Origin of the sequence: Marinobacterium sedimentorum, from assembly GCF_024267675.1 — a bacterium.
In the GTDB taxonomy this organism is placed as follows: Bacteria; Pseudomonadota; Gammaproteobacteria; order Pseudomonadales; family Balneatricaceae; genus Marinobacterium_A; species Marinobacterium_A sedimentorum.
Genome location: NZ_JALDYX010000004.1, coordinates 1 through 56,841, shown reverse-complemented (window position 1 = coordinate 56,841; position 56,841 = coordinate 1). Strand labels below are relative to the sequence as shown.

At 60.3% G+C, this 56,841-nt stretch carries 55 protein-coding genes (1 of these 55 only partly in view); 22 read left to right on the top strand and 33 right to left on the bottom strand.

Annotation, left to right across the window (positions count from 1 at the left end):
• A protein-coding gene (locus MRS74_RS05725; protein ID WP_254579323.1) for an AzlC family ABC transporter permease crosses the window boundary here: on the bottom strand, nt 1-250 show its 5' portion. Its footprint begins 536 nt before the window's first position; the window shows 250 of its 786 coding nt (coding positions 1-250); it begins with the start codon at nt 248-250; the stop codon falls past the left edge of the window.
• Nucleotides 251-606: 356 nt separating this feature from the next.
• Here MRS74_RS05725 and yaaA point away from each other — a divergent pair, with 356 nt between their 5' ends.
• Both yaaA and MRS74_RS05715 read left to right on the top strand, forming a co-directional pair.
• On the top strand, nt 607-1,380 hold the full coding sequence (gene yaaA / locus MRS74_RS05720; RefSeq protein ID WP_254579322.1) for a peroxide stress protein YaaA: 774 nt from the start codon (nt 607-609) through the stop codon (nt 1,378-1,380).
• A gap of 29 nt (nt 1,381-1,409) precedes the next feature.
• On the top strand, nt 1,410-2,399 hold the full coding sequence (locus MRS74_RS05715; protein ID WP_254579321.1) for an aldo/keto reductase: 990 nt from the start codon (nt 1,410-1,412) through the stop codon (nt 2,397-2,399).
• Between the two features lie 4 nt (nt 2,400-2,403).
• Here MRS74_RS05715 and MRS74_RS05710 read toward each other — a convergent pair whose 3' ends face one another.
• From MRS74_RS05710 to MRS74_RS05700, 3 genes are all read right to left on the bottom strand, one after another.
• Entirely contained in the window at nt 2,404-3,429 is a 1,026-nt protein-coding gene (locus MRS74_RS05710) for an AbrB family transcriptional regulator (RefSeq protein ID WP_254579320.1), read from the bottom strand.
• Nucleotides 3,430-3,911: 482 nt separating this feature from the next.
• A complete protein-coding gene (locus MRS74_RS05705) occupies nt 3,912-5,285 on the bottom strand; it encodes a sensor histidine kinase (protein ID WP_254579319.1) in 1,374 nt (457 codons plus the stop codon).
• On the bottom strand, nt 5,285-6,001 hold the full coding sequence (locus MRS74_RS05700) for a response regulator (protein WP_254579318.1): 717 nt from the start codon (nt 5,999-6,001) through the stop codon (nt 5,285-5,287). The genes MRS74_RS05705 and MRS74_RS05700 overlap by 1 nt, the downstream gene beginning before the upstream one ends.
• Before the next feature lie 203 nt (nt 6,002-6,204).
• On the opposite strand from MRS74_RS05700, the gene MRS74_RS05695 reads away from it, so the two are divergent.
• On the top strand, nt 6,205-7,059 hold the full coding sequence (locus MRS74_RS05695) for an MraY family glycosyltransferase (RefSeq protein ID WP_254579317.1): 855 nt from the start codon (nt 6,205-6,207) through the stop codon (nt 7,057-7,059).
• 68 nt (nt 7,060-7,127) lie between these two features.
• Nucleotides 7,128-7,709, top strand: coding sequence for a YceI family protein (locus MRS74_RS05690; protein ID WP_254579316.1), 582 nt, complete (start codon nt 7,128-7,130; stop codon nt 7,707-7,709).
• Nucleotides 7,710-7,790: 81 nt separating this feature from the next.
• Here the strand turns inward: MRS74_RS05690 and MRS74_RS05685 are convergent, their stop codons facing one another.
• From MRS74_RS05685 to MRS74_RS05665, 5 genes are all read right to left on the bottom strand, one after another.
• Nucleotides 7,791-8,294, bottom strand: coding sequence for a Crp/Fnr family transcriptional regulator (locus tag MRS74_RS05685; protein ID WP_254579315.1), 504 nt, complete (start codon nt 8,292-8,294; stop codon nt 7,791-7,793).
• 142 nt (nt 8,295-8,436) lie between these two features.
• Entirely contained in the window at nt 8,437-8,895 is a 459-nt protein-coding gene (locus MRS74_RS05680; protein ID WP_254579314.1) for a DUF4149 domain-containing protein, read from the bottom strand.
• Between the two features lie 439 nt (nt 8,896-9,334).
• Nucleotides 9,335-10,690 (bottom strand): Do family serine endopeptidase, encoded by a 1,356-nt coding sequence (locus MRS74_RS05675; protein WP_254579313.1) that lies wholly within the window; start codon nt 10,688-10,690, stop codon nt 9,335-9,337.
• 29 nt (nt 10,691-10,719) lie between these two features.
• On the bottom strand, nt 10,720-11,031 hold the full coding sequence (locus MRS74_RS05670) for a hypothetical protein (protein ID WP_254579312.1): 312 nt from the start codon (nt 11,029-11,031) through the stop codon (nt 10,720-10,722).
• An 83-nt stretch (nt 11,032-11,114) separates the two neighbouring features.
• Complete coding sequence (locus tag MRS74_RS05665; RefSeq protein WP_254579311.1) at nt 11,115-11,420, bottom strand: hypothetical protein; 306 nt, start codon at nt 11,418-11,420, stop codon at nt 11,115-11,117.
• Between the two features lie 633 nt (nt 11,421-12,053).
• Here MRS74_RS05665 and MRS74_RS05660 point away from each other — a divergent pair.
• The 3 genes from MRS74_RS05660 (at nt 12,054) to MRS74_RS05655 (ending at nt 14,292) form a co-directional block, all read left to right on the top strand.
• Entirely contained in the window at nt 12,054-12,407 is a 354-nt protein-coding gene (locus MRS74_RS05660; protein ID WP_254579310.1) for a hypothetical protein, read from the top strand.
• A 213-nt stretch (nt 12,408-12,620) separates the two neighbouring features.
• Nucleotides 12,621-12,743, top strand: coding sequence for a hypothetical protein (locus MRS74_RS23975; protein WP_256557816.1), 123 nt, complete (start codon nt 12,621-12,623; stop codon nt 12,741-12,743).
• Nucleotides 12,744-12,990: 247 nt separating this feature from the next.
• Nucleotides 12,991-14,292: a DUF2254 domain-containing protein gene (locus MRS74_RS05655; RefSeq protein ID WP_254579309.1), complete on the top strand. Its 1,302-nt coding sequence runs from the start codon at nt 12,991-12,993 to the stop codon at nt 14,290-14,292.
• Nucleotides 14,293-14,317: 25 nt separating this feature from the next.
• Here the strand turns inward: MRS74_RS05655 and MRS74_RS05650 are convergent, their stop codons facing one another.
• The 5 genes from MRS74_RS05650 to MRS74_RS05630 form a co-directional block, all read right to left on the bottom strand.
• A complete protein-coding gene (locus MRS74_RS05650; protein WP_254579308.1) occupies nt 14,318-16,120 on the bottom strand; it encodes an ABC transporter ATP-binding protein in 1,803 nt (600 codons plus the stop codon).
• Nucleotides 16,117-17,883 carry an ABC transporter transmembrane domain-containing protein gene (locus tag MRS74_RS05645; protein ID WP_254579307.1) on the bottom strand — a complete coding sequence of 589 codons (1,767 nt, stop codon included), beginning with the start codon at nt 17,881-17,883 and terminating at the stop codon, nt 16,117-16,119. Before MRS74_RS05645 ends, MRS74_RS05650 begins: the two co-directional genes overlap by 4 nt.
• A gap of 83 nt (nt 17,884-17,966) precedes the next feature.
• Nucleotides 17,967-19,061, bottom strand: coding sequence for a lipocalin-like domain-containing protein (locus MRS74_RS05640; RefSeq protein WP_254579306.1), 1,095 nt, complete (start codon nt 19,059-19,061; stop codon nt 17,967-17,969).
• Nucleotides 19,054-21,522: an FtsX-like permease family protein gene (locus MRS74_RS05635; protein ID WP_254579305.1), complete on the bottom strand. Its 2,469-nt coding sequence runs from the start codon at nt 21,520-21,522 to the stop codon at nt 19,054-19,056. Before MRS74_RS05635 ends, MRS74_RS05640 begins: the two co-directional genes overlap by 8 nt.
• Nucleotides 21,519-22,187, bottom strand: coding sequence for an ABC transporter ATP-binding protein (locus MRS74_RS05630; RefSeq protein ID WP_254579304.1), 669 nt, complete (start codon nt 22,185-22,187; stop codon nt 21,519-21,521). The genes MRS74_RS05635 and MRS74_RS05630 overlap by 4 nt, the downstream gene beginning before the upstream one ends.
• A gap of 197 nt (nt 22,188-22,384) precedes the next feature.
• Here MRS74_RS05630 and MRS74_RS05625 point away from each other — a divergent pair, with 197 nt between their 5' ends.
• The 4 genes from MRS74_RS05625 to MRS74_RS05610 all read left to right on the top strand — a co-directional run bounded on the left by MRS74_RS05625 (nt 22,385) and on the right by MRS74_RS05610 (nt 26,392).
• Complete coding sequence (locus tag MRS74_RS05625; RefSeq protein ID WP_254579303.1) at nt 22,385-22,975, top strand: cysteine dioxygenase family protein; 591 nt, start codon at nt 22,385-22,387, stop codon at nt 22,973-22,975.
• A 212-nt stretch (nt 22,976-23,187) separates the two neighbouring features.
• Nucleotides 23,188-24,033 (top strand): SPOR domain-containing protein, encoded by an 846-nt coding sequence (locus MRS74_RS05620; RefSeq protein WP_254579302.1) that lies wholly within the window; start codon nt 23,188-23,190, stop codon nt 24,031-24,033.
• 338 nt (nt 24,034-24,371) lie between these two features.
• A complete protein-coding gene (locus MRS74_RS05615; RefSeq protein WP_254579301.1) occupies nt 24,372-25,217 on the top strand; it encodes an AAA family ATPase in 846 nt (281 codons plus the stop codon).
• On the top strand, nt 25,217-26,392 hold the full coding sequence (locus MRS74_RS05610) for a vWA domain-containing protein (protein ID WP_254579300.1): 1,176 nt from the start codon (nt 25,217-25,219) through the stop codon (nt 26,390-26,392). The genes MRS74_RS05615 and MRS74_RS05610 overlap by 1 nt, the downstream gene beginning before the upstream one ends.
• Before the next feature lie 80 nt (nt 26,393-26,472).
• On the opposite strand, the gene thmT is transcribed toward MRS74_RS05610, so the two are convergent.
• From thmT to MRS74_RS05545, 13 genes are all read right to left on the bottom strand, one after another.
• A complete protein-coding gene (gene thmT / locus MRS74_RS05605) occupies nt 26,473-26,664 on the bottom strand; it encodes a 2-hydroxymuconate tautomerase (RefSeq protein ID WP_254579299.1) in 192 nt (63 codons plus the stop codon).
• A gap of 75 nt (nt 26,665-26,739) precedes the next feature.
• Nucleotides 26,740-27,657 carry a flavin reductase gene (locus MRS74_RS05600; RefSeq protein WP_254579298.1) on the bottom strand — a complete coding sequence of 306 codons (918 nt, stop codon included), beginning with the start codon at nt 27,655-27,657 and terminating at the stop codon, nt 26,740-26,742.
• Between the two features lie 135 nt (nt 27,658-27,792).
• On the bottom strand, nt 27,793-29,109 hold the full coding sequence (locus tag MRS74_RS05595) for a TRAP transporter large permease (RefSeq protein ID WP_254579297.1): 1,317 nt from the start codon (nt 29,107-29,109) through the stop codon (nt 27,793-27,795).
• Nucleotides 29,109-29,630 carry a TRAP transporter small permease gene (locus tag MRS74_RS05590; RefSeq protein ID WP_254579296.1) on the bottom strand — a complete coding sequence of 174 codons (522 nt, stop codon included), beginning with the start codon at nt 29,628-29,630 and terminating at the stop codon, nt 29,109-29,111. Before MRS74_RS05590 ends, MRS74_RS05595 begins: the two co-directional genes overlap by 1 nt.
• 17 nt (nt 29,631-29,647) lie before the next feature.
• On the bottom strand, nt 29,648-30,655 hold the full coding sequence (locus MRS74_RS05585; protein WP_254579295.1) for a TRAP transporter substrate-binding protein: 1,008 nt from the start codon (nt 30,653-30,655) through the stop codon (nt 29,648-29,650).
• Between the two features lie 70 nt (nt 30,656-30,725).
• Nucleotides 30,726-31,688: a PDR/VanB family oxidoreductase gene (locus MRS74_RS05580; RefSeq protein ID WP_254579294.1), complete on the bottom strand. Its 963-nt coding sequence runs from the start codon at nt 31,686-31,688 to the stop codon at nt 30,726-30,728.
• A 10-nt stretch (nt 31,689-31,698) separates the two neighbouring features.
• The gene (locus MRS74_RS05575; protein WP_254579293.1) at nt 31,699-32,454 is read right to left on the bottom strand and encodes an SDR family NAD(P)-dependent oxidoreductase; all 756 of its coding nucleotides are present in this window, start codon (nt 32,452-32,454) and stop codon (nt 31,699-31,701) included.
• 11 nt (nt 32,455-32,465) lie between these two features.
• Nucleotides 32,466-32,948 (bottom strand): aromatic-ring-hydroxylating dioxygenase subunit beta, encoded by a 483-nt coding sequence (locus MRS74_RS05570; RefSeq protein WP_254579292.1) that lies wholly within the window; start codon nt 32,946-32,948, stop codon nt 32,466-32,468.
• Nucleotides 32,949-32,951: 3 nt separating this feature from the next.
• Complete coding sequence (locus tag MRS74_RS05565) at nt 32,952-34,241, bottom strand: aromatic ring-hydroxylating oxygenase subunit alpha (RefSeq protein ID WP_254579291.1); 1,290 nt, start codon at nt 34,239-34,241, stop codon at nt 32,952-32,954.
• Between the two features lie 39 nt (nt 34,242-34,280).
• Complete coding sequence (locus MRS74_RS05560) at nt 34,281-34,805, bottom strand: nuclear transport factor 2 family protein (protein ID WP_254579290.1); 525 nt, start codon at nt 34,803-34,805, stop codon at nt 34,281-34,283.
• A gap of 26 nt (nt 34,806-34,831) precedes the next feature.
• On the bottom strand, nt 34,832-35,191 hold the full coding sequence (locus tag MRS74_RS05555) for an IacB protein (RefSeq protein ID WP_254579289.1): 360 nt from the start codon (nt 35,189-35,191) through the stop codon (nt 34,832-34,834).
• 32 nt (nt 35,192-35,223) lie between these two features.
• On the bottom strand, nt 35,224-36,372 hold the full coding sequence (locus tag MRS74_RS05550) for an acyl-CoA dehydrogenase family protein (protein ID WP_254579288.1): 1,149 nt from the start codon (nt 36,370-36,372) through the stop codon (nt 35,224-35,226).
• Nucleotides 36,373-36,374: 2 nt separating this feature from the next.
• Nucleotides 36,375-37,514: an amidase gene (locus tag MRS74_RS05545; RefSeq protein ID WP_254579287.1), complete on the bottom strand. Its 1,140-nt coding sequence runs from the start codon at nt 37,512-37,514 to the stop codon at nt 36,375-36,377.
• Nucleotides 37,515-38,043: 529 nt separating this feature from the next.
• On the opposite strand from MRS74_RS05545, the gene MRS74_RS05540 reads away from it, so the two are divergent.
• Complete coding sequence (locus MRS74_RS05540) at nt 38,044-38,526, top strand: MarR family winged helix-turn-helix transcriptional regulator (RefSeq protein WP_254579286.1); 483 nt, start codon at nt 38,044-38,046, stop codon at nt 38,524-38,526.
• A 747-nt stretch (nt 38,527-39,273) separates the two neighbouring features.
• Here the strand turns inward: MRS74_RS05540 and MRS74_RS05535 are convergent.
• From MRS74_RS05535 to upp, 4 genes are all read right to left on the bottom strand, one after another.
• Nucleotides 39,274-40,125, bottom strand: a complete 852-nt coding sequence (locus MRS74_RS05535; RefSeq protein ID WP_254579285.1) for a universal stress protein — start codon at nt 40,123-40,125, stop codon at nt 39,274-39,276.
• Between the two features lie 161 nt (nt 40,126-40,286).
• Nucleotides 40,287-41,765 carry a SulP family inorganic anion transporter gene (locus MRS74_RS05530; protein ID WP_254579284.1) on the bottom strand — a complete coding sequence of 493 codons (1,479 nt, stop codon included), beginning with the start codon at nt 41,763-41,765 and terminating at the stop codon, nt 40,287-40,289.
• Between the two features lie 619 nt (nt 41,766-42,384).
• Entirely contained in the window at nt 42,385-43,683 is a 1,299-nt protein-coding gene (locus MRS74_RS05525; protein ID WP_254579283.1) for a uracil-xanthine permease family protein, read from the bottom strand.
• Between the two features lie 13 nt (nt 43,684-43,696).
• Complete coding sequence (gene upp, locus MRS74_RS05520; protein WP_254579282.1) at nt 43,697-44,320, bottom strand: uracil phosphoribosyltransferase; 624 nt, start codon at nt 44,318-44,320, stop codon at nt 43,697-43,699.
• Between the two features lie 326 nt (nt 44,321-44,646).
• On the opposite strand from upp, the gene MRS74_RS05515 reads away from it, so the two are divergent.
• The gene (locus MRS74_RS05515) at nt 44,647-45,207 is read left to right on the top strand and encodes a hypoxanthine-guanine phosphoribosyltransferase (RefSeq protein ID WP_254579466.1); all 561 of its coding nucleotides are present in this window, start codon (nt 44,647-44,649) and stop codon (nt 45,205-45,207) included.
• An 89-nt stretch (nt 45,208-45,296) separates the two neighbouring features.
• On the opposite strand, the gene MRS74_RS05510 is transcribed toward MRS74_RS05515, so the two are convergent.
• The gene (locus tag MRS74_RS05510) at nt 45,297-46,061 is read right to left on the bottom strand and encodes a ParA family protein (RefSeq protein WP_254579281.1); all 765 of its coding nucleotides are present in this window, start codon (nt 46,059-46,061) and stop codon (nt 45,297-45,299) included.
• Nucleotides 46,062-46,080: 19 nt separating this feature from the next.
• A complete protein-coding gene (locus MRS74_RS05505; protein WP_254579280.1) occupies nt 46,081-47,127 on the bottom strand; it encodes a DUF2333 family protein in 1,047 nt (348 codons plus the stop codon).
• A 295-nt stretch (nt 47,128-47,422) separates the two neighbouring features.
• Between MRS74_RS05505 and aroQ the strand changes: the two genes are divergently transcribed.
• The 9 genes from aroQ to purD all read left to right on the top strand — a co-directional run bounded on the left by aroQ (nt 47,423) and on the right by purD (nt 56,720).
• Entirely contained in the window at nt 47,423-47,860 is a 438-nt protein-coding gene (gene aroQ, locus MRS74_RS05500) for a type II 3-dehydroquinate dehydratase (protein ID WP_254579279.1), read from the top strand.
• Between the two features lie 77 nt (nt 47,861-47,937).
• On the top strand, nt 47,938-48,405 hold the full coding sequence (gene accB / locus MRS74_RS05495; protein WP_254579278.1) for an acetyl-CoA carboxylase biotin carboxyl carrier protein: 468 nt from the start codon (nt 47,938-47,940) through the stop codon (nt 48,403-48,405).
• Between the two features lie 32 nt (nt 48,406-48,437).
• Nucleotides 48,438-49,778, top strand: a complete 1,341-nt coding sequence (accC, locus tag MRS74_RS05490) for an acetyl-CoA carboxylase biotin carboxylase subunit (protein WP_254579277.1) — start codon at nt 48,438-48,440, stop codon at nt 49,776-49,778.
• Between the two features lie 197 nt (nt 49,779-49,975).
• Entirely contained in the window at nt 49,976-50,869 is an 894-nt protein-coding gene (gene prmA / locus MRS74_RS05485) for a 50S ribosomal protein L11 methyltransferase (RefSeq protein WP_254579276.1), read from the top strand.
• Between the two features lie 3 nt (nt 50,870-50,872).
• Nucleotides 50,873-52,294, top strand: a complete 1,422-nt coding sequence (locus tag MRS74_RS05480; RefSeq protein ID WP_254579275.1) for a DUF3426 domain-containing protein — start codon at nt 50,873-50,875, stop codon at nt 52,292-52,294.
• A gap of 147 nt (nt 52,295-52,441) precedes the next feature.
• A complete protein-coding gene (dusB, locus tag MRS74_RS05475) occupies nt 52,442-53,428 on the top strand; it encodes a tRNA dihydrouridine synthase DusB (protein ID WP_254579274.1) in 987 nt (328 codons plus the stop codon).
• A 32-nt stretch (nt 53,429-53,460) separates the two neighbouring features.
• The gene (fis, locus tag MRS74_RS05470; protein WP_051103951.1) at nt 53,461-53,742 is read left to right on the top strand and encodes a DNA-binding transcriptional regulator Fis; all 282 of its coding nucleotides are present in this window, start codon (nt 53,461-53,463) and stop codon (nt 53,740-53,742) included.
• 42 nt (nt 53,743-53,784) lie between these two features.
• Nucleotides 53,785-55,374 (top strand): bifunctional phosphoribosylaminoimidazolecarboxamide formyltransferase/IMP cyclohydrolase, encoded by a 1,590-nt coding sequence (gene purH, locus MRS74_RS05465; RefSeq protein WP_254579273.1) that lies wholly within the window; start codon nt 53,785-53,787, stop codon nt 55,372-55,374.
• 56 nt (nt 55,375-55,430) lie between these two features.
• On the top strand, nt 55,431-56,720 hold the full coding sequence (gene purD / locus MRS74_RS05460) for a phosphoribosylamine--glycine ligase (RefSeq protein ID WP_254579272.1): 1,290 nt from the start codon (nt 55,431-55,433) through the stop codon (nt 56,718-56,720).
• Nucleotides 56,721-56,841: the final 121 nt, after the last annotated feature.

Sequence of the window (56,841 nt, the reverse complement as noted above, 5' to 3'; positions counted from 1 at the left end):
GCAGATTGATCACCAGTGCCGTGACAATAATGACCAGCGGGAAGGCATCGTTGCGCAGCAGTTGCAGCGCCGCCATCTGGGCGGCACCGGCGAAAAACAGCACCGTCATGCCGATGCTGGTGAGGGGCGACAGTCCCTGTTCAATCGCCGTTACGCCTGTGACCAGCCCAAAGGGGATCACCCCCGGTGCTGCCGGCAACAGCGCCCGAACTCCGGCGTAAAAGGCGTCCTTTCCCGTTGTATATTGCATATCAGGCTCGCAAATAAAGTGCGGCTCACTTTAGCATAAATAGCCCAGAGCGCTGGCAGCCGTGAGACGGCTCTTAACCTGGCGAGCAACTGGACTTCCTGTCCTGGTACATATTCGCCCTTGCCCCTCGCCCTTGCCCCTCGCCCTTGCGAACACGGCAGAATTTTGTCAGATCCCTGGATTTGCAAGAGCTCGCATTGGCCGTTGGCCAATAGTGGCGCATCCCTGCGCCACTGCATTGTTTGCAGCATGAACAGCGTTCTCCGGCACGACCCCGCCTGCGGCCGGCGATGCTTTTTTTGCCGGCCCAACCTGCGTATCATCGGTGTCGAATTGAAGCCAAAGATCCCGTACCCATGCTGACAGTCATCTCCCCCGCCAAGACACTGGATTTCGAAACGCCCCCCGTTACCGAGCAGCACAGCCAGCCGGCCTACCTTGAGCAGTCGCAAATGCTGATCGATGAACTGCGCACGCTGGCGGTGCAGGATGTGGCCCAGCTGATGAAGCTCAGCGACAAGCTTGCCAGCCTCAATGTGGCGCGCTATGCCAGCTGGGAAACACCCTTCAATGTCGACAACGCCAAGCAGGCACTGCTGGCGTTCAAGGGCGATGTTTACACAGGACTGGATGCCCAAAGTCTGTCGACCGGTGACCTCGACTTTGCCCAGTCCAAACTGCGCATACTGTCGGGCCTCTATGGTCTGCTCAGGCCGCTGGATCTGATGCAGCCCTACCGGCTCGAAATGGGCACCAAGCTTGGCAACAGTCGCGGCAAGGATCTGTATGCGTTCTGGGGCCCGCGCCTGACCGAGGCCCTGAATCAGGAGCTGACGCTCAGCCCCACACCGGTACTGGTAAACCTGGCGTCCAATGAATACTTCAGATCCGTGCAGCCCAAAAAACTGGATGCACGCCTGATCACGCCGGTATTCAAGGACTGGAAAAACGGCCAGTACAAGATCATCAGTTTCTACGCCAAGAAGGCCCGCGGCCTGATGGCACGCTACATTATCCAGAACCGCATTCAGGACCCGGAACAGCTGCGCGGCTTCGACCTCGACGGCTACCGCTTCGCTGAATCCATGTCCGAGGCTGATACCTGGGTCTTTATCCGCGATCACGCTTAAAACCTCACAAACAGTACCAGAGGCATCCTATGCAGCGGCGCACACTCGGCCCCTTTGACGTTTCGGCCATCGGTTTCGGCTGCATGAGCCTGTCCCACGGCTATGGCCCTGGCCCCGATGAAGACAGCGCCACTCGCCTGCTGAATCAGGCGCTGGACGCAGGTCATACACTGCTCGATACCGCCGCCCTCTATGGTTTCGGACAGAACGAAAGCCTGCTTGGCGAGGCGGTGATGCACAGGCGCGATGAGTTCGTGCTGACGAGCAAGTGCGGTATCTTCAGGAACGAGGCTGGCAAGCGGGAAATCAATGGGCGCCCCGAGGTGCTGCGCAAAACCTGTGAAGACAGCCTGCGTCGCCTCAATACCGACACCATTGACCTTTACTATCTGCACCGCTGGGACAAGCAGGTGCCCATCGAGGAAAGCGTTGGCGCCCTGGGTGACCTGGTGCGCGCTGGCAAGGTCCGCGCCCTAGGCCTGTCCGAGGTATCGGCGAAGACCCTGCACCGGGCCCACGCCGAACATCCGATCAGCGCCGTGCAGAGCGAGTATTCACTCTGGACCCGCGAGCCCGAAATCGCCGTACTGCAAGCCTGCAAGGATATAGGTGCTGCCTTCGTGGCCTTCAGCCCGCTGGCACGGGGCTTTCTGACCGGCCAGCTGACAGACCCGCAGCAACTGGCCGATAGTGATCTCAGGCGCAGCATGCCGCGCTTTAGCGAACAGAACTACCCCGCCAACCTTGCGCTGTTGCACGAATACCAGCGCATCGCGAGGCAAACGGAATGCTCCATGGCGCAATTGGCGCTGGCCTGGCTACTGGCCAGGAGCGATCACATAATCCCGATCCCGGGTACCAGCAATGCCGGCCACCTGATCGAGAACAGCCAGAGCGCCGAGGTCGTGCTGTCACAGGAATCAATGGACCGGCTGGAGGAGCTGATAAACCAGCATAGGGTCCGGGGGGCACGCTATAACGACGCCACCCTGCTGGAAGTGGATACCGAAACCTTCTGAGCCCTTAAAGGGCACGCGCGCGGGCGAAGAGGTACTGACTGGCTGTGATCAGCAGAATCAGCAGGTAGATCCGCACCAGATTGTGCGCGGTCACAAAGGTGGCATCGAGCGACAGGGACAGCGCCACCAGGCTCATCTCACCCACACCTCCGGGGGCAAAGGCCAGAAATGCCGACACCAGGTCGATGCGGGTCAGCTGCTGCACCAGCCAGGCAGTACCCAGCGCAATGCACATGGTCAGCACAAAGGCCGCCACGCCTGTGCCGATCTGGTGGCGCACCTGGGCCCAGCTCAGGGGCATAAAGCGACAGCCCACCGAGGCTCCCAGCACCACCAAGGCGGCATCCAGCAGCAGCGGATGCAGGCTGCCCTGCACCAGACCGCTACCATAAAGCACCGCGGTAGTGAGCGCGGCACCGGCCATTTCGGCGGCGGGTATCTGCAGCCTGCGCAGCAGCAGAATCACAGCGCCATTCACCCCCAGCAGCCAGCCCAGATCCGCCAGACTCAGCGCCGAGCGGTGCACTATGGGCTCGGGCAGCAGTTCGCCGCCGAGAACCGAGGCCAGCAAGGGTGCACTCATGACCAGCAGGAAAACCCGCAGCGACTGCAACAGCGCCACGGTGCGCGTATCGGCCCCCGAGCCCTGACTGGCCAGAATCAGAAAGCTGAGTGCGCCGGGCGCGGCCGAATAGAAGGCCGTGGCCCAGTCAAAGCGGCCCGCGTAGCGATAAAACAGCGTAATAATCAGCGTCAGCAGTGGGACATAAAGCAGAATCAGCGCCAGGGAGTAGCGCCAGTCCAGCAGTTGCTGCACCAGATCCGACGACACCCCGGAGCCCAGGTAAACGCCCAGCACCGCCAGAAACAGGCTGCGCAACCCCCCCGGCACCGCCACCTGCCTGCCCGCGACCGCCAGGGCTCCGGTCAGGCACATGGAACCCAGCATCCAGGGCAACGGAATGGCGGCGAGCCACGCCAGATAACCGCCCAGGGTGGCGAGCATCAGGGTTACCAGGGTTCTGCACATAAGGTCCTCTACGGGTACTCCTGCTGCGCGGACCTGCGTCTGCGTTATGTGGAAATTCCAATGACGTCACTCATGATCGCGACTGCGGCGCGTCACTGTGCCCGCAGGACACCTACATCCATATACAAAAAAGCACCGCTGACCCGGCCAGCAGTGCTTATTCTGAAGCGATCCCTGCAAAGGGCTCTCTTCACGCAAGAGCCGCAATCCTCAGTGTCTGACGACCCGAACGCCTTCCAGCAAGTCAGGCCGGGACTCCACATAGGTGAAGTAGACACTGCATTTCGCCAGTGAGCGCACACAAGCATTCAGAAAAGCTTTCATTCATCGCACCCTTGTTATTGTTTTCGGCCCCGTAATCATAGCCACAGGGCGCAGGCGCAACTATATAACGGAAATCTGGCAGCTGCCAGCCCGGCAAAACCGCCTGCCGGGCGACCTTTGCAGAGTTAAAGAAGTCCAGAGCTCAGGTGCTTCTGTGCTCAGCTGCGGGGCAACTGCAGCTCGACCTCAAGCCCGCCGGCGTTACGATTGCGCAAATAAACCTCGCCACCGTGGGCGTGGGCAATGCTGCGGGCGATGGCGAGTCCAAGGCCTATGCCGCCGGTGTCCCGGTTGCGCGAGCTCTCCAGCCGCACGAAGGGATCAAACACCCGTTCTAAATCCGCCGCCGCGATACCGGGCCCCTGATCACGCACAAATATCTGCAGCTGCTGGGCGTTCTGGCGTATTTCAACCTCGGCGCTGCCACCGTAGTGACAGGCATTTTCAATCAGGTTGCTCAAAGCCCGGCGCAGGGACACCGGCCGGCACAAAAACGGAATTCGCAGACTGTCGTCATAGCTGATATTCAGTCCCAGCGCCTGCAGGTCATCACACAGACTGCCGGTCAGTGCCGCCAGATCAACGTTGCGCGAGTCTTCCTGCACCGCATCCTCCCGCGTGAACGCCAGGGTCGCGTTTATCATGTCCTGCATTTCCCCCAGGATGCACAGCATCTTGTCACGTTCCGGCCCCTGGGGCAGGAACTCGGCATGCAGGCGCAACGATGTCAGGGGGGTACGCAGGTCATGGGAAATGGCCGCCATCATCTGGGTACGGTTGCGCACGAAGCGTTCGAGGCGCTCACGCATCCGGTTGAAGGCCCGCATGGTATGGCGCATGTCCTGCGGGCCCTGCTCTGAAATAACCTCTGTTGTCTCGCCACGCCCTATCCGGTCCGCCGCCTGGGTCAGCGCCGCCAGCGGTGCTGTGACGTGGCGCACAATCAGCACCACCACTATGACCGTCAGGGCAAAGAGCCCCAGCGCCACCAGCAGCGGGCCTATCCAGCTCGGCAGTTTGGTGGGCGACAGCAGCACCGCATTGAGCCACTGGCCATCGGCGCGTTGCAGCGACACTGTGGCCAGGGGCAGGCCGCCGCCCGCCGGATCGAACAGCAGATTCGGCCGGAGCAGATTCTGTACCCAGCTGTAGCACCAGTAATAGCGCGGGCTGATGGACAGCCGAGTCTGATCCTGCGCTGTACTGGATAGGTCGCGCAGACGCTGGTACAGCGGATGATCAGGCGCGGTGCGCTCGGCGGGACTCGCCGCAGCATCGGCCTCTATGGCGAAGCGAAAGCGGGTACTGGTCACGGAACTCAGCATCTGCTGATGCAGCTCTATTGGTGTGTCGCCCAGAAGTCGCTCCATGGCGGCGCTGCGCGATACCAGATCTTCCATCTGACTCTGACGCACGGCACGGCTGCGTTCTTCGAAGAAGATATAAACCGTCGTGGCATTCACGATCCCCAGCGTTACGATCAGCAGACCAATCACCCTGCCGGGCAGACTCTGGCGCAGGTAGCGCAGCATTATTCAGTCACCTCGGCACTGAGCATGTAACCTCCGCCCCACACCGTCTTGATCAGCACCGGGTTGCCCGGATCCTGTTCGATCTTGCGGCGCAGGCGGCTGACCTGGTTGTCGATACTGCGATCGAATACCTCAGCCTGACGACCCCGCGTCATATCCAGCAGCTGCTCACGGCTCAGCACCCGCCGCGGATGCGCGAGAAAGGTGGACAACAGCTTGAATTCAGCGGTGCTCAGGGGCACCGCCACCTCATCGGCTCCCACCAGCTCCCGGCGGGCAACATCCAGCCGCCAGCCGGCAAAGCACAACTGCTCCGCCACCGGTGCCTCGCGCTGCGGCGGCAGCGCCTCGGTACGGCGCAGCACCGCCTTGATGCGGGCCAGCAGCTCGCGGGGGAAAAACGGTTTTGTCAGGTAATCATCGGCGCCCATTTCCAGCCCCAGCACACGGTCGGTTTCTTCCGCCATGGCGGTCAGCATGATAATGGGAATCTGGCCGTGCTCCCGCAGGTGACGACAGAGCGACAGTCCATCCTCGCCCGGCATCATCAAATCCAGCACCACCAGATCGATGGCACTGCCCGCCAGGCGTTTTTTCATTTCCTGACCGTCCCGCGCCGTGCTGACCCGCATCTCGTACTGCTCAAGATAGCGTGCCACCAGATCACGAATCTCCTGATGGTCGTCAACAACAAGTATGTGGGGCGTCGTGTTCATGGGATCTCAGCCGGTGTGGGAGTCAGGCCAGCTTAACCGCTGCGCAGACCCTGGGCGAACAACAAAGTGTATCAAAGTATGCCAGGAGCCCCGCCTGCGACAAGGCGCGACAATTCGGCCGCTGACTGAAAAACTTTGTACACATTTAACCGGCTTAATAGAGCCCTGACCGCAACCCATCCATAAAAGGCCGAGGCGCACGGATGTCATCCTTGTTGAATAACCCCGCCATACAAAGCTCACTGCTACCCCTGCTGCTGGCCCTGGGCCTGAGCGGGCTGATCCGCGTGGCATTCGGCCCGCAAGCCGGCGCCCGGCTTGCCAGCGCCGCCATTGCCATTGGCTTTCTTGCCAGCCTGTTGCTGATCCAGACACCGGTCTTCCCGCCACGTTCGGCATCGCAAAAACTGCCCTATCTGGTTGCACTGGCCCTGGTGCTGGGGCTCATTATCGACAGCCTGGATCTGCGCGGCCGCTTACTGCAGGGGGTCGGCTTTGCACTCTCCCTCCTGGCCCTGGGCTGGTTGCTGGGCAGCCGCATCGGGCGCATCGACCTGGCAGGCTGGGTTCTGATACTGGTGCTGATCGCCGTCGCCCTGCTCGCTACCCTGCGTTTCAACGCGTCCCGGGAACGCCTCGATGCGGGCATCATGCTGCTCTTTGCCAGCGGTGGTGTCGGCGCCATCAGCCTGATCGGCGCCTCGGCGTCCATCGCCCAGACCGGCTTTGCCATGATGGCAGCCTGCGGCGGCTTTCTGCTGTGGAACTGGCCCCGGGTACGCTTTGCCCTGGGGGCCAGTGGCCACTATGTGCTGCTCACCGCCCTGGTGGCCCTCTGTGCTCAGCTGCTGTTTTTCACCAAGGCCAGCGGCTGGGCCCTGCTGCTGCTGACCCCGTTGCTGCTGATCGACATGTTGCAGGCCCGCCTGCCGGGGCTGCGCAATATCACCCAGCCCGGCCCCCGGGCTCTGTGCCTGGCCGTACTTGGCGCATTGATCTGCGCGCTGGCCATCACAGTGGCACTGCTGCTCGGCACTGAAAGCGCATCCGGCTACTAAAACCACATTGCCTTGTGCAGTACAAAAACCAATCGCAGTTCAAAACCAACAACCGAAAGGATCTGATCATGACACTGAAAAACCTGCTCACCGCCGGTATCCTTGCCGCCACCCTGTCCAGTGGTGCGGCCTTCGCTGCCCCTGCCAACTACACGATTGACACCGCCCACACCAGCGCCGTGTTCAACATCAACCATCTGGGCTTCTCCACCATGTTCGGCCGCTTCGGCAAGATGGACGGCACCCTGGTGCTGGACGCCGACAATATCGAAAACTCCAGCATCCAGATGGTCATCGACACTGAGTCGGTTACCACCTTCCACGAGAAGCGTGACGAGCACCTGCGCTCGCCGGATTTTTTCAATGCTGCCGAATTCTCTGAAATGACATTTGAAAGCAGCAAGATCACCAAGACCGGCGACAATACCGCCACCCTCGAAGGTGACCTGACCCTGCTGGGCGTTACCAAGCCGGTAGTGCTGGACATGATCATCAACAAGATAGGCCCGCACCCGTTTACCAAGGCACCGATGGCCGGCTTCTCCGCCAGCGGCACCATCAAGCGCAGCGACTTCGGCATGGGCTACGGCCTGCCCGCCATCGGCGATGAAGTGGCTCTGCGTCTGGACCTTGAAGCCGCGCCCGAATAAGTCAGGCTAATTGAATGTCGGCGGCGCCAGAGCGGTGGCGCCGGCACACAGCGGTGCTAAAGCACGGGTACGGCCGGCTGATCAGTCGACCTTACCTGTGCTTTGCTGCATGCTCATATGGACGATAATGCTGTTCAGCTGACGAATGCCCCGGGCCATTTCCCGCGACAGGTTCAGCAATAGCAGACCGAAGGCTTCGGGCTCGCTGATATGCAATCCGAGAAACTGGTCGGACGATATTTCCACCACCAGGGTTTCTTGCGCCGCGACCGCCGTAGCGACCCGCTCGTGCAAGCCTATCATGGCAACAAAACCTATCGTTTCGCCCTGAGTATGGTGGCGCGAAAAAGCGTGCTGATCGTCAGCGCAGCTATACATGGCCAGCTGGCCGCTAATCACCACAAAGAAGCTGTAAACCCGATCTCCCGCCCGGTAAAGTACCTCCCCCTGGTCGAGCTGCCGGACATGGCCTTCAGCCAGCAAACGCTGCACCGTGGTGTCCGGCAAGGCCCCGAAGGTGGACATCTCCCTGAAATGAACCGCTCCCAATGAATGCCAGAGTGCCTGGCCATCTATGGTTTTCATGCAACAACCTGTTACCACTCGCCAAAACCGATCGACGGCAGCACCGCCATTTGTCTGAAGCTCTGCTCCTGACAGCCGGTCGGGCATGGCCGTTCATAACGAGGAAAAGACCGAAGTGTTAAGCCCGACAGGCTACCTAACCTTAAGCGTAGAGCATTCGCCCAGCCACGGCATTCACCACTGTGATCAGCCCCAGCAGCAGATTAATGCCCACAAAGCGGCGAATCTGGTTGAGCTGCACGCCCGCCTGCTGCCAGTCTGACGCGCCCACCGCCTTTTTCAGACGCTGAAAGGGGGCGAAATACAGATGCAGGAAGAGCGCCACCATCAGATAACCGGTGGCGAGCATGACATGTACATGCATTCCCACCGCGGTCATGCCGCCCATCAATCCGATCATCCAGTGGCCGGTCAGCAGCAGCGTGACAATGGCACCCCAGACCCAGACGAAAAAGCGGCTGAACAGCTGGCACCAGAGCGTCAGGCGCTGCGGCGGTTCCAGTACTTTGGCCGCCACCGGACGCAGGCACTGGTAAGCGAAAAACATGCCCCCCACCCAGATAACGGCAGCAAGCAGATGCAGACTAATGGCCAGAGGCATGGGAGAAAATCCTGTGAGTTAAGTTGACTGCCGATGGAAGCACAGAACGACGTCGCCGTGAAGCTAATGTACTGCTTCGCCCTAATGGGTGCTTATAGAGCCCGTCAATTCGTGTCCGGCAAGGCGCCGTTCGCAGGTATAAGTGGGGCTCTTGCCAAGAGCGGCAACGCAGCAGGGCGCGAATTGGCGAGCTCCCTGCGGGCGACTCGCTAAAAGCGCCTCTAAGAGCGAAGTACTACACTAGATCGCACCTTCCAGGCAGGGAGCCTGTCTATTCGCCAGGTAGTTTCGTGGCCGCACACACATATACGTGCCTGGGTGTGACTGCCAGGAAGTGCGGGAATCCTGGCGCTGCAGGAGAAAAGGCAAAACGCACTTAGAGTCCACAAAGGACAAACAGGCAGGGAGCCTGTTTGTCCTTCAGCGTTGCCAGCTTAAATTAGTGAATCACCAGGAAAAACACACCTCCGCCCCGTTCGACCTGCAACAGCACGGGATCGTCACTGTTCTGCAGCGCCTGGGCGACATCCTCCACCGAGGCAACCTTGATCCGGTTGACGCTCAGCAGGACATCGTTGGCACGCAGGCCATTGGCCGCCGCCATTGAGTCCGGCGACAGCGCCTTGATCTGCACACCCGCTCCCCCGGGGTTGGGCTGCAGCGTCAGGTTCTGCAACAGCGGATGTTCAGCTTTGATCGCCCAGTCCGCCGACTCACCGACATCAACCTCAAGCATCAGGGTTCTGCCATCGCGCAGTACCTTCAGCGACAGGGTTTCGCCAATCTCGCTGAAGGCAATGCTGTTGCGCAGCTGACCGGTAGTCGGCGATGCCTGACCGTTAACGGCCATGATCAGGTCACCGGCTTCCAGCCCGGCCTTGTCGGCTTCGGAGTCCTTCTTCACATCGGTCACCAGCACGCCCTTTTGGCCATTGGGCAGTTTAAAGGCCTTTTGCAGCGCAGGCGTCATGTCCTGAATCGCGACACCGATCTGGCCCCGCTTGACCTCGCCATGCTCCAGAATCTGCGCCGCACTGGCCTGGGCCATATTGACCGGGATAGCAAAACCGATACCCACGTTACCGCCGCCGGGGGCAATAATCGCCGTATTGATCCCCACCAGCTCGCCGCGCAGGTTCACCAGCGCACCACCGGAGTTACCCGGGTTGATCGAGGCATCGGTCTGGATAAAGTCTTCATAGCCCTCGATTCCAAGACCACTGCGCCCCAGCGCACTGACAACACCGGTGGTAATGGTCTGGCCCAGACCAAAGGGATTGCCGATGGCCACCACGAAGTCACCCACGCGCAGATCGTCCGAATCCGCCAGCGACACGGCGGTAAGAGCATCGGCTTCGATCTTCAGCACCGCGATGTCCACCTCGGGATCGCCCCCCACCAGCTCGGCCTCGAAGGTTCTGCCATCGGTCAGCGATACCTGAATTTCATCCGCGCCCTTGATGACATGGAAGTTGGTAATGATGGAGCCTTTGGCGGCATCAACAATGACACCGGAACCGGCACTGGTCTGACGGCGCCGCGGGCGCGGCCGGGCCTGTTCATCGGGAATATTAAAGAAGCGCCTGAAGAAGGGATCCTGCAGCAGGGGATTCTGCTGCTGCGGCTTGCTGGTATAGGTCGAAATATTCACCACCGCCGGATTGACCTGCTCCAGCATGGGCGCCAGAGACGGCAGCTCGCGCCCCGCGCCATCGGTCATTGGCAAGCCCGCCATGCTCAGGCTCGACAAGGTGGCAAGCATCAGAATCAGCATGTACCTGATTTTACGCGCCATGATTGGGGTACTCCTGTGCATTAAAGTATTCATACGTGCGCCCGGCTTTCGGGGTTTTTGTAACGGATAAGACTGCCTATCTGGTCGAATGCATCGGCAACCGCAAGATCAATGGAGCCATTGTTGACGTAGACATCACACTGTTTGCGCCCGGCCGCACGCATCGAAATATGGCACTGATACAGGTGCTTGGGACGCCCGCCGTACGGTACCTGATCCAGCACTATATCCACGCGGGTGATTTGTGGCGCCGCCGCCGCGAGCCATTTCAGCCGGTGGCTGATCTGCTGTTTGGCGGGCGCATCACTCACGCCATGGCGAAAAAGGGTTGAAGTAATCATGCAATCCCCCGGGGGGCAGTAACCTGCAGACGTGCAGGCGTCGCCCCAAATAAATGGAATCAATAAAAATAAAAATTAAGTCGTTAAACGCTCGAAAGGGATGCCAGAGCCACCGGGGGGGCGCGGATAGACTGAAGACCGCTGATCGATGTGCCATAGGCGGCCTGATATTGGAGCCCAGGCTGATTTTGTGGCAGGTCGAACAGGCAGGTTAATACAACGACGGCAAAAACCCGATCGGCACCGCCGCAGGGCACCGGATCAATAACCGCAGACACTGTGCTGAAATCAGCATGACTCGCCGGCAGCGCTTCATCGCTAGCCTGCTCGGATGCCGATACGCCCAGCGAAAACAGCAGCAATGTCAGGGTATAGAGTAATGCCTTCACGTCCGTTCCAGGCTCCGTACAACAGGTTGATTACCGGTGCAGTTTCAATAGATTGCACGAATCGCATTTAGTTCGGCAGCAGGCAAGCGAAAACCGGCCAACGCAACCTTGGCTCCCGTGTGACTCCCGTGTAGCGCCCGTCACAGCCGTTCGCCAGTCACAGGATTCTGTCGTTACTCCGCTGTCGCAGCGGCAGTTAATCTTGCAGAACTCAGGCCTTTGGCTGCATTGCGCAGTTAATCACCGTATAGTGAAAAAGTGCCAGGGTTAATATATGAAGCATGGGATGCTTCATCATTGGGCCTTTCGTTGGAACTAAGACCCAATGTGAACGCCTTCTCTTCTCCCAAAAAAGGTCAGCATGTCCGCGTACTTGCGCCCATTCTTTTGGTATTAAAGAGCCTATGGCGTGACAGACAAGATAGGGAACCTATTTGTCCGTTAGCCTAATAGATAATGCGATACAGGCTGATAATCGTCAGCGAGCAACGCAGCGCTGTCGACGTTGTTGTCGGCATCTGCCAACACAGGGTGAAAACTAATATGGACGATAGAGTCAGGAATATAAAAACACCGGAAAAATGTGAAATATTTGCCAAAAACTGTGCCGAGCGTGGCCGGGATGATTTGGCGATGGAAGCCAAACAGCGGGCCGTACAACTGCGGGCCGACGCCTACGACACCGAGTCGGAGGCAGAAAAAGATGCTATCAGCGCCATCTATGCCTATGAAGAAGTCCTCAGCGTCAAAAACGGCAAGAAAACCCGCGCCTCCAGCACCTGGCAGCTGATCAAGCGTCACGGCATCATCAGCGCCGTTGATCGCGCCATCAATCGCCCGGCCGAGCCCGAAGGCTACAGCAGCCTCGTCGACATGGGCCTTGAAGACTATGCACTGGAAGCCGTGATCATCCGCTACCCGGAAACCTTCAGCGACGACGCCGTAAAAATATCCCAGGACAGAATCAAGCAGTGGACTGCCCCCTGATCCGTCGCCGTTAATTCCGCGAGCGCTGAGCAGACATCACCAGCGCCCGCCCTTGCCTCTATCCCCGCACCCCCCGCCGCCCCCGCAATGACAACACAGATCCAGGTTCGAATCCGGCAGTGGCCAGGCGCCATAAAGACCCGCGCGACCGGACAAGGACTTTCTCCCCGTTTCAGGGTAACTTGGCCACTCCTAAACCACTGGAGAGCCTTCATGATCAAACTAAAGGGAATTGTCGCAACGCTGGTGACCCTATCGGCACTTGGCAGCGGCGCCGTTATCGCAGAGGAAGCCGAGAAGGCCATACCGGCCGTTGCTAACAAACACGATGACTGACGGGCCAGTGCGCGCCTGTATGCAGCCGAGATGCATCATCATTGGGCCATCCTCAGAAGCAATGGCCCACAATGCGCATGCCGGCTATATCCCCTGAAAAATCCAGCCTATACGCCTAGCTGCGCTCATTCTCTTGGATTAAAGGGCCTGTGGCGGGGAAGAAAACCTATTTGCCTGTCAGGTTAATAGAGGAGTGCTACGCTTTGCGGGTAGCCATTTTCAACAGGTTCCCTCAAAGTGACTGGTAATGCATGATCGCCTGAGATTTTTCCTCAACCGCATCGGCGAGCGCCTCTGGGTCAAGCCGCTGCTTAATTGCGTGCTGTCGGTTCTCTGGGTCTACGTTGCCAAATTGGCTGACTACACGGGCCTCGCGGCCCTGGTGCCGAGCATTTCTCGGGGCTCGATCGAAACACTGCTCAGCATTATTTCCTCCAGCATGCTGGTCATCGCCACCTTCGCCGTTGCCTCCATGGTTTCGGCCTACGCCTCGGCCAGCACTACTGCCACGCCACGCACCTTTGCCCTGGTGATCGCAGACGACAGTTCCCAGAACGCGCTCTCCGCCTTTATCGGTGCCTTCATATTCGGCATCGTCGCCCTCATCGCCCTGAAAAATGGCTACTTCGGCAAAGCGGGCTATTTTGCCCTCTTCATTCTGACCCTGCTGGTGTTTGCCATCGTTATCATCACCTTCGTGCGGTGGGTCGACTCCATTGCCCGCCTGGGTCGTATGGGCAGCACCGTACACAAGGCAGAAAAGGCCACAGCCACTGCGCTGCGGCGCAGACGCTGCTCCCCCACCCTCGGAGGCATTGCGGTGGCGCCGCTTGCGCCAGGCGCACAAACGGTGTTCAGCGACGATATTGGCTATGTGCAGATTGTGGATCTGGCAGCCCTGCAGACGCTGGCGGAAAAGTCACGCCTGCGTATCAGCCTGACCTGTCTCCCCGGCAGCTTTATAGGCCCGGGCAGGCCCCTGGCCCAGGTTGTACCAGACGCGGCATCCGCAGCAGCCCCGCCAGACAACGCTGCTGCCCCCTGGGACGTCGCTGAAATTGCTGCCGCCTTTCGGGTTCTTCCCGAACGCACCTTCGATGAGGACCCGCGCTTTGGCCTGATCGTACTGGCGGAAATCGCCAGCCGGGCGCTATCGCCGGCGGTAAATGATCCCGGTACCGCCATTGATGTGATTGGCTCGCTGGTGCGGCTGTTTGCGCTCTGGGCGGCGCCTGTCGGCGATGACGAGCGCTCCACTCCCCAGTTCGACCGCGTCGGCGTCCCCGAACTCGCACTGCGGGACATGTTTGACGATGCCTTCAACCCGATTGCCCGCGATGGCGCCGCCAACCTCGAAGTGGCCACTCGGCTGCAGAAAGCCTTTGAAAGCCTCGCCGCCACCGGCCAGGGTGAAATGCAGCGGCTCAGCCTGGAGCATTCCCTCCGGGCGCTGGGGCGCGCCGAACAGGAGCTGCACTTCGAGCCGGATCGGGTGCGCCTGCGCCAGGTAGCGGACAGACTGAGGCGCGTCGACTCGCCGCCTTACTGAACAGTACAAATTCACGCCCAAAGCCTCAGACGCCTTCGGCCTCTTCCACCCGCCGCGCCTGCTGCTGCAGACGATACATGGAACCGTAAAGGCCATCGGGGCGGGCCAGCAGCTCGGTGTGAGTGCCGGTTTCTGCAATCTCGCCGTGGGACAGCACCAGAATACGGTCGGCCTGGCGAATGGTGGACAAACGATGCGCCACCACAATCAGCGTAACCTTGCCATGCAGCTCACTCAGCGCCTGCTGCACCACCTGCTCGGTTTCGCTGTCGACGTTGGCCGTGGCCTCATCAAGCAAGAGGATGCGCGGCGAAGCGGCCAGGGCCCTGGCGATAATCAGCTGCTGGCGCTGGCCAGTCGAGAGTCGCGTACCCCGCTCCCCCAGCAGCGTCTGATAGCCCAGCGGCATGGACTCGATAAGGCTGTGCAGATGCGCCTGGCGCGCCGCCTTTTCGATGGCCGCCTGGCCCAGGTCCCGCCCCATATCGATGTTGTCGTAGAGGCTGGCCGCGAGCACAAAGGGCTCCTGCGGAATAAGGCCGATACCTGAGCGCAGAGCCTCGTGGCCCAGCTGCGACAGGGGCTGATCGTCCAGACGAATCTCGCCACCGGTAGGGGTATAGAAATTCAGCAGCAGGTTCAGCAGCGTACTCTTGCCGCTGCCGGTATGGCCCACCACGGCGAAGAATCCACCGGCCGGCACCTCGATCGAAAGCGTCTTAAGCACGGGTTTGCCCGGCTGATACTGGAAATCCAGCTGCCGCACGCTGATGGCACCGGCACTGATCAGTGCATCACCGGCCGGGTATTGCTGCTCGCCCTCCTGTATCAGCTGATGCACACGGCTGCCCGCGACCATGGCCTGCTGATAGAGATTGAAGCGCTGGGTGATTTCGGCCAGGGGCTCGGTAAAGCGACTCAGGTAATTGAGAAAGGCGTAGAGCACGCCGATTTCCGCCACACCGGCGACCTGCTGCAGACCAAAGCCCCAGACCACCGCCACCAGCACCAGTACGCTGAGCAGGTCGATGGCCGGGCGCAGCAAGAAAGCTCCGGCTCGCACGGTGCGCATGCGGGCGCGGTAATATCGGCTGTTCAGGCCTTCGAACTGGGCGCTGAAACGCTGCTGCTGATTGCTGGCCTGAATCACCCCCATACCGGCGATGGACTCGCTGATACTGGCGTTGATCTCGGAGCGAAGCTGGCGCGTTTGTCCCACCGCGGTGCCGCTGAGACGCTGATAGACGTAAATCACCGCCACCACCGCCGGTACCAGGGTCAGGGCAATCAACATCAGCTGCACATTGAGCAGCCCCATGGCGACTATGATACCCGCCAGCAGAATCAGATTGGTCAGCACCACCGACAGGAACTGCACATACAGATCCTTGATGGCCTCGGTATCGTTGGTGATGCGGCTGACCAACTGACCGGTCATGGCGCGATCATAAAAGACCATGGGCAGGCGCAGCACATGGGCGAACACCCGCTCGCGAATATCCAGCACGGCCCCGAGCGCCATGTCGCAAAATCGCAGCGTTTGCTGGTAACGCAACCAGGCGGCCGAGATCTGGGTCAGCAGGTAGACCAGCAGCAGGCTCAGCAACGCCCGCAGCTCGAAATTTTCCGGTAGCAGATGATCGTCGATAAAGACTTTAAGCAGAATCGGGCCGGCCACATCCGCCGCCGTCGCCAGCAGGAGCAACAGCAGTGCCCGTAGCAGCAGCGGCTTGTCCCGCACCACATAGTCGCTCAGCAGGCGAAAGGCGCCGCGCTTGTCCCGAGGCAGCTCAGTCTGCTCGGTGTTGCTATGGGCTGAAGCACTCATGCCCCGACCTCCTGATCCCTGGCATCCAGCGACGCTTCGAGTTGTTGATAGGCATCCATGCGACTGTACCAGCCATCCCCTGCCTGCAGGGCGGCATGAGTGCCACGCTCCAGCACAACGCCATGGGACAGTACAATAATCTCGTCGGCATGCTGCACCGCAGACAATCGGTGGCTGATGATAATGCAGCTCTGGGCGCCAATATTGCGCCGCAGATGCCCCAGAATACGCCGCTCGGTATGCACATCCACCGCCGAAAGCGCATCATCCAGCACCAGCACCGGTGCTCGCGTCAGCAGTGCCCGGGCTATCGCCAGACGCTGGCGCTGACCACCGGAGAGGGTCACGCCACGCTCGCCCACCGGGGTGTCGTAGCCCTGTTCAAAACCCATGATATCGTCGTGTACCGACGCTATGCGGGCGGCGGCTTCAATATCAGCCTGGCTGGCATCGGGCCTGACCAGGGCAATATTCTGCGCGATACTGATACTGAACAGGAATGCGTCCTGGGGCACATAGGCGAAAGTCCCGCGCACCGCCGCCAGCTGTAATTCCCTGATCGCTACGCCGCCCAGTTCAATGACACCCTGCTGTGCATCCCAATAGCGCATCAACAGCTGAACCAGCGTGCTCTTGCCGGCGCCGGTCGGGCCTACGACCCCGAGTACCCGCCCCCGGGGCAGAGTCAGGTCGATCTGCGCCAGCGCAGGCGTCGGGCTGTCTGGATAGCTGAAGGTCAGCCCCCGCAGGCGGATATCCGCCCCCGATGGCTGCTGGGTGCCACTGGCATCGATGCTGTCCGGTCGTTGCAGCAGGCTGTCTACCCGCTTGAAGGCGGCACTGCCGCGCTCGACAATGTTCAGCAGCCAGCCAAAGGCAAACATCGGCCAGATCAGCTGCCCCAGGTACATGATAAAGCTGGCCAGGGCGCCGACCGTCAGTGCCTGCTCCACTATCAGCCAGGCGCCAAAGCCCACACTCAGCGCCAGCGCCGCCGCCATGCACAAAAAGATCACCGGTTCAAACAGCGCTTCGCTGCGCGCCACCTTGAAGTTGCTTGCCGCGGCTTCTTCGGCGATGGCACAGAAAGCGCGGGTCTCAACGCTTTCGCGCCCCATGGCCTTGACCAGGCGAATGCCGGCCAGGGCTTCCTGGGTGCGGTCATTGAGTCGGGAGAACTGCTCCAGCGCCTGCTGAAAATGGCGGTGTACAGCACTGGAGATGCGATAAAACGCCAGCGCCATAAAGGGAAAGGGGAGCAGCGCCACCAGCGCCAGACGCCAGTCAATGACGACAAACATCATCAACAGCACCAGCAGCAGTGTCAGCAGGCCGTCAAAGCCCGACAGCACGCCCTCGCCTGCCGCAAGCTCGATGGCATCAATATCGTTGGTGGCGCGGGCCATCAGATCGCCGGTGTTGTGAACGTTGTAGAACGCCTGCCCCTGGCGTGTCAGGCGCTGATAAAAGCGCGCCCGCAGCAGGTTACCCAGCCGATAGGAGGTCCCAAACAGAATCAGCCGCCAGCCCATGCGCAGCAGATAGACCGCCAGCCCCAGCCCGCACAGCGCCAGCAGATAATGCGCACCCGGGGTGGCGTTGTCGGTGCCGGTCGGCGTTTGCAGCAGCGCGTCTATGGCGCGGCCAACCAGCCAGGGCACGCTCATGTTCAGCACGGCCACGCCCGCCAGCATCAGCAACGCCAGGCTGTAGGTACGCCAGTGTTCACGAAAAAACCAGCCAAGCTGAAAAAATAACACCATGGGAAAAACCGGTCTCGGGGCAGGATTGACAGTCGATAACGCAAAGCTCGTCAGCATAACCCGAAGCCGCACAGGGCGCAGCCTCAGTCGCCGTAGCCGGTCATTTCCAGGTAGCCTTCACCACCATGACTGCCGCTCACGTCCACCGGCCCTTCCCAGTAACTCAGCCGGCCCGGATTCCAGTATTCGCCGGGCCAGGAGCGGACCTCCAGGTCGATGCCCTGGGCGGGCACCCTCACCTGCCAGCGTACCGGCACCCTGCCCCGGTGACTGTCGCGTTCTTCCAGCGGCACCAGGCTGAATTCCGCCGCTTTCAGCGCTTGCCCGCGGCCATCGGCCTGCACCAGCGTGGCGGTGTAAAAGGGATCGCGACCCCGGATGCGATACAGCATCAGGTGGCGGCCATCGTCCAGATGCAGCGCCAGCCAGTCCCAGCCCTGCTGATCCGGCTGCAGCAGCTGACTGGTCCATTCGCGATCAAACCAGCCCTGGCCGGTCACGGCAAAGCGCTGGCCATCCTGTTCCACCTCGCCCTGGATGGCCAGGGCCGGATAGCTGAAGTACATGGAACCGCCGCCCGCGGCCGACTTGGCATTAAAGCCCCGCTCCCCATGCAGGACCGCAGGTTGCGTCGGCTTCAGCTGCAGGCGATAGCCAAAGCCATCGGCCTGTACCTGCAGCGCCAAGCTATCGTCTGTGCCGGCCACCAGCTGCCAGTCATCGATCCAGGCCGCAAAAGGTTGTGCGCTGACGCCGGCCTGGCCGGTGCCGCCGCGGGCGGCCTTGGCCGCAAAACGGTGCGCACCGGGCCGGCTCAGTGCAGCATGGGCCAACCAGAGTTCGTCCTGCTTCCAGCCGGTGGCATCGCCCGGGTTTTTCCCGGGACGCAGGCCCAGGCGAAACAGGGTCCACTGCAGGCCGAAAAGCTCGCCGCCGGGACCCTGCAGATTGGCGGTCAGATACCACCATTCCAGCCGATAGTCCGGATGGCTGCCCAGGTCCTGTGGCAGGCTGACTGGCACCTGCGGTCCCGCCTCGCTGAACCCCGGGGCAATGTCCGATCCGATCCAGGCGGCAAGGCGGCTGTCCGGCGCCTGTCGCGGCTTGCAGCCGCCCGCCACCAGAGCCAGCACCAGCACCAGCACCGTCAGGCCCCCGCGCAGCCGTCGCCTATTCATTTTTCAACGTCTCGAGGCGCACCGGGCTGGCCATCAGCAAACCGGTTAAAACCCCCACCAGCAGACAGGCCAGCCACACCTGCAGCCAGTATGCCGGGTAGAGGTTAAAGGGCAGCGCCCAGCCAAAGGCCACCGGATTGACCCGGGCCACCAGCACCCAGGACAGGAAAATGCCCAGCGGCGTCGCCAGCACCCCCAGCACGGTGGTGAGCAGCATGGCATGGGCGCACAGGCGCCAGCGCAACTGGCCTCGGGTCAAACCACAGACATAGATCCAGCTATACAGGCGCTGACGCAAATGAAACAGCGTCAGCGCCATCAGCATCAGCGCAACCCCGGACAGTATGAGCGTCAGCCCGCTCAGCGCGCCGGTAATATCGAAGGTACGGCCGAACACCGCCCGGGCCCCCGCCTTGAGCGAGGCCTGATCGCGCAGTCGGCTGCCACCAAGCCAGGGATACTGTTGCGTCCAACGCTGCCAATCCGGCGCGGACCCGGGCGCCAGCCCCAGCACAAAGGTGGTGTAACGCCCGGGCAGAGCCGCGGGTAAATGGCGTGACCACAGCAGAATTTCGCCATCCGGCCTGCCGTAGTCGGCATAGATGGCCGCCACCTGGTACAGCTTTTCCATGGAACCCATTCGCACCTTCATCCAGTCGCCGAGCTTGAGGTGCTGACGCCGCGCCAGCTGCTCATTGACCATCAGACCCTGCCCCAGCAGCGCCTGCCAGGGCTGCGGCGCCGATTCAAGAAAATCCCAGCCCGACACCAGCCTGGAGCCAGGATCCACCCCCAGCACATCCACCGCCTGTTGCTCCACCAGCGCCCGTCCCCGCACTTGGGGCAGCACTGCCACCACCCGGGGCAGCGTCTGCAGCTGCGCAACCCAGTCCTGCAACGCCACCGGTTGCCCGGGATCCAGATAGAGCTGCCCCTGCAGGCGCTGATCGAGCCAGCGCGCGAAGGTGCTTTCAAATCCCGTCACCATGGCCTGGATGCCAATGGCCGAGGCAATGGCAAACGCCAGCGCCAGCAATGGCAGGCGCAGCAGGCGGCACAGCGCCTGCATCTCCGAGCAGGACCACTCCAGCAGCACTGCGCCAGGCCTTTGCTGCAACAGTGCCTGCAGCCCTGCCAGCAGTAGCGACAGCATGCGCGGCAGCAACAGCCCGGCGCCCAGCAGGCAGGCACCGGTGGCGGCAAAAATCAGCCACAGCGGCGTATCCAGCGCCAGCCCCAGAACGCCCGCCTGCATCAGCATCACAGCGGCGAGCCAGCCCCAGAGTCCCTCACCGCGGCTGTCCTCGCCCGAGGGCCTGCCGAAGCGCAGCAGCAAGATATCGCTGCAGGCCCAGACCAGCAGCACCAGCAGGATAAAGGCGGCCCGCAGCCAGAGTGCCCCCGCCGACAGGCCCGCACCCAGGCCCTCCACACTGAACAGCCCGGCCAGGGTGCCCTTAAAACCATCGGCCAAGAGGCCCGCCAGCACCTGTCCAAGCCATACGCCCAGAGCCCCGCCGAGCACGCACAGCAACAGCATTTCCAGCAGCAGATAGAGTCGCAGGCGCCACAGCTCAACGCCCTGGCGATAGAGAATGTCCAGGCTGCGCCGGCGCTGTTCCATCGAAAACAGATAGACCGCCCGTACCAGCAGCGCCGCCACCAGCAAGGCCAGCCAGCCAAGCGCCTCCAGACTGAGCAGAAAGCTGTTCGCCAGCGGCGCCGACGAAACCCCGTAGTCCTGCAGCAGCGCCTCGTAGCCTTGCGGCAGCTTCCCGGCCAGCGGCGCCGGCATCAGCAGCTCAAGCCGGGTCTCGCGGCCGATCTGCCAGGCAATAGCCGCTATGGTGGCGATATCGCCAAGCAGCAGATCGGCCGGCAGACCGGGCTTCTGGTGCAGCGCATAGTCAAGGGCCGCTGCTTGCACACTGCTTTTCCACAGCAGCAATGCGGCAGACGAACCCCAGAGTGCTCCCGGTGACGACATTCCTTGTGCTGTCTCCTGCCCGGCCATCAGCTCCGGCGTTGCTGCATTGAGCACAGCCGACATCCAGGGGAGCGAAGGCAGGCAGTCCGCCGTAAGAGGATCGACGCCCAGCAGGCGCAGCCTCGCCCTGCGGGCTGAAGATACCGCGCTCTGCGGGTTGCTGTTGCCTGGGTTAGCGGCCTGATTAAGTTCAAGCTGCAGATTGAGGCGCGGTGTAACGCACAGACCCGCACGGCGCAGCAGCGCGAAGTCGTCCACCCCCAGCGGGCGCTTGTCGAGCCGCTGCAGCGACAATTGCGGCGCCTGAGCCTGCACTGAGGCTTTAATGGAGTCGGCGCCCCGACTGGTCAGTGATTGCACGCCGCTCCAGAGCATGGCGGCACAGGCGAGAATCAGCAGCAGGCCAGCCAGCTGCCCCGGGTGGCGACGGTAATGGCTCAGGTACGCCTGCGCCAGATAGACTGCCGGGGTCATGGGCGCAGGGCACCGTTGCTGAGGTGCAGCACCCGATCACAGCACTGCGCCAGTACCGGGTTGTGGGTCACGATCAGGGCCGTCAGGCCGCGTTCGTGCATGGCCTTGAAGAACAGCGGCATTACCCGCCCGGCACTGGTTTCATCCAGACTGCCGGTGGGCTCATCCGCCAGAATCAGTTCAGGCTGCATGGCAAAGGCACAGGCAAGGGCTGCACGCTGGCGCTGACCGCCGGACAGCTGGTCGGGGAAACGTTGCGCCACATCGCCAATACCCAGCGCCAGCAGCAGCTCAAGCGGCTCGACCTTGAGCCCCGCCAGACCGGCCCGAAAGACAATATTGCGGGAAACATTAAGGGTTGGTATCAGATTACCATCCTGGAACAGGGTGGCAATGCGATGGCGACGCCAGCGCGCCCAGCCGTTGTCGCCCAGTTCCTGGTACGGTTGGCCGAACACCTTCAGCGAGCCCTGATCGGGGCGCATCAGACCATTCAGCAGGTTCAGCAGGGTCGACTTGCCACAGCCCGAGGGCCCCATAATGGCCACGGACTCACCCGCGGCAAGTTCAAACGACAGATCACGCAGCACCTCGACCCGGGTCTCCCCGCGGCCATAATGCTTGCAGATTCCATCCGCCTGTATCACCCGTTCAGTCATCGCCATCCGCATCCCGTCATCGCACTCAGTATAGAGCCCGGCACCCGTCATGCCGGTGCTGCGCGCACAGGGTCAAGCTGCACCCGCCTGGTTAACAACAACGCCCCTGAACAGTCTGTTTGGCAGCGGTTGCACAGCAAAACGCCTAAATGCGCCAGCTTCTGGTAGGCTTTAAGTACAAGCCTAGTGTTGAGGAGACCGCCATGCATAACACCGCCCGTCTGCGTGATTTTGTTCAGGCCTTCACTGTGCTGGTAAACGAATCGGACGATGAAGCAAAGCTGCTGGATGCCGGCGAGGTGCTGCTCGCAGACCTGATCCGCCACGACGACTGGCTGCCGGATGCCTACAGCCAGCCAGGGCTCACCGAGTATCAACAGTACCTGCTGCACTGCGATCCGCTGGAACGTTTTTCGGTGGTCAGCTTTGTCTGGGGCCCAGGTCAGTGCACGCCCATACACGATCACCAGGTCTGGGGCATGGTCGGTGTGCTGCGCGGCCTGGAGCGCTGCGAGGAGTTCGCACCCGACCCGCAGAGCGGCAAGTTGCTGGCGCTTGGCAGCCACGAGCTGCACCCCGGCAGCATCGACCTGGTATCACCGCGCATCGGCGATATTCACCGGGTGTCCAACGGGCTGAGTGACGCTCCCTCCGTCAGCATCCACGTCTATGGCGGCAATATAGGTGCCCAGCGCCGCAATCTCTACGACCCCGGCAGCAATGCCCAGCAGCACTTTATCTCCGGCTATTCCAACGGCGAGGTCATCAACCTGTGGGACAGGTCGGATGAATAGTGGCTGGCTCAGCGCCCAATGAAGCCATCAACGGGACGCTCAAGCTGAGGCAAATGGTGCTTGGCATCGTCCTGCCTCGGACTCAGAATCGAAGAATGATTTTTGAACGCTTCCGGGGGCTGCGCTGAACCATGCTGGAACAGACCGCTCGTCTATATTGTTACTGACAAACAAGAGAGACACCGCCATGAAAGATAAAGGGAATAAATACCATGCAGGCTGATGAGTTTGAACCGCCTTCCGAGACAGGGAACGACCATCTCGGAAAACGAGTCGGTCAGACTCCGGATCGCGAGCCGCTCATTCCCACAACAGAGAGCAGCCGCAGGCCAAATGCGCAAAGGGCCGCACCCGCTGGATCCGCAACGGCGGTAGCTCGCTATCAGTACACCCTGTCTGCGGTCTTGATCACTTTCGTCATCGCCGTCGTCGGGCTTTTTCTACTGACAGACTCACGCGTCAACGATCTGGAATCCCGCCTTGGCGCAAAGATTGCCCTTGCCTCGACACCGCCTGCTCCCGCCGACAACAGCAACCAGATAGCGGCCATCAACGGGATAAATGACCGACTTGACGCGCTGCAAACCGCACTGGATGAACTCAGGGCGCAGTCCGACGCAGGCAAAGAGCCCGACGCAGCCTCGCTACATGCAGACACTGGCGTCAGTGAGACAGGTCCAACACCCCAGACAGAGAGCAAGACAGAGACCAAGGTGCTAGATGCGAAAGTAGAAGCGGCGCAGACGGAAACACCTGTGGTTGCCACCAGCAAACAGATAGCGGCCCCCGCGCAGGCGGTGCAGGACAAGTGGCTTATCAATATTGCCTCATTCTCCCAGCAGAAATCCGCGCAACAAATGCAAAGCAAATTAGTGTCACTGGGCCAGATAGCGACCACTGAGCCCGTTAACCTGAAAGGCAAAAAAATCTATCGAGTGCGCATCACCGGCCTGCCAGACCGCAAAGCCGCCGAATCGGAAGCCCTGCGCTTGCAAAAGGTGCTGCAGCTTTCAGGGTTCTGGGTTGCCAAAGACCCAGGCAGTAGCGACGCACAATAACCTGGCGATGGTGGCGGCGATTCTCTGTTGTTGCTGGCTCTACCGGCATGAGCGTCAGCAGGCTTCCTGACCGGCGGCGGCATACTGACAGATATTGGACGGAGGCCGTTCATTCTCGCCCCTTGAACCCTGAACGAAGAACGCAACAGGCAGAGCCAGACGAGCAACGCTCACAGAGCGCAGCTTGGTTTACAACACAGGGACAGGAATCCTATCCGGGATAAGTCCGACGAAATGGCCGTTTGAGTCAAGCACTTGGCCTCTATCGCTATTCCGGCCAGCAAGATGCCTTTGCTAGACTCGGGAGTCTTGAGCCCGAGCCCCGCTGAGGAAGCAGAATGAAATTCGAAGGTACCGAACGCTACGTCGCCACTCAGGATTTGCAGATGGCCGTCAATGCGGCGGTGACGCTGCAGCGCCCGCTGCTGATCAAGGGGGAGCCCGGCACCGGCAAGACACTGCTGGCCGAAGAAGTCGCCAGCGCGCTGGGGATGCCGCTGCTGAGGTGGCACGTCAAGTCCACCACCAAGGCACAGCAGGGACTCTACGAGTACGATGCCGTATCCCGTTTGCGAGACTCCCAGTTGGGTGATGAACGGGTGCATGATATCGGCAACTACATTCGCAAGGGCACGCTCTGGCAGGCCTTTGAGGCCGAGCAGAAATGCGTGCTGCTGATCGATGAAATCGACAAGGCCGACATCGAGTTCCCCAATGACCTGCTGACCGAACTCGACAAGATGGAGTTCGATGTCTACGAAACCGGCCAGCGTATTCAGGCAGTAAAACGCCCGGTGGTAATCATTACCAGCAACAATGAAAAGGAGCTGCCGGATGCCTTTTTGCGCCGCTGCTTTTTCCATTACATCGCCTTTCCCGATCGCGACACCCTGCAAAAAATCGTTGCCGTTCACTACCCCGACATCGAACAGCGCCTGGTCAGGGAAGCCCTGGAAATCTTCTTTGCGCTGCGCGAAGTACCCAACCTGAAGAAAAAACCGTCCACCTCCGAACTGATCGACTGGCTCAAGCTGCTGCTGGCCGACCGCATCGATGCCAAAATCCTGGCCGAGCAGGATCCTTCCAGCGCCATGCCCCCGCTCTACGGCGCCCTGCTTAAAAACGAGCAGGACGTGCACATGCTGCAACGCCTGGCCTTTATGGCGCGTCGCGGTTCACGCTGATGCTGATCGACTTTTTTACCTGCCTGCGCCAGGCCCAGGTGCCGGTCAGCCTGCGCGAATTGCTCGACCTGCTCGCCGCACTGGATGCCCGCCTGGCCTGCTGTGATGTGGATCACTTTTACCTGCTGGCCCGCGCCTGCCTGGTGAAGGACGAAAAATACTACGACCGCTTTGACCGCGCCTTTGGCGCCTATTTCGGCGGCCTGCCCAGCGGCGAAGACCTGCGTGATGCGCTGATTCCCGAGCACTGGCTGCAAGCCGACTTTCTGCGCCAGCTGTCCGACGAAGACAAGGCCCGGATCGAAGCGCTCGGCGGGCTGGACACACTGCTCGACACCCTGCGCCAGCGCCTCGAAGAACAGGAGTCGCGCCATGCCGGCGGCAGCAAGTGGGTCGGTACCGGCGGTACCTCGCCCTTCGGCCATGGCGGTTACAATCCGGAAGGAGTTCGCATCGGCGGGCCCGGGCGTCACAAGCGCGCCGTCAAGGTCTGGGAAGAACGCCAGTTCCGCAATCTGGACGACAGCCTTGAACTTGGTACCCGCAATATCAAGGTGGCGCTGCGCAAACTGCGCAAGTTCGCCCGTACCGGCGCCGCCGACCAGCTCGATCTCGATGACACCATCCGCAGCACCGCACGCAACGCAGGCTATCTGGATCTGAAAATGGTGCCCGAACGGCACAATGCCGCCAAGGTACTGCTGTTTCTGGATGTGGGCGGCTCGATGGACCCCTTTATACGCACCTGCGAGGAACTGTTTTCCGCCGCACGCAGCGAGTTCAAGCACCTGGAATCTTTCTACTTTCACAACTGTCTGTACGAAGGCGTCTGGCGTGACAACCGCCGCCGCTTCCAGGAACGCCTTCCCACACTCGACCTGCTGCACACCTATGGCCGGGACTACCGGGTGATCTTTGTCGGCGATGCGGCCATGTCGCCCTACGAACTGGCCGAGCGTTTTGGCAGCGTCGAACACATGAACGAGGAAGCCGGCCAGGTCTGGCTGCAGCGGGTGCTGGACACCTGGGAAAAATGCATCTGGCTCAACCCGATGCAGGAATCCAGCTGGCAATATACCCGCTCAACCCAGATGATCCGCCAGCAGTTCGGCGGTCAGATGTACCCGCTGACACTGCAAGGCCTGGAGCGCGGCATCAAGGCGCTGTCGCGCTGAACCGAGGGGAGCTGTACACCCGACACAGACGCACAAAGGGGGCGAAAACGCCCCCCTGTCTTATCAGGCCGCAGTCTGCACTAGCGCCCGAGCTTTTCCCCCGTCAGGCCGCCAATACCATAACTCTTTTTGGGGTACTCATGGATCAGTACCCGCACCGACTCACGGGGCGCCTCGACCGCCCTGTGACAGGCTTCGGTGATTTCGTGAATCAGCGCTTCTTTCTGCTCCTGGGTGCGCCCTTCCATCATATTGACCTGTATTACTGGCATGACTCTGCCTCCTGCTCCAAGACTCTCGTTTAGAAAGTGTGATCCGCCCCCCTAGCCAACCGAACCGCCGGGATATTAGCCCAGTGACTCGGACAGGCTTTTCAGGCTGTCCTTGAGCGCCGCACGTTGCGTGCCCGACAGGCAGCCCAGGGCCTGCTGTTCATGCTCGATCGCCATGTCCAGCAGCTGATTCGCCACACCGGCACCCTTTTCCGTCAGCTCGAACTGCTCGTCCAGCACACTGACCAGGCCCTTGTCCTGCAGCCACTCTCCGGTTTCCAGCAAGGCCTTGAGCGGCTGGGAAACCTGTTCGGCAATGCTGGCTGCATCCAGCGACTTGATATCGGCCAGCAGTGTCAGTACCCGCCACTCTTCGGTTGTAAGACCAAAATGCGTCAGGCGCGGATAAAAATCCTCGCGGTAGGCCGCCAGAGTCTGGCGCAGCAGATAGAGCAGGTTGTCGCCAAGACAGCCGCGCGCCTGGAGGGACTGGGCCGGCGCTTTTACCGCGGGATGCACCTCAGGCACCGCATAGCGGCCATCGTGGAACACCAGGGAACTCGCATTGTCGCCGTAGCTGTAGTCCAGCACTTCACCGACGATGATCAGGTGATCGCCGCCTTCGTAGACATTCCAGGTGCGGCACTCAAATGCAGCCGCCACATCCGGCAACAGCGGGCAGCCCTGCTCGCCGGTGCGCACTTTCAGGCCGGCAAACTTGTCCTCGCCACGGCGGGCAAAGCGGTTGGACATATCAACCTGATCGTTACGCAGTACGTTGACGGCAAAGTACTCACCCTGAGTGAAGGCTTCCAGGCTGAAGGCCCCCTTGTCGATGCTCCAGAGCACCAGCGGCGGATCAATCGAGACCGAGTTGAAACTGCTGGCGGTAACGCCAATCCATTCGCCCTGCTTGTCCTGAGTGGTAATCACGGTCACGCCGGTGGGAAACTTGCCCAGCGCACGGCGGAAATCCTTGGGATCGAAGCTCATAAGGCCTCCTAGATTATTGGAAGATTCGACCTCTCCTGCGCCTTTTTGGCGCAGGGAAGCCCGTTCACCTGACATCAGGCGAATCAATGGTATTGCAGGATCTGTTTGTGCAGCGCCGGCCCTTGCGCTTAGCCCTCAGCTCAGCGCATGGGGCAGCAGCAGTGAGATCGATGGCACCAGGGCAATCAGTGCCAGGCGGCAGATATCGGCCAGCCAGAAAGGTGTCACACCGCGAAAGATGGTCGCGAGCGACACATCCGGCATCATGCCGCGCAGCACGAAGACATTCATGCCAACGGGCGGTGTAATCAGACTGATTTCAGTGACCACGACCACCAGGATACCGAACCAGATCAGATCCATGCCCATGGCCTGCACCAGGGGATAGAACACCGGCACCGTAAGCAGGATCATTGACATGCTTTCAAGTACACAGCCGAGCAGCAGATAAATGGCAATAAGCACCAGAATCACCGTAAAGGGGCTAAAGCCCTGCCCCATGACCCAGTCGGTCAGCTGTGTCGGCATGCCGGTCAGGTTGATAAAGTTGGAGAAGATCACCGCGCCTATAAACAGGAAGAACAGCATGGCAGTGGTACTCGCAGCACCGGTCAGCGAACGGCGCAGCAGGTCAAGGCTGAAATTGCCGCGCATCACTGCGATAATCAGCGCCCCCCCCGCCCCCATACCGGCCGCCTCGGTAGGCGTGCAGATGCCGCTGTAGATGCCCCCCATGATAACGATGAAGATCAGGCCAATACCCCAGACACCCTTTAGTGCCGCTGCGCGTTCACGCCAGTTGGCACGTTCGCCCGCAGGCCCGGTTCCGGGCTTGAGCCGCACGGTAACCGCCACGGCACCAAGGTAGAAAATTATGCCAATCAACCCCGGCAGGAGACCCGCAATAAACAGACTGCCGATATCTGTTTCTGTCATCAGACCGTACATCACCAGCATCACACTGGGCGGTATCAGAATGCCAAGGGTGCCGCCCGCCGCAATAGCGCCGGTCGCCAGACCATCGCAATATTTGTACTGGCGCATGGACGGCATGGCGACCTTGGACATGGTCGCCGCGGTGGCCATGGAGCTGCCACACACCGCTGAGAAAGCCCCGCAGGCAACCACTGTTGCAAGCGCCAGACCGCCCTTGAAATGCCCAAGAAAGGCATTGGAGGCACGGTAAAGCTCGCGCGACATGCCAGACTCGGTAATCAGATTGCCCATCAGCAGGAACAGGGGCACCACCGACAGCCCATAGGCCAGCCCGGTATCGAAGGCCGTGTGGGCAATCATATTCAGTGCCGTATCCCAGCCGCGCGGATTACCGTATTCGATCTGCTGCATCAGCGCGAAGCCGACAGCACCGACACCCCCCATCGCAATGCCCAGCGGGACTCGCGCCAGGATCAGCACCAGCAGCGCTGCAAAACCGATCAGACTCGCTTCCATCAGAATTCCCCTTGCGACGGTACATCGTCAATGCGGTAGAGCAGCTTCAGTGCCAGCACCATGACTGAGAGCGTCGTGGTCACCGCCATAAGGAACACAAGACCTGCGTAGGGAATTTCCAGCACCGAGGTGGTGTCTTCGTAGCCATAGGTTTTGAACGCCAGCTCCCACAGCACCCAGGCAAATACACCGAATGCCAGCACATTGATCAGATCAATCACAAAGCCCTGCACGGCCCGTACGCAAGCCGGCAGCATGGAGTCCAGCAGATCCACCGCAACATGACCGCCGCGGGCCGTCACCAAGGGCAGGCCAAGAAAAATCAGCGCCGCCAGCATCATTTCGGTGACCTCGAAAGCCCCGCTCAAGGGCGCCGAGAACAGGTAGCGTCCGGCCACATCAATCAGGGTCATCGCCATCAGCGAAAACAGCACGATCGCCGCGCAACTCCCCAGAATCCAGCTATTGACGCTTTCACACGACCGGAGCCAGCCCGGCTTACACCTAACAGCGCTTGTCATTGCCTTGTCTCCTGCTGTCAGTGCACCAGCTCGAGGTATTCAACCATGGCGGCCTCGACATCAACCCCTTTATCCTTGACGTCATCGAGCCATTCCTGGGTGATAGGTGCGGTCGCGGTGCGAATCTCATCAACAAAAGCGGCATCGGCCACATCGATTTCGTTGCCGTTCTTGCGCAGCGCCTGCGTTACCTCGGCCTCGCGCAGGTCAAACATGCGACCGGAACGGTGGGAAAAGGCTTCGCCGGAGACCGCCATGATGGCCGCCTGATCCTCTGCCGACAGGCTGCTGAAGCGCTCCTTGTTCATGGCCAGAAACAGAGTGGTGTTAAACAAACCGCCGGGGACACTGGTGGTGTAGCGGGTGATGTCCTGCAGGTTGAAACTGAGCACGGACTCCACCGGAAACAGGGTTCCATCAGCCACGCCATTGGAAATCAGCTCATAGGAACTCGATACCGGCTTTTGCAGCGGCACAGCACCCAGCGCTTCCACGATATCCTTGGCGGCACCGCCGGCCACCCGCAGCTTCATGCCATCGACATCAGCCATGCGGCGCACCGCATGCTGGCTGTTATGCAACTGCCCGGCGCCATTGGTAAAGAGCCCCAGCAGTTGCACATCCTTGTATTCACCGGCCTTGGCGAAGTACTTCTGATACACCGTCCAGGCCGCCACTGAGGTTGCCTCGGCACTGTCGCCGGAGAATGGCAGTTCAAACATCTCGGTCAGCTTGAAACGACCCGGCGTATAGCCGCTGACACTGTAGGCAATATCCGCCTGACCATCGCGCACAATGTCGTAATGCATCTTCGGATGGCCCAGCGGCGCCGGCAGCAGCACAATTTCAACGCGCCCTTGGGTAGCCGTTTTGACATCGTCGATCCAGGGTTTGAAAACATCCGTTACCAGCGGGTGTCCGGACGGCAACCAGGAGGACATCGTCAGACGCGTCGCTTCCGCCTGGGCCGCCAGCGAGCCCAGCGCCAAAGTCAGGGTAATACCAAGTTGAAGTACTTTTTTCATTATTTTCACCGTCGTGGTTTGCCTGTGAATTCAAACAGATCCGCCGCAGCATCTGCGGCGAGGATTCCGCTCAGATATCGAGTACCAGTCGTTCCGTTTTCGCCCGCGAACAGCAGGGGGCCATTTGGTCGTTGTCGTCTTTTTCCTCTTCACTCAAAAAATGATCGCGGTGATCCGGCACCCCTTCGAGGACATCGCAGATGCAGGAACCACAGACTCCCTGTTCGCAGGACAGCTCCACCTTGACCCCAGCCGCCTTGAGCGCCTGAGCGATGGTCTGACCGCCACCCACCTGAACAGTGACACCGCTCTGGGCCGCCACAACCTCGAACGCCTCGCCCGCGGTATCCACCTCGGCACTGAAGTATTCGAAGTGAATCTGCGGCTCCGGCAAGCCGGCCTCGCGCCCGCTGCCGATGACCCAGTCCATAAAGCCGCCCGGGCCACAGACATACAGATGCGAGCCCGCAACCGATCCCTTGCACAGAGCCACCGGGTCGAGGCGCTGCGCGTCGCCGGCATCGTCGAAATGCAGTACCAGCCGGTCACCAAATTCGCGCGCAAGCTCTGCCAGAAAAGCCGCCTTGGATTCGCTGCGGCTGCAGTAGTGCAGCTCAAACGAGGCGCCCGACGCCCGCAGCGCATAGGCCATGGCGATCATAGGCGTAATGCCAATACCGCCGCCGATCAGCAGGCTATGGGCCGCATCCGGGGAGAGCGGAAAATGATTGCGCGGGGCGCTGATCTCGATCTCACAGCCTTCCTCGAGGTTGGCGTGAACATGGACGGAACCGCCACGGGAATTGGGATCGTTGAGAATGCCGAGGCGGTACACCGCCTCCCCCGGCGCATTGCTGAGGGAGTACTGACGGATCAGGCCCGGCGCCAGCATCAGGTCGATATGAGCACCGGCCTCGAATGCAGGCAGCGCAGCGCCATCCGCCGCCGCCAGTTCGAGTACCGCGACATCATCGGTCGCGTTCTCGCGCCGGTTCAGGCGCACTTTGATAGTGTCGGTTGTATGCATGGTCATGGGAGTCTCCTCAGCGCAGGTAGATGCCACCGTTGATGTCCAGGGTGGTGCCAGTAGTGAAATAGGCTTCAGGACGCGCCAGTTGCACCACCATGTCAGCGATGAAATCGGCTTCGCCCAGCCTGCCAACCGGTATGGCCGCCAGCAACCCGGGCAGCCGTTCCTCGGGCACCAGCGCCTTGACCATTGGGGAGTCGATCGGGCCTGGGGCTATGGCATTGACCGTCACCCCCTGAGCCGCCAGCTCCCGGGCGAAAATTTTGGTCAGGGTAATAATTCCGCCCTTGGACGCGGCGTAGTGCGCCCCGGTGGAAGTGCCGCCGTTCTGCCCGGCCAGGGACGCCATGTTGATGATGCGACCATAGCCCTGTTGCGCCATATGGGCGCCCAGCACCTGAGAACCTGCAAAGGTCCCCCCCAGATTGACGTTCACGACCTCGGCAAATTCCTGTGCGGAAATCGCCATCACCGGTGTCGCGCGGGTAAGCGCGGCGTTATTGACCAGCACCTGAATACTGCCCCAGCGTGCCTGTACCGCCGCCAGCGCCGCTTCAAAATCAGCCTTGCGGGCAACGTCCAGTGCCAGGGGCATAACGGTGGCACCGCTGGCATCCAGGTCCCGGGCGGCACCTTGCGCCGCCGCCAGGGAACGATCACTGAGTACAACGCGATATCCCGCCCCGTGCAGCCTTGCCGCGATGGCAAAGCCCAGCCCCTGGGCGGCGCCGGTAACCAGCGCGACCTGTGGTTCGGTTGAGTTGCCCATGTCGTGCCTCCTCAGAATATAAAGCTGACAGTGCGCAGGAAGCTGTCAGCGTGCAGCAGCTTCACCACTTTGCGTTCAATGCGAAAGCCCTGCTCACCGGGGCGCAGGTGATATTCAACGTCCGCCGGATAGGTCACCAGCGCGCCGTGACGCATCTCGTTCAGCGTCTGGGCACAGCGCACAACCACCAGGTCATCACCCGCCTCCAGCACGCGCACCCGGGACAGCATGCGCAGGGTATTCATCGTCGCCTTGGCGGAGACCGACTCGCCGCTTTCGAGGCGCGCCACACGCATGCGGCGCATGGCGGAATCATCCAGCGCCAGATTCAGGGTACTTTCGTAATCAGTGGCGTCCAGATCGGCCGGCACTATATAGAGGCCGTTATCGGTCCAGAGATCGAGCCAGGCCTGGTAGCACTTGTGATCCAGCAGATCCGCTTCGTGCCAGATGAAAGCCGTAACGTCATTGAGCAGCTGTGTGTGCAGTTTCATCGCTTACTTCTCCTCGCCGGCGGCCATGACAGCCTTGTACTGACGGTAGGCGGCACGCATGCCGGTCTCGGAGCAGACAGCCCCGGCAACATTGCCGTCAGGCGACCTATGCAGGTTATTGAGGCCACGGTTAACCAGGATCCAGCCATCGGGACCGGCCATCGAGCCTTTTTGCACCCGTTCCCAGGCTTCGCCGTCATCCGGCGTACCGAAGCCCATGGGGCCCTGGAAATGTTCGTGCAGGCGCATGCGCTTGCGGTTAAAGGGCGCAGGCGCACCTTCGCCCCCGAGGGCCACGTGCTGAATTTCGGTTTCGCTGGCCGAGACCGGACGCATGACGCGGAAGAACGCCATGGAGCAGGACACGTTCGGAAACAGGTTAAGGTTGAAACCAGTGCCGTGTACCGCGCGCACCAGGCGACGGATTTCATCGTCCGAACGGCCTTCGGCGGCCAGCTCATCGGCCAGGGCCTGGAAGCGATCCGGAATGGGCTCATCGAGGTTTTCCTCAAGATCCGTCAGCTCCGGAATCATCACCATCACGCTGTGGCCATTGCCCAGATCCTCGACAAAACCCTCACCGTCGAGGAAATCAAAAATATCGGCGGCCTGCTCATCCAAAGACGAAATGAACGACTTGTGGATAATCGGGAAGTGGTAGGCGTCGGTGGTGTTTTCGAGCTGAATCTTCCAGTTGCCCGGGAAGCTAAAGCGATGCTCGCCCAGCACCTTGAGCGGATAACCGCCGCCCTGCTTCATGAACAGATTGATCCACTTTTTGGCACCGCCGAGGAAATCTTCCAGCGGCTCGATAGCGTCGTTGAAGGTCGCGAAGACCAGCCCGGCGTATGTTTCACTGCGCAGGCGCTGCAGCGGCAGTTCGGACTTGTCGATGACGCCATCATATTCTTCAGGCTTGGGCAGGGAGCGCAGCTCGCCGTCCAGCGCGTAGCCCCAGCCATGGTAGGGGCAGCTGAAACTCTTGGTCTTGCCCTTGCGGCCTTCGCAGACGGTGGCACCGCGGTGGCGGCAGCGGTTCAGCAGCACGTGCAGATTTTTCTTGCGGTCGCGGCTGAGAATAACCGGCTGACGGCCGACAAAGGCGGTCTTGAAGGAGCCGACGTCTGGCACTTCACTTTCATGGCCGATGAACACCCAGCTGTTATTGAACACCTTGTCGAGCTCTTCCTCGAAGATCTCCGGATCCGAGTACAGCGCCTTGTGTACGCGGCCCTCTTCGACCATATCGGCAGCCCGCAGGCTGATATTTTCCAACTTAATCAGTTCACTCATGTTCTTGACCTTTGTTCTTCTGTTACCAGCACCCGGTGTTTACTCGGGTACAGGCAGGGGTTTCGGGTCGTCCCAGGGCGTTTCAATGGGCCGGTTGAACAGGCTCTCGGTCTGAAAATGACAAATCTTCCAGTCACCGGCCTCGTGGCGAAAACACACCTCCAGGCGAGCGCTGCTCAGCTGCGAGCGACCGTCGGCGAAGGTGGCGGTTTGCAGCAGCACCCACTCTCCCAGCGCCTGGGTCTCACTCTGGACGCGGACGCGCTCGGAGGTCAGGAAATGCACGTTGAGACGAAAGTGCGCTGGCGGGCGAGTGTATTTGGTGAACATCTCCCGCACCGCTGTGGCGCCCTCGCAGCGCCCGAAAGTACCGGCGTAACGCTTGCCCCGCCCTTCCCAGATCGCATCCTCGGTAAAAAGCGCCAGCAGCGGTTCCAGATCAAAGCCTGCATCGAGGTGGTCACACAGATGCATGTATTCATGCATGCAGGCGCTGATGCTGCGCGCCGCTTCAAGACGATCAAGCCGCTGCCGCAATTGATTCAGCTGCATTTCACTGTTCATGCTGATGTCCTCCCCGGCTGCGACGATCAGGCCGGCACTTCCAGTTCGCGCCCGATACGTGCCTCAACGCGGCAGTACTTCCACAGGCTGTAGGTGCCATCGCCCACCGGTGTGCTGCGAAAGAAGTCGCAGGCGGCGGTCACGGTTTCGAGATCCGGCACATCGGCCATGATGTAGCAGGTCCAGGGCGCATTCGGGGACGGGCCCACCATGATGCGGTCGTCGTCCATGATGCCCAGCACATTGACGCCCGGCAGTTCGGCGATCCCCTGCATCATGGCGCTGAAGGCCATCCAGACGTCTTTCATTTCGCTCTTGGTGCCATCCATGAAGTTCTGGTTGATACCGATGCAAAACAGTACGCGGTGCAATTTTTTATCGCTCATGAATCAGTCTCCTGTGTGTTTTTTGATCAGAATCAGAGGTAGCCGGGCAACGGCTTGTGGCCAAAGAACATGGCGCCGGCGTTCTTCAGCGTGATCGCCCCCATGAAGGCGTGCTGGGTGCACATCATGGAATCACGCATGATGCGGGACAGCGGGTGGTCGTTGTAGGCGCCCGTCATGCCGGTCACCTGATAGGTGGCGCGAATGGCGTCGCTGCATTCGTGGGTCAGGTGGGTGGTGGCCAGGCGCACCAGATTCACCTGTTCGGCACTGGGCGTACCACCGGCCTCGGTCGCCGCCCAGGCCTCTTCCGTCGCCTCATAGAAGAAGGCCCGTGCAGAGCGCAGCTTGGCTTCCGCCCGGGCAATTTCGATCTGCACATACTCGCGCTCACCCAGGTTCGGCGCACCGGTCACCGATTTGCGGCCCGCAGCCATGGCCTGGACCACGTCCAGGGCTTCACGCGCCAGGCCCGCGGTAGTTACTGACAGCACCTGGGCGGCAAAAGACAGCGATGGATAGCGGAAGATGCCGGCATCGACGCTGGGCTTGCCGCCGCGCACGAAGGTCCATTCCTCAGGCACGAAGACCTCTTCAACCACCAGATCGTGACTGCCCGTGCCAACCATGCCGACGACATTCCAGTTCGGTGCGATTTGCACCTGCTCACGCGGCAGAACGGCCATCAGTGGCAGGGATTCGCCATCGTCCGGCTGTATGCCAACGCCGATCAGGGATGCGCCCATGCAGCCGCTGCCAAAGCTCCAGCGCCCATTGACGATAAAGCCCCCTTCAACCCGCCGCGCCTTCTGCAGCGGAAAGATGCCGCCGGCAAATACCACGTTAGGCGATTGCGCCCAGACCTTGTCGACGGTCGCTGCCGGCAGTGATGCCAGATACACCGGATTCATGCCAAAACTGGCAACCCAGCCAGCCGAGCCATCGGCCGCCGCCAGGGCTTCGACCATCTGCAGAAACTGCATCGGGTTGCGTTCATCCCCGCCCAGTGCCCTGGGCAGCATGGCGCGATAGACGCCGATATCCTTGAAGGACTCGATAATGTCCTGGGAAATATGCTTTTGGCTTTCGAACTCCTGACTGCGTGAACGGATGTCCGCCAGCAGCGCATCGAACACCTTTTCACCGCCCCAGATGGACTTGTCTAACTGATAACTGGCCATGGTTAAGCGCTCCGTTGATGTTTGTTGTTGTATGCAGTCACACGACGCTCCAGCTCGCGGGCAGCTGCAAAAAGCAGCGCGTCTTGGTCGTGGCGTCCCACCAGTTGAATACCGGCCGGCCGGCCGTCGATCTCCAGCGGAATAGTCAGTGCCGGGTGGCCGGAAAGGTTAAAAGGACGCACCAGCGCAGTGCTGCGAATATCGGTTTTGCCGGCCAGGGCGTCGGCAAGCAGCAAGGGGAAGTCCGGCAGGGTCGGCAGTACCAGTACGCTGTAGCGTGCGAGCATGGCATCCACCTCTGCACGAAAGTCGCGCCGAACCTGTTCCGCCTGGGCCAATGCCTGCTGGCCGGTGTTGGCGGCATTTCTGAGCCGCGCAGCAACATCGGCCCCCACCAGACCCGTTTCAACATAGGCACCGAAGGCGCCCCAGGCTTCTGCATTGATGACGGCAAGCCCGGCCTCGAAGGCGGCTTCGAGCAAAGGCAGCTCGACCGCAGCGACATCACAGCCACTGGCCGCCACATAGTCGGCAACCGCCTTGCTAATGGACGCATTCGCATCGACCGACACCAGGCCAATGCTCAGTTCACCGCAAAAGGGCACTGCCTCGAAGGAGGGATCGATCCAGGCCTGGGCACGTTCAAGCTGCGCAAGGTCTGCCGCAAAAGGGCCGACACAATCGAGTGAAGTCCTGGCGGGCCAGACACCTTGGCGACTGACGCGATCAAAGCTGGGTTTGAAACCATAGACACCGCAGCAGGCAGCCGGTACACGCACCGAGCCCCCGGTATCGGTTCCCAGTGCGATATCGGCATCGCCCGCCGCCACGGCGGCGGCAGAACCGCTGGACGAACCACCCGGTACAAGGTCCGGATAACGGTGATTGAGCGGCGTACCAAAAACGGCATTGATGCCACTGACGCCAAAGGCAAACTCATGCAGGTTGGTCTTGCCCACAATATGGCAGCCCGCCTCAAGCAATAGCGCCACCACCTCGGCATGCTCGACGGCAGGCGCGGCCTGCGCCAAAGCTGCGCTGCCCATGCGGGTTGGCATGCCCTGAATATCAATCGAATCCTTGATGGCGACACGCAACCCGTTGGCAGAACCCAGTGCGCACTCTTGTACAAATACCGTCATCGTCTACTCGCCGTTGTGTTTGTTAGTGTCACAGCGGGTTGGCAAGCCACCCACTTAGCGCGGTGAAGATGAAACAAGAATTCCACTATTCACTTGATATGTCAATTAATAAGGCAAGCAAAAAACCACTCGAAACAACGTGACAACATCACAAGATGAATACTTCGCACAGATATGGATAATCTTAAAAGCTGCCAGATAAATTAAAAATTTACTTATATATCAATATATTAATAGCAAAACACACTCACCACCAACAACAATAAGCAAGACGGAACAGAGCACAGTCATGCTGACAAAATTTCATAAACACAAATACGGCCTCCAAAAAAATAACAATAAAATTTATTTTAGTGTTACTTTCCAGGGCATAAATCTAACGATTTGCACCAGCGCGGGGCACCGGCGTGATCTTAGACACGGCGCTACTGTATACTTGCCAAATCAAGTTATTGCCGAGCTGTCGCAGCGATTGGAGACGCATTGCTGCACAGCTGCCTGGCGAGAAGAACCCGGGAACTAACCGAAGATGACAGCTGCAAAAAGCAAGTTTGATATGTACGATCCGCTGAGCGAGAACTTCCATCGCCAGGAATTCCCCTTCTATTGGGTCGCACGGGTCAACGCACTCTACGCCCAGGAAATGGAGCGGGTACTGAAGAAAATTGATATGGATGTGCCCCGCTGGCGCATCATGATGATTCTGATGGAGCAGGACCGGATCAGCATCTCGGAGATCGCCGACCAGGCCGTATCCAAGCTACCCACCGCCACCAAGATCCTCTACCGCATGCGTGACCAGGGGCTGATTGAGCTTGTAACTTCGCCCACGGACGGTCGCGTGACACTGGCGTCCATGACCTCGGAAGGGCGCGACCGTCTCGAACTGGTGCGCGAATCGGTGAGTGGAATATTCAGGCGCTGCTTTCAGGGGCTTACCGCCGCCCAGATCAAGCGACTCAACGGCCTGCTGGAACAACTGCATGACAACATGGACCCCGGCAAAAACTGATCATCCCCCTGCTCGCCAGCGCTCCTGTACCGCCACAGATCGGCCTTCAGATGCAAACGACAGGCACAAAAAAACCGGAACCAGGCGACCCGACCCCGGCGTGCTGAAATCCAGCGATGAGTATCCTGGCTGCTATGAAGCGAAGGCAAAGTGCCCAGGTACTGAAGACAGACATGAAGGCCACCCTGCCCAGGCTGTGCCCTCACCATGGTGACTTCAGTACCGCAGAATAAACGCAGATCACCGGATACGGGACACCACCGGCGCCGACTGAGAGCACCACCAAAAAGGCCACAGCTGTTGCCAGCCGTGGCAATGGAAGCCCAGCTGCCAACCCCACCAGCGCAGTGAAATCATGGCCCAGGGCTCAACGCCCACCTGCCCGGCAGCTATATTCTGCCCTCAGGCGGATCTTCGTTCTGGTGCTCCCTGCCAAGCGGGATCAATGCCGCCGAGCTCGAGCGGGCCGCCGCGCAAAAAGGCATCCTGATTATCTCCGGCGACAGCTATCACTACACCGACGACCTGCCGCAGAACTGCATCAAACTGGGCTTTTCAGCCATAGCCATCGAGGCCATCGAGCCCGGTATCCGCATTCCGGCGCACTGATTCAGGAAATGAGTGCTGCGGAGTGAGGCCGGCAGCCTGCTGGGAAAGTGGAAGGTAGAAAGTGGAAAAAAGAGGGCAAGGAGCAAGGAGCAAGAATAAGACAGAAACGCAGCGCCGGGGCGCTGCGCCCGTTAAGACTTAGCGCAGCAACAGCAGCGGGCTGCGGGTGTTGTTGAGCATGTTGCGGGTGGTGCTGCCGACCAGCAGCTGGCGAATGCGCGAGTGACCGTAAGCCCCCATCACCATCAGATCGATATTGTTGTCGGTCTGGTAGGCATGCAGTACCGGCTCCACATCACCGCTTTTCAATGCTGCAGTCACTGTAAAACCGGCCTTTTCCAGCGTGCTGCGGGCACTATCCAGGGCCACGCGATGCTCCGCCGTATCCGCCCCGACCATCACCAGATGACAGGGCAGCCCCCGAAACAGCGGACTGGCCGCCAGCATCTCGACCCCCTTGAGGGTGGTGACACTGCCATCAAAGGCCAGCATAAAGCTTTTGGGCTCGGAGAATTCACCAGGAATGGCCAGGATGGGCCTATGCATGGTGCGAATCACACTCTCGACATGACTGCCCACCGGCATGCCCGGACTGTGATTTTGGGTGCTGTGCAGACCGATCACCAGCAGCCGGATATCCGCTTCCAGCTCACCGAGACTTTCGGCCAGATCACCGTGACGCTGCATCAGGGCGGGCGCCTCAACGCCGCTGGTGCGGGCCCGCGCTGCCGCGGCATCCAGCATGGCCTTGCCGGCTTCGATAGCCAGGCGGCCACGTTTTTCATCCAGCGTGGCCAGCTCCTCAAGCAGATGCTCGCGACTGCCCAGACCAATGTTGCCGCTCAGGTCCACCTCTGTCACATTCTCGCTGCGATCCAGCACATGCAGCAGCACCAGGGGCGCGTCCAGGCGCTTGCTGGCCCAGCTGGCACTGTCGCACACCGCCGCCGAAGACTGCATGGCACCAACACAGGCAAATACTTTATTCATGAATGGTCACTCTCCCTGTACAGCGTTGGACGGGACATATCTGCCTGCGGCGCCCCTGCCTGTGGCACACCGCAGAGCTCAACCATAGCATGCCTGCGCGAGCAGAAAAGCCCCCAAGCTCCTGTTGTTACGCCATTAAAGCCGGCCTGCGGCCGAGGGCGTCAGTGCCCGATGAGCTCATCCACATTGCCAGGCTTGTCGTAAACACCAAAACGGTCAACGATGGTGGCACTGGCTTCATTCAGCCCGCAGACTTCCACCTCGGTACCTTCGCGGCGGAACTTGACCACCACCTTGTCGAGTGACGAGACGGCGGTGATATCCCAGAAATGGGCATGGGTAACGTCGATCACCACCTTGTCGAGTACTTCCTTGAAGTCAAAGGCGGCGATAAACTTGTCTGCCGAGGCAAAGAATACCTGTCCCGACACCCGGTACTCACGCAGCGACTGGGTCTCATCCAGATGGGTATCAACCCGCATGTAGTGCCCCACCTTGCTGGCAAAGAACATGGCGGCCAGCAGCACTCCGACGAAAACGCCGTAGGCCAGGTTGTGGGTGAAGACTACCACCACCACGGTCGCGATCATGACGAGGTTGGTCGACAGCGGATGCTGTTTGAGATTGCGGATCGAATCCCAGCTGAAGGTACCGATGGATACCATGATCATCACCGCGACCAGCGCTGCCATCGGAATCTGTGCCACCCACTCATCGAGGAACACCACCATGATCAGTAGCAGCAGGCCGGCGGTCAGAGTCGACAGGCGGGTACGGCCGCCGGACTTCACGTTGATCACCGACTGGCCGATCATGGCGCAACCCGCCATGCCACCGAGCAGGCTGGAGGCAATATTGGACACGCCCTGCCCCTTGCACTCGCGGTTCTTGTCACTGGACGTATCGGTCAGATCATCGACGATGGTGGCAGTCATCATGGACTCCAGCAGGCCAACTACGGCCATGGCGGCGGCGTAGGGGAAGATGATCTGCAGGGTTTCAAAATTCAGCGGTACATCGGGCCAGAGGAAAATAGGCAGGGTATCGGGCAGCTCGCCCATATCGCCGACGGTACGGATATCCAGCCCCAGATACATCGACACTCCGGTCAGCGACAGTATGCACACCAGCGGTGACGGCACCGCACGGGTAACGTAGGGAAACAGATAGATGATGCCAAGCCCCGCCGCCGTCATGGCATAGACATGCCAGGTCACGTCGATCAACTCCGGCAACTGCGCCATAAAGATCAGGATCGCCAGCGCATTGACAAAACCGGTCACCACCGAGCGGGATACAAAGCGCATCAGACTGCCAAGTTTCAGATAACCGGCCCCGATCTGCAGCACCCCGGTAAGCAGGGAGGCCGCCAGCAGATACTCAAGCCCGTGATCACGCACCAGGGTCACCATCAGCAGCGCCATGGCACCGGTCGCCGCCGAGATCATGCCGGGGCGGCCGCCGACAAAGGCAATCACCACCGCAATACAGAAGGACGCGTACAGACCCACCTTGGGATCTACACCGGCGATGATCGAAAAAGCGATCGCCTCGGGGATCAGGGCCAGCGCTACCACAGCGCCCGCCAGCAGATCACCACGCGTGTTGGAGAACCAGTGCCGTTGCAAAGAGTTAATCATCCGTTATCCGTCAGGTCATCAAGCTTGGGACAGCACCGCCATGCTGTCACCGGGAATAAAAGAGGTGCGAAGCATACCGGTTGGGCCCGGGATGTTCGCGGTCTGTGGTTCGCGCAGAACCACCTGTAACACGCAGAAAAAGTGCCGACACAGCCCGGCCAAAACAGCCTATTTTTGCATGTGCACAACGCGCGGCTACGTTACCGGCTTGCGCCTGAAGCGTCAAGTCGGCCAAAGACACGCTACCGAAGCGGCTATATCCAGGGAGCGACCAGGGCGAAGGGCGGCCCGCGTCAGGCCAGCCAACACCCTTGTGTACCGGGAAAACGCAGGAGGCTGTCCGAGAATGCTGGCCGTAGCGAGAGCCGGCTGATTTGAGCGGGCTTTTGAACTCTTTTGAGGCACTAAATCGGCGTGATAGCCAATTTACACAGCGTAAGCTGCCCACCTGGCAAGCTACAGGGATCTAGCTTGTGAATAGTGGCCCTATAAAGAGTAAACAAAAATGCCGCCTCTTTACCGCAAAGAGGCGGCTTTTCCGCACGACTGCATGGATGTAGAAGCTAGGGCGAAGCAGGATGCCCGAGCCGGGTAGATCAATGTCGAGTCCGACAGGCTGCTAATGCCCGCGCTCCAGCATCTCATCCACCAGCACTTTTTCCATGCCCAGATCGTCCGTATCCGCCGTACTGCGCGGCAATATCAGATTCAGAATAATGGCGGCAAAGCCGCTCAGAGCCACGCCCTGCAGACTCATTTCACCCTGACCGACGACCATGCCGCCGATGCCGAACACCAGCACCGTAGCGACGATCACCAGATTGCGCTGCTCGCCCAGATCAATCTGCGCCTTGATCAGGGTATTCATCCCCACCGCGGCAATGGAGCCGAACAGCAGGATCAGAATGCCACCCATCACCGGGGTCGGAATGGTCTGCAGCAGAATGCCAATCTTGGCAATAAAGGCCAGGGCGATGGCAAAGACCGCAGCCCAGGTCATCACCACCGGGTTAAATGCACGGGTCAGCATAACCGCGCCTGTCACTTCCGAATAGGTCGTGTTCGGCGGCCCGCCGAGCATGGCGGCGGCAGACGTTGCGATACCGTCCCCCAGCAGGGTGCGATGCAGGCCGGGCTTTTTCAGGTAGTCCTTGCCGGTCACGCTGCTGATGGCCAGCACATCGCCGACATGCTCAATCGCCGGCGCAATGGCAACCGGCAGCATGAACAGAATCGCCTGCCAGTTGAACTCCGGCGCCACAAAGGCCGGCACCGAGAACCAGGCTGCCTGCTGCACCGGCGTGTAATCCACCATGCCCATCAGGTTGGCCAGCAGGTAACCCACCAGTACACCAGAGAGGATAGGCACCAGGCGAAAGATGCCGCGGGCGAACACCGCTACCACCAGGGTGGACAGCAGCGCCGCCATGGACACCAGCATGGCATCGGCATAGGGGAACAGTTCGAAAGCGCCATCCCCGCTCTTGCCCATGGCCATGTTTACCGCCACCGGCGCCAGCCCCAGGCCAATCACCATGATAATGGGGCCTGTCACCACCGGCGGCATCAGCCGGTGAATAAAGCCGGCACCTCGGATCTTCACCGCCAGCGACAGCAGCAGATACAGCATCCCGGCCGCCATAAGCCCGCCCATGGTGGCGGGAATGCCCCAGGTCTGGACGCCATAGATGATGGGTGCGATAAAGGCGAAGGACGAGGCCAGGAAGACCGGCACCGTGCGCTTGGTGGCTATCTGAAACAGCAGCGTACCGGCACCGGCCGTAAACAGGGCAACGCTCGGGTTCAGCCCGGTCAGCAACGGTACCAGCACCAGAGCACCGAAGGCCACGAACAGCATTTGCGAACCGGCCAGCGCCGTGCGCCATCCGCTCAGGTGATATTCACCGTGGTGAGACATGGTTCAGTTTTCCTCAGGTACCGAAAATTTTGTCGCCGGCGTCGCCAAGACCCGGAATGATGTAGCCGTGCTCATCCAGGTGACTGTCAACAGACGCGGTGAAGATATCCACGTCCGGGTGTGCTTCCTGCACCTTTTTGAGACCTTCCGGTGCTGCCACCAGAATCAGGGTACGAATACTGGTGCAACCCGCCTTCTTCAGCATCTCGATGGTGGCGATTAGAGAACCGCCCGTGGCCAGCATAGGATCAATGATCAGCGCCATGCGCTCTTCAATGTCATTGGCCAGTTTTTCGAAGTACGGCACCGGCTCCAGGGTTTCCTCGTCGCGATACAGACCCACAACTGAGATCTTGGCGGCGGGTACCAGCTCCAGCACGCCATCGAGCATGCCGATGCCGGCGCGCAGAATCGGCACCACGGTGATTTTCTTGCCCTTGATGCGCTCCGCCGTCATGGGACCACACCAGCCGTCCACCTGATAGGTTTCCAGCTCCAGGTCCTTGGTCGCCTCGTAGGTCAGCAGACAGCCAACCTCCGACGCAAGTTGCCGAAAACTGCGGGTACTCAGACCGGCGGCCCGCATCAGACCCAGCTTGTGACGGACCAGTGGGTGACGGATTTCGTGAACGCTCATGCACAAACCTCTTTGACAACAGTCAGAATCCGGTCAGCAAGCCGGATCCCATGTTAAACCAGCGACCCAAAACGGTCAGAGCCTAAAGGCTGACAACCGCACCGGGCCAGACAGACGTCGCCCGAAGCGCACGCCCGGGACCCGATTTATCCAGCAATTGTCGTGCCGGTCAGAAAATGTGGGTGCATCCTAGCCAAAAGGCATCTGATTGTCATCCGCCGGTCGGCTTGCCATCTGACCGGTCAGTCAGTATTGTGGTCCCGATGAGCCGCACCGGGCCCATCGCCCGGCGCCTGAACACTTTTTCTATTCTGACGCCCGATCCCATGCCCAATACTGACCTGGACCATATCCGCGAGGTTTACGCCCAAGCGGACCTGCTGTACAGCGCCACCGAGGTGGAAGCCGCCATAGACGCCATGGCCGATGCCATCAGCCAGACCCTGCACGATCGCAACCCCGTTCTGTTCAGCATTATGAACGGCGGTCTGGTGATTGGCGGCAAGTTGCTGCCACGGCTCGATTTCCCGCTCGAAGCCAGCTACCTGCACGCGACCCGTTACCGCAACAGCACCCGCGGCTTCGGTCTGGAGTGGAAGGTACCGCCCATGGTGGAGTTCAAGGGTCGCCCGGTGCTGATCATCGACGATATTCTGGATGAGGGTCACACCCTGGCGGAAATCATCGACCATTTCGAACGCGAAGGCGCCGCCGAGGTTTACACGGCGGTACTGGTCAACAAGATGCATGAGCGCAAGGCGCGCCCGGGCATGAAGGCAGACTTCGTCGGCCTCAACGCCGAGGACCGCTACCTGTTTGGCTTTGGCATGGATTACCACGGTTACTGGCGCAACGCGCCGGGCATCTTCGCCGTCAAGGGCATGTAGCAACTGGACACCGTAAAAAAGCCGACCTGGGCAGTTGCTGCCCAGGTCGGCTTTTTTACGGTGTATTTACGGGATTCGTTGAAGCTCCCTCAGGGGTGCAGTTCGTCGAACAGGGCGACAAACTCCTGCGTCAGCTTGTGATTGGGCGCCATATGAATCAGCGGGCGCGATTCATTATGGGATTCACGCATTTTCACCGAGGATGAAATCTTGCTGCTGAGCATCGGCAGATTTTCCGCCATCAGATCCGCCACCATCTTCTGCGGCAGGGTCGCCCGCGGCTGATACTGGTTCACCACTATGCCCTCGATCCGCAGTTGATCGTTGTGATCCTGCTGAGTTTCCCGCACGTTATCCATCAGGCTGTACAACGCCTGGCGGGCAAACTCGTCACAGTCAAACGGGATCAGGCAGCGGTCCGCCGCCACCAGGGCCGACAGCGTGAAAAAGTTGAATGCCGGCGGCGTATCGATGTAAATGGCATCGTAGTCGTCCAGCTGAACCAGGGCGTCACGCAGTTTGTAGATCTTGTGCTTGGACTCGAGCTTGGCCTGCAGATCGGTAACAGCCGGGTTGGATGGAATCAGAAACAGGTTCTCATAGGGTGTTTCGTGCACAAACTCATCCGGCCCTGCCGCCTTCAACTGAAAACTCAGCATCTGCTCGAAAAAGTCCCGGATATCCGTCTGGGTATGGGCCGCATTCTCGCCCAACAGATAGTGCGTCGAGTTGCACTGCGGATCCAGGTCGATCACCAGCGTTTTCAGACCCCGGGTCGCGCTGATGGCGGCCAGGTTGGTGGTGATGCTGGATTTGCCCACACCACCCTTCTGGTTGAATACAACACGCTTCATTTAATTCTCCGCACTCGCCTCAGCCCTGCGACAACAGGTCTCGCAAGTCAATAATGGCCGCGTTGGCCCGGGAAATATAGGAGGCCATCACCAGGGAGTGGTTGGACACCAGTCCGAACTCGGTGCCATTCAGGATAAACGGGCTCCAGATAGTGCTCTGCGTCGCCTCAAGCTCCCGGATAATCTGCCGCAAGCTAACCAACGCTTCCTTTTTCTCCAGCGTGTCGGCAAAGTCGATTTCCACTGCTTTCAGGATATGCACCAGCGCCCAGGCGGTACCGCGGGCCTCAAAGAAGACGTTGTCGATCTGCATCCAGGGCGTTTGGATTTCGGCTTGCGCGCCGTTCGATGTCTGCGTCACCTGCGCCGCCGATTCGCCTACCCGTTGCTCAGCCAGTACATTCTGCCCGACACTGGCACTGAGCCGCTGCGACAGACTGCCAAGGCGCGTCGAGACGTCGGCCAGCCACTCCTGCAGGTTGTCGGCCCGGGCATGGAACTGAGCCTTAGGCTGAACGGGGTCGGTGAGCCGGGCCTGATAGGAACGAAGATAGGTCAGCGCCTTGCGGTACTCCCGCTCGGTCGGTGGGAGCAGCCAGCTGTTGTTGTCAAAATGCAGCAGGGGCTCGGCTTCGATCAGATCCTTGTCCTCGGTCGATTGAGACTGGGAACGGCTGAATGCCTTACGCAGGGCCCGGCTCAGGTCCCGCGCCTGAACCAGCACGCCAAACTCCCAGCGCGGGACGTTGTCGAGCCAGACCCCCGGCGGCAGACGATCGTTACGCAGGTAACCGCCCGGTTTGTCCAGCAGCGTCTCAACAATGGTGACCAGTGCAGCGGTAGTATGGGCGCCTGCGACCGGAGCCGCAGTATTCTGCTCGGCAACGATGCCACGAACGTCAAAGCGTCCCGGCTCCCAGCTCCAGTAGATGCCCACAAGCAATGCGCCCAGCAGATAAAGCCCAAGCAATAGGCCTGCAGCCTTGAGCCAGACGGAAGATCCCGGACCTGCTGTTATACGATCCCACCTATCCAGCCACCACCGCTGCAGTTTTTCCAATGCCATTCCCTTCCACCTGGATGTGCCTTTAAATGCTGCAACGCACTATCTCCGATTTGCCTAACAGCGTCAACGTCCACCCCGGCGCACGCACCGGCTGTCCTTGCAGGAAAGGCGCCAGCTGGACAAAAAAAGATCATCAATGATAGACAACAGACTAGGAAATCTAGGTTAACTTCGCTGAAATAGCCGCTAACGCCGCAAATTATGGCTTGCGATAGACACTGCCTACGGATTCATGCAAACTATGCGATCTAACCCCCTGCATGTCGCAAGTCTGTTGATTTTTGAGGCTTTATTGATGGCAAAAATACTGGTGCTGCACGGCCCCAACCTGAACCTGCTCGGCACCCGGGAACCCGGTATTTACGGTGCCACCACGCTTGCGGACATCAACCGCTCGCTGGAAATGCAGGCGCAGGCCGCCGGCCATCAGCTGAGCCATCTGCAAAGCAATGCCGAATATCAGCTGATAGACCGCATCCATGCTGCCCGGGATCAAGGCGTCGCCTTTGTCATTATCAATCCGGCGGCATTCACCCACACCAGTGTCGCACTGCGCGATGCCCTGCTGGGAGTGGACATTCCGTTTTACGAAGTTCACCTGTCCAATGTGCACGCACGCGAGGCATTCCGGCACCATTCGTATTTTTCGGATGTCGCCAGGGGCGTGATCTGCGGCTTCGGCAGCCAGGGATACAACTTTGCATTGCAGGCTGTCATAGACGGTCTGGCGTAACTCACCGGGGTCTGATCGTCGCCGGGCAGGCTCCTGAACCCACTTCCGCCACTTCAAGAATTTAAAAAGAGATCATAATGGATATCCGCAAAGTCAAAAAACTGATCGAACTGCTGGAAGAGTCCAACATCAACGAAATCGAAATCAAGGAAGGTGAAGAGTCCGTGCGCATCAGCCGCATGGCTCAATCCGCCCCTGCCCAGATGATGATGCCGGCCGGCTACCCGCAGATGGCAATGGCCCCGGCACCGGTTGCTGCCGCAGCGCCTGCCGCTATCGCAGAGCCTGCAGTTGCTGCTGCAGAATTTAACGGCCACGTTGTGCTCTCGCCGATGGTCGGCACCTTCTACCGTTCGCCGTCACCCAGCTCGCCGCCCTTTGTTGAAGTCGGCAAGACCGTCAAGGCCGGTGATGTGATCTGCATCGTTGAAGCCATGAAGATGATGAACCAGATTGAAGCCGACAAGTCAGGCGTGATCGAAGCCATTCTGGTAGAAGAGGGCCAGCCGGTCGAATACGACCAGCCTCTCGTCACCATCGTCTAAGCGCCTCTTCGCCAGATCAAGGAATTTACCCGATGCTTGAAAAAGTCGTCATCGCCAACCGAGGCGAAATTGCGCTGCGAATTCTGCGAGCCTGCAAAGAGCTGGGTATCAAAACCGTCGCTGTGCACTCCGTTGCTGACCGCGACCTGATGCATGTGCGCCTGGCAGACGAAGCCGTCTGCATTGGCCCGGCCCCCTCCAAGAGCAGCTACCTGAACATTCCGGCAATCATCAGCGCCGCCGAAGTCACCGATGCCGGCGGCATTCACCCCGGCTACGGATTCCTGGCGGAAAACGCCAACTTCGCCGAGCAGGTTGAACGCTCGGGCTTCGCGTTCATTGGCCCGAAGTCAGAAACCATCCGCCTGATGGGCGACAAGGTGTCGGCCATCCAGGCCATGAAAAAAGCCAAGGTCCCGACGGTACCGGGCTCCGACGGCCCGCTGCCCGAAGATCCCGATGAGATTCATGCCATCGCGCACCGCATCGGCTACCCGGTGATCATCAAGGCCGCCTCCGGTGGTGGCGGACGCGGCATGCGCGTGGTGCACACCGAAGCGGCCCTGCTGAACTCCATCCATGTCACTCAGTCCGAGGCCGCCGCTGCCTTTGGCGATGATACGGTCTACATGGAGAAGTTCCTCGAGAATCCGCGTCACGTGGAAGTTCAGGTACTGGCCGACGGCCAGGGCAATGCCATCCACCTCTATGACCGCGACTGTTCGATGCAGCGCCGCCACCAGAAGGTGGTCGAGGAAGCCCCGGCCCCCCATATCGATGAAGAAGCACGCCAGCGGGTCCTGAAGTCCTGTGTCGATGCCTGCATCACCATTGGCTACCGTGGCGCCGGCACCTTCGAGTTCCTGTACGAAGATGGCCACTTCTACTTTATCGAGATGAACACCCGCGTCCAGGTCGAGCATCCGGTCACGGAAATGATTACCGGTGTCGACATCGTCAAGGAACAGCTGCGCATCGCCTCGGGCCTGCCGCTGTTCTACAAGCAGGAAGATATTGTTGTACGCGGACATTCCTTTGAATGCCGCATCAACGCCGAAGATCCGAAAACCTTCCTGCCAAGCCCAGGCACCGTGAAGCACTTTCACACACCGGGCGGCTTTGGCATCCGGGTGGACTCGCATCTGTACAACGGCTATACCGTGCCACCGCACTACGACTCACTGGTCGCCAAGCTGATCACCTTCGGTGACAGCCGTGAAATCGCCCTGACCCGCATGCGCAATGCACTGGACGAAATGCTGGTAGAAGGCATTCGCACCAACATTCCGCTGCATCAGGAGATCGTGCGCGACACCAACTTCGCCCAGGGCGGTGTCAACATACACTACCTCGAGAAGAAGCTGGGACTCTAAACGCCCACCCCGCTCCCTGACCCGGGTTTCGCAGGAATCCGGGGCCGGGCCCGCAAAAGCCCGCACTCGCGGGCTTTTGCGTATGACGCGCAACACCCCTGGCGGGCGCAATGCGTAGCACGGGAAAGCCGCAAGGTTTCCTGTGTCGCATGAATCAGCCATACTCAGCGATAACACCTTACGAATACGGATCCGCCATGCCCTGGCTACAAATCAAGCTCTCCATTGAACCGGACGCCGCCGAGCAGTATGAAGACATTCTGCTGGCCGCCGGTTGCGCCGCCGTCACCTACCAGGACTCGGCCGACGAACCCATTTTCGAGCCGGATCTGGGCACCACGCCGCTGTGGTCGAACACGACCATCACAGGCCTGTTCGCCACCGAACATGACCTCGAAGAGACCACCCGCTTCGTGCGCCAGGCACATGACCAGCTCTTCGCCGGCACGCCCATGCCACAACTCAAGGCGGAAATCCTTGAAGACAAGGACTGGGAGCGGGAGTGGATGGTCAATTATCACCCCATGCGCTTTGGCCAGCGCCTGTGGGTGTGCCCGAGCTGGCGCGAAGCGCCTGATCCCGGTGCCGTCAACATGATGCTGGACCCAGGCCTCGCCTTCGGTACCGGCACCCACCCCACCACCGCGCTCTGCCTGGAATGGCTGGACGGTGAGCCGCTGGAAGGCAAGCAGGTGATCGACTACGGCTGTGGTTCCGGCATTTTGGGCATTGCATCCCTGCTGCTGGGCGCACGCCATGTACTGGCGGTTGATATAGACGTCCAGGCGCTGCAGGCAACCAACAGCAACCTGGAACGCAACAAGCTCGACCCCGCACGCCTGCACACCTGCCTGCCACCTGCGGCACCTGAGCTCGAAGCCGACCTGCTGGTCGCCAATATCCTGGCGGGCCCGCTGGTCGAACTGGCACCGACACTGGCCACACGCGTACGCAGTGGCGGACGCATCGCGCTTTCGGGTCTGCTGGAACGACAGGCCGGCGATATTGGCGCCGCCTACGGTCAGTGGTTCAAACTGGATCCGGTTGTTGAACGCGAAGGCTGGATCAGGATCTCCGGCACGAGGTTATAACCCATGAACGGCGGCATCGTCACCGAATGTCCGGAGTGTGAAACGCGCTTCAATGTCAGCGAAGGCCAGCTCAAGCTGGCCGATGGCAAGGTTCGATGCGGTGCCTGCCTGCGGGTGTTCGATGCCAGGGCACACCAGCCCTACTCAGAGACACCGCACCCAAAGCCTGAATCCGGCGGCAAAGAAAACAACGCCGAAGCACGACCGGCGCCACAGGAATACTCGCTGCATGTGCGCTATGCGCAAACCCCTAGCGTCGGCACGGCAGCAGAAACGCAGCGGCCAGCAGAGCCGGTGAATCCGCTGGACGACCCGACCGCCTTTGACCCCGATGCGCCGCTGGAAGTCAGCAGCCCCGCCGAAGCCCCGCAGGATCGGCATCAGCGCGAATGGCGCAGGACGGCGCCCGAGAAACCCTCGGCACCCATTCCAATCGCCCGATTTCTGCAAACGCCGGCACAGGATGCTACGCCTGAAAAGCCGCCTGAACAGGCGCCAGAACAGCCCCCCATCACACAGCCAGGCGCATACGACCACGCAGGCACCGGCAAATATGGCCAGGAAGCCAGCGCTGTTTCCACTGCTGAACCCATTGCAGCTGAAGCACCCGTCTATGACCACGACGGGCCAACCAAGAAGGCCGCTTTGTCTGAACACAAGCCTGAGCCGGCAATGGAAGTACCTGCCGCCGCGCCTATGCCTGCCCAGAGTTCACAGGCACAGCCTGCCGCCTCTAGCACGCAGCCTGAGCCTGCCATCGCCCTGGCGACAGAAGCCGACGTCGACAGCCCGGTTGTGCATGAGCCGATCCGGCAGGCCACACCACAACCACAAAGGATACAACAACCCCCACAGCAATCGACGCCACAACCGCAGGGGCTGGCAGCACTGCAGGACCTGCACGCCGAACCGCTGGAGCTTATGCACCCCGTGGCGTCCGCAGCCCCCGGCGCTGTCCTGGGCTGGAGCCTTGGCTGCCTCCTGGCCTCTGTACTGCTGGTCTCTCAGCTGGCCTGGTTTAACCGTATCGAGTGGTCCCGAGAACCGCTGCTGGCAGGCACCTATGACATTCTGTGCCATCAGCTTGAGTGCGCCATACCGCCTTACCAGGCAGTGGAACTGATTCAAAACCGCCAGCTGATCGTGCGGGCCCACCCACGCTTTGAGGACGCCCTCAGCATCGACCTTCTGCTGGAAAACACCGCGAGCTTCCGCCAGCCCTTCCCCGCCATTGCGCTAAGCTTTTCCGACATTCGCGGTCGTACCGTCGCCCGCCGCGTGCTGCAACCGCAGGACTATCTGGACGACATACTGGATCCGCTGAAGATGCCGAATTCGCAGCCTTTCCAGGTCAATCTGGCGATACTGGATCCGGGCCGGCGCGCCGTCAGCTATGAGGTTCAGCTAGCACCAGCCCAGCTTTAGCGCAAGCGCGTTTTTGTTCATTTTTTCATCAGATACGGGTTGGACGCGTTCGCCTGAAGCGGTATCATTGCCCACCTTCCTTGAGTGAACCAGGTTCGAAGCCCATTTGGGTTTTGCGGTGTTTTTTTCTCTGAAAAAAGGTCCTCCATGTTCCGAATCGGCCCCTACACCATTGACAGTCAGGTAATTCTGGCACCAATGGCAGGTGTTACCGACAGACCCTTTCGTCAGCTCTGTCGACGACTCGGTGCCGGCATGGTCGTGTCCGAAATGGTGACCTCCGATACAAGGCTATGGAACAGCCGAAAATCCATCAACCGCCTGAATCATACCGGTGAACCCGAACCCCGTTCGGTACAAATTGCCGGTGGTGACCCTGAGATGATGGCCCAGGCAGCGCGCATGAACGTGAAGCGCGGTGCCCAGATCATCGACATCAACATGGGCTGCCCGGCCAAGAAGGTCTGCAACAAGGCGGCAGGGTCCGCGCTGCTGCAGGACGAACCACTGGTACGCAGTATTCTGCAGGCAGTGGTCGGGGCCGTTGACGTACCCGTCACACTGAAAATCCGTACCGGCTGGAATACCAGCAACCGCAACGGACTCAATGTGGCGAAAATCGCGGAAGATGCAGGTATCAGCGCCCTGGCCGTGCACGGCAGAACACGCGCCTGCAGCTACAAGGGCGAGGTCGAGTACGACACCATCAGAGACATCAAGCAGGCTGTATCGCTGCCGGTATTTGCCAATGGCGACATCCGCACCCCCGAACAGGCCCGCGCGGTGCTGGAGTATACCGGTGCCGATGCGGTGATGATCGGACGCGCCGCCCAGGGCCGCCCCTGGGTGCTGCGCGAAATCGATCATTTTCTGCGTTTCGGGCGCAGGCTTGAGGCTCCGCCCCTGGCTGAAATCAAGGGAATTCTGCTCGAGCATGTGCAGGGACTTCACCAGTTTTACGGTGACTACATGGGTGTGCGCATCGCGCGCAAGCATGTGGGCTGGTACCTGCAGGCCGAACAGGGTGGCAATTGCTTTAGACAAGCATTCAATCAGTTGGAAACAGCAGACGACCAGTTCGCCGCAATTCACGACTTTTTTGCCCAGTGGGCTCAAAGCGGGACAGCGGCCTGATCACAGGCAATGGACAGACACGAAAAGTGGATATTAAAGAACTTAAACAGCCGACACTTGCCACGCAACAGCCACAGGACACGCGCAATCAAACGCTGCGTGACAATGTGCATCAGTCTCTGACGCACTACTTCAAGCAGCTGGACGGCCAGCCGGTCACCGACGTCTACCAGATGGTTCTGGCAGAAGTCGAAGCGCCGCTGTTCGAAACCGTCATGGCCTATACCAAGGACAATCAGACCAAGGCTTCCCAGCTGCTCGGTCTGAACCGCGGTACCCTGCGCAAGAAGCTGAAGCAGTACGGACTGCTGTAATAGATCCAATTCGTTAACCGGAAACCGGAAACCCGAACTACCATGGCAGAGCAACACAGCACCCCGATTCGCCGCGCACTGATCAGCGTGTCGGACAAGACCGGCATCGTCGAATTTGCACGGGCCCTCGCGGCCCAGGGCGTCGAAATTCTCTCCACCGGCGGCACCTTCAAGCTGCTGCGCGAGCAGAACATCAACGCCGTTGAAGTATCCGACCACACCGGCTTTCCCGAAATGATGGACGGGCGCGTCAAGACCCTGCATCCGAAAATACACGGTGGCATTCTGGGCCGTCGCGGCATCGATGATGGCGTCATGCAGGATCATGGCATTGCGCCTATCGATATGGTGGTGGTGAACCTCTACCCCTTCGCTGCGACCATTGCAAGGCCGGACTGCGATCTGCCTATGGCGATCGAGAATATCGATATCGGCGGTCCCACCATGGTGCGTTCTGCCGCCAAAAACCATAAGGATGTCGCGATCGTCGTCAATTCGAGCGATTACGATAGCATCCTGACGGAACTGAAAGATGCCGGCAGCCTGAGCCACAGCACCCGTTTCGATCTGGCCGTGAAAGCCTTCGAACATACCGCCGCCTACGATGGCATGATTGCCAACTTCCTGGGCGCCATCGTTGATGGTACTGAAGAGGCGCCGGCCGAGTTCCCGCGTACCTTCAACACCCAGTTCATCAAGGCACAGGACATGCGCTACGGCGAGAACCCGCACCAGAAAGCGGCCTTCTACGTTGAAGCCAATCCGGCCGATGTTGGCATCGCTACCGCCCGTCAGCTGCAGGGCAAGGAACTGTCCTACAACAACGTCGCCGATACCGATGCAGCCCTTGAGTGCGTCAAGAGCTTCGTCAAGCCGGCCTGCGTTATCGTCAAGCACGCCAACCCCTGCGGTGTGGGTGTCAGCCCTGAAGGCGGTATTCGTCAGGCCTATGAGCTGGCCTACGCCACCGATACCGAATCGGCCTTTGGCGGCATCATTGCCTTCAACCGCGAGCTGGACGCCGACACCGCCCAGGCCATCGTGGATCGCCAGTTTGTTGAAGTCATCATCGCCCCCAGCATCAGCCAGGAAGCCCGCACTGTCGTGGCGGCCAAGGCCAATGTTCGCCTGCTGGAGTGCGGCCAGTGGTCAGCCGAGCGTATCAACGACCTGGACTACAAGCGCGTCAACGGCGGTCTGCTGGTACAGAGCCGCGACACCGGCATGATCGCTGCTTCCGATCTCAAGATCGTGACCCAGCGCACGCCGAGCGAAGCTGAAATCCATGATCTGATTTTCGCCTGGAAAGTGGCCAAGTTCGTCAAGTCCAACGCCATCGTCTATGCCAAGAACCGTCAGACCGTCGGTGTCGGCGCAGGCCAGATGAGCCGCGTCAACTCCGCCCGCATCGCCGGCATCAAGGCGGAACACGCAGGGCTGCAGGTACAGGGCGCCGTCATGGCCTCCGATGCCTTCTTCCCGTTCCGCGACGGTATCGACAATGCAGCCAAGGCTGGTATCACCGCAGTGATCCAGCCCGGCGGCTCCATGCGCGATGACGAAGTGATCAAGGCCGCCGACGAAGCCGGCATTGCCATGGTCTTCACCGGCATGCGTCACTTCCGCCACTGATACCGATTGCAGTGCCCTGCCCCGCCCGGCGGGGCTCTGCGCGTTAAGGAGATTGCATGAAAGTATTGATCATCGGTTCCGGCGGACGTGAACACGCACTGGCCTGGAGTGTGGCACGTGACGCCGGTGTCGAGAACGTATTCGTGGCACCCGGTAACGCCGCCACCGCCAACGAAGCCAAGCTCGAGAACGTCGCCATAGACGTGCTGGACCTGGACGGCCTGGTTGCCTTTGCCCACCAGAAGGCTATCGACCTGACCATCGTCGGCCCCGAAGCGCCGCTGGTGGCGGGCGTGGTTGACCGTTTTCGCGCCGAAGGCCTGGCCATTTTTGGCCCCAGCGCCGCCGCTGCGCAGCTCGAAGGCTCCAAAGCCTTCACCAAGGACTTCCTGGCACGGCACCAGATCCCGAGCGGAGACTACCAGAACTTCACCGAGATAGAGCCGGCTCTGGCCTATGTACGTGAAAAAGGTGCTCCCATCGTCGTCAAGGCCGACGGTCTGGCCGCCGGCAAGGGCGTGATCGTTGCCATGACGCTTGAAGAAGCCGAAGACGCCATCCGCGACATGCTGGCGGGCAATGCCTTTGGCGATGCCGGCAGCCGCGTCGTGATCGAGGAATTCCTCGACGGCGAAGAAGCCTCCTTCATTGTCATGGTGGATGGTGAGCATGTGCTGGCGATGGCCACCAGCCAGGATCACAAGCGTGTCGGCAACGGCGATACCGGCCCCAACACCGGCGGCATGGGCGCCTACTCGCCCGCGCCCGTGGTGACGCCGGAGATCCACCAGCGCGCCATGGATGAAGTCATCATGCCGACGGTGCGCGGCATGGCGGCGGAAGGTAACGAGTACACCGGTTTCCTCTATGCCGGCCTGATGATCATGGCCGATGGCACGCCCAAGGTAATCGAGTACAACTGCCGCTTCGGCGACCCCGAGACTCAACCCATAATGCTGCGTCTCAAGTCCAGCCTGGCAGACCTGTGCATGGCGGCCATCGAGCGTCGTCTGGATCAGGTCAGCATCGACTGGGATCCACGCCCCGCCGTAGGCGTGGTTATGGCGGCGGGTGGCTACCCCGGCGACTACCGCAAGGGTGATGTCATCACCGAGCCTGCCCAGACGCCGGAAGGCAGCAAGGTCTTCCACGCCGGTACAGCCCTGCGTGATGGCCAGGTCGTCACAGCCGGCGGCCGGGTACTCTGCGTAACAGCACTGGGCGAGACCGTCACCGATGCGCAGCAGCGCGCCTATGCGCTCTTGCAGCAGGTCAGCTGGGAAGGCGCCTACTATCGTACCGATATCGCGTACCGCGCAATCGCACGGGAGCAGTCGAAAGGTTAACGCTCGCTTGAAACACCCGCCTCACGCAAATGCTGGGTAGCTGGTAAGGCGCGCTCTTTAACTGACCGTACCGATATCGCGTACCGCGCAATCGCACGGGAGCAGTCGAAAGGTTAACGCT

Coding starts and splice junctions, on each gene's coding strand:
- yaaA (WP_254579322.1), top strand. CDS start 607: ATGCTGACAGTCATCTCCCCCGCCAAGACACTGGATTTCGAAACGCCC.
- MRS74_RS05715 (WP_254579321.1), top strand. CDS start 1,410: ATGCAGCGGCGCACACTCGGCCCCTTTGACGTTTCGGCCATCGGTTTC.
- MRS74_RS05710 (WP_254579320.1), bottom strand. CDS start 3,429: ATGTGCAGAACCCTGGTAACCCTGATGCTCGCCACCCTGGGCGGTTAT.
- MRS74_RS05705 (WP_254579319.1), bottom strand. CDS start 5,285: ATGCTGCGCTACCTGCGCCAGAGTCTGCCCGGCAGGGTGATTGGTCTG.
- MRS74_RS05700 (WP_254579318.1), bottom strand. CDS start 6,001: ATGAACACGACGCCCCACATACTTGTTGTTGACGACCATCAGGAGATT.
- MRS74_RS05695 (WP_254579317.1), top strand. CDS start 6,205: ATGTCATCCTTGTTGAATAACCCCGCCATACAAAGCTCACTGCTACCC.
- MRS74_RS05690 (WP_254579316.1), top strand. CDS start 7,128: ATGACACTGAAAAACCTGCTCACCGCCGGTATCCTTGCCGCCACCCTG.
- MRS74_RS05685 (WP_254579315.1), bottom strand. CDS start 8,294: ATGAAAACCATAGATGGCCAGGCACTCTGGCATTCATTGGGAGCGGTT.
- MRS74_RS05680 (WP_254579314.1), bottom strand. CDS start 8,895: ATGCCTCTGGCCATTAGTCTGCATCTGCTTGCTGCCGTTATCTGGGTG.
- MRS74_RS05675 (WP_254579313.1), bottom strand. CDS start 10,690: ATGGCGCGTAAAATCAGGTACATGCTGATTCTGATGCTTGCCACCTTG.
- MRS74_RS05670 (WP_254579312.1), bottom strand. CDS start 11,031: ATGATTACTTCAACCCTTTTTCGCCATGGCGTGAGTGATGCGCCCGCC.
- MRS74_RS05660 (WP_254579310.1), top strand. CDS start 12,054: ATGGAAGCCAAACAGCGGGCCGTACAACTGCGGGCCGACGCCTACGAC.
- MRS74_RS23975 (WP_256557816.1), top strand. CDS start 12,621: ATGATCAAACTAAAGGGAATTGTCGCAACGCTGGTGACCCTATCGGCA.
- MRS74_RS05655 (WP_254579309.1), top strand. CDS start 12,991: ATGCATGATCGCCTGAGATTTTTCCTCAACCGCATCGGCGAGCGCCTC.
- MRS74_RS05650 (WP_254579308.1), bottom strand. CDS start 16,120: ATGAGTGCTTCAGCCCATAGCAACACCGAGCAGACTGAGCTGCCTCGG.
- MRS74_RS05645 (WP_254579307.1), bottom strand. CDS start 17,883: ATGGTGTTATTTTTTCAGCTTGGCTGGTTTTTTCGTGAACACTGGCGT.
- MRS74_RS05640 (WP_254579306.1), bottom strand. CDS start 19,061: ATGAATAGGCGACGGCTGCGCGGGGGCCTGACGGTGCTGGTGCTGGTG.
- MRS74_RS05635 (WP_254579305.1), bottom strand. CDS start 21,522: ATGACCCCGGCAGTCTATCTGGCGCAGGCGTACCTGAGCCATTACCGT.
- MRS74_RS05630 (WP_254579304.1), bottom strand. CDS start 22,187: ATGGCGATGACTGAACGGGTGATACAGGCGGATGGAATCTGCAAGCAT.
- MRS74_RS05625 (WP_254579303.1), top strand. CDS start 22,385: ATGCATAACACCGCCCGTCTGCGTGATTTTGTTCAGGCCTTCACTGTG.
- MRS74_RS05620 (WP_254579302.1), top strand. CDS start 23,188: ATGCAGGCTGATGAGTTTGAACCGCCTTCCGAGACAGGGAACGACCAT.
- MRS74_RS05615 (WP_254579301.1), top strand. CDS start 24,372: ATGAAATTCGAAGGTACCGAACGCTACGTCGCCACTCAGGATTTGCAG.
- MRS74_RS05610 (WP_254579300.1), top strand. CDS start 25,217: ATGCTGATCGACTTTTTTACCTGCCTGCGCCAGGCCCAGGTGCCGGTC.
- thmT (WP_254579299.1), bottom strand. CDS start 26,664: ATGCCAGTAATACAGGTCAATATGATGGAAGGGCGCACCCAGGAGCAG.
- MRS74_RS05600 (WP_254579298.1), bottom strand. CDS start 27,657: ATGAGCTTCGATCCCAAGGATTTCCGCCGTGCGCTGGGCAAGTTTCCC.
- MRS74_RS05595 (WP_254579297.1), bottom strand. CDS start 29,109: ATGGAAGCGAGTCTGATCGGTTTTGCAGCGCTGCTGGTGCTGATCCTG.
- MRS74_RS05590 (WP_254579296.1), bottom strand. CDS start 29,630: ATGACAAGCGCTGTTAGGTGTAAGCCGGGCTGGCTCCGGTCGTGTGAA.
- MRS74_RS05585 (WP_254579295.1), bottom strand. CDS start 30,655: ATGAAAAAAGTACTTCAACTTGGTATTACCCTGACTTTGGCGCTGGGC.
- MRS74_RS05580 (WP_254579294.1), bottom strand. CDS start 31,688: ATGACCATGCATACAACCGACACTATCAAAGTGCGCCTGAACCGGCGC.
- MRS74_RS05575 (WP_254579293.1), bottom strand. CDS start 32,454: ATGGGCAACTCAACCGAACCACAGGTCGCGCTGGTTACCGGCGCCGCC.
- MRS74_RS05570 (WP_254579292.1), bottom strand. CDS start 32,948: ATGAAACTGCACACACAGCTGCTCAATGACGTTACGGCTTTCATCTGG.
- MRS74_RS05565 (WP_254579291.1), bottom strand. CDS start 34,241: ATGAGTGAACTGATTAAGTTGGAAAATATCAGCCTGCGGGCTGCCGAT.
- MRS74_RS05560 (WP_254579290.1), bottom strand. CDS start 34,805: ATGAACAGTGAAATGCAGCTGAATCAATTGCGGCAGCGGCTTGATCGT.
- MRS74_RS05555 (WP_254579289.1), bottom strand. CDS start 35,191: ATGAGCGATAAAAAATTGCACCGCGTACTGTTTTGCATCGGTATCAAC.
- MRS74_RS05550 (WP_254579288.1), bottom strand. CDS start 36,372: ATGGCCAGTTATCAGTTAGACAAGTCCATCTGGGGCGGTGAAAAGGTG.
- MRS74_RS05545 (WP_254579287.1), bottom strand. CDS start 37,514: ATGACGGTATTTGTACAAGAGTGCGCACTGGGTTCTGCCAACGGGTTG.
- MRS74_RS05540 (WP_254579286.1), top strand. CDS start 38,044: ATGACAGCTGCAAAAAGCAAGTTTGATATGTACGATCCGCTGAGCGAG.
- MRS74_RS05535 (WP_254579285.1), bottom strand. CDS start 40,125: ATGAATAAAGTATTTGCCTGTGTTGGTGCCATGCAGTCTTCGGCGGCG.
- MRS74_RS05530 (WP_254579284.1), bottom strand. CDS start 41,765: ATGATTAACTCTTTGCAACGGCACTGGTTCTCCAACACGCGTGGTGAT.
- MRS74_RS05525 (WP_254579283.1), bottom strand. CDS start 43,683: ATGTCTCACCACGGTGAATATCACCTGAGCGGATGGCGCACGGCGCTG.
- upp (WP_254579282.1), bottom strand. CDS start 44,320: ATGAGCGTTCACGAAATCCGTCACCCACTGGTCCGTCACAAGCTGGGT.
- MRS74_RS05515 (WP_254579466.1), top strand. CDS start 44,647: ATGCCCAATACTGACCTGGACCATATCCGCGAGGTTTACGCCCAAGCG.
- MRS74_RS05510 (WP_254579281.1), bottom strand. CDS start 46,061: ATGAAGCGTGTTGTATTCAACCAGAAGGGTGGTGTGGGCAAATCCAGC.
- MRS74_RS05505 (WP_254579280.1), bottom strand. CDS start 47,127: ATGGCATTGGAAAAACTGCAGCGGTGGTGGCTGGATAGGTGGGATCGT.
- aroQ (WP_254579279.1), top strand. CDS start 47,423: ATGGCAAAAATACTGGTGCTGCACGGCCCCAACCTGAACCTGCTCGGC.
- accB (WP_254579278.1), top strand. CDS start 47,938: ATGGATATCCGCAAAGTCAAAAAACTGATCGAACTGCTGGAAGAGTCC.
- accC (WP_254579277.1), top strand. CDS start 48,438: ATGCTTGAAAAAGTCGTCATCGCCAACCGAGGCGAAATTGCGCTGCGA.
- prmA (WP_254579276.1), top strand. CDS start 49,976: ATGCCCTGGCTACAAATCAAGCTCTCCATTGAACCGGACGCCGCCGAG.
- MRS74_RS05480 (WP_254579275.1), top strand. CDS start 50,873: ATGAACGGCGGCATCGTCACCGAATGTCCGGAGTGTGAAACGCGCTTC.
- dusB (WP_254579274.1), top strand. CDS start 52,442: ATGTTCCGAATCGGCCCCTACACCATTGACAGTCAGGTAATTCTGGCA.
- purH (WP_254579273.1), top strand. CDS start 53,785: ATGGCAGAGCAACACAGCACCCCGATTCGCCGCGCACTGATCAGCGTG.
- purD (WP_254579272.1), top strand. CDS start 55,431: ATGAAAGTATTGATCATCGGTTCCGGCGGACGTGAACACGCACTGGCC.